This window comes from Pseudoalteromonas sp. NSLLW24 (assembly GCF_015864725.1).
GTDB classification, from domain to species: domain Bacteria; phylum Pseudomonadota; class Gammaproteobacteria; order Enterobacterales; family Alteromonadaceae; genus Pseudoalteromonas; species Pseudoalteromonas arctica.
Map to the genome: position 1 here is coordinate 57,672 of NZ_JADYWQ010000007.1, position 57,671 is coordinate 115,342.

The window sequence follows — 57,671 nt, forward strand, 5'->3', positions numbered from 1 at the left end:
CGATTTAATAGGTGATGTAGTTCGAATAAACCAAGTACTGCTAAATTTATGCTCTAACGCAATTAAATTTACTACACACGGCTTTGTATCGGTATTAATAGAATCAAAAAGATCGTTAGCTGATCCTAAGAGCGTTTGTTTGTATTTCATTGTTAAGGATTCCGGTATTGGGATTGCTGAGCAAAGCCTTGCCGATTTATTTGAATCTTTTACTCAAGCTGACAGCTCTACAACCAGGAAGTTTGGCGGTACAGGTTTAGGTTTAACTATAAGTAAGCGTTTATGCCAATCGATGGGTGGGGATATAACGGTAAAAAGTACTCAAGGTGTAGGTAGTGAATTTATAGCTTCGATTAAGGTGAAATTGAATAACCAAGCATTGATTGATAATACTCCCGACCTAACTTTTACTGATTCGTTCGAGGTATTAATTGTAGATGATAATGAAGATGATCTTAAGGTAATTGAAAATCAGCTAACGGCTATGGGGCTAGTATGTACGGCCTGTCAATCTGCTAAACAAGCTATTGATATTATTGAACACAATAAAGAGAAATTTAAAGTTGTTATTGTCGACTGGGCAATGCCATCAATGAGTAGCGAAACTTTTTTAATACGTATTTTCAATATTAATCCTCAACTTTATAACAACACGATTGTGCTTATAATGAGTGACGAAAGTTTACTTAATAATGCAGCCAAAAAAGTAAGTATAAAAACTATTTTGCAGAAACCTGTATACACGAGTGTTTTGTATGAGGCGATTGAAAGTAAAGTAGTAGGCCCTCTCAATGAAGTACCTATAGTAAACACCGTAAGTGAAGCGTCGCTGACAGGTATAAAAATATTGGTTGTGGAAGATAACTCGATCAACAGGCTTATCGTTACAAACATACTAGAGAAGGCTGATGCTCAAATTTACTTGGTCGACAATGGATTAGAATGTATTCAAGCCGTGAAATCACAAGCGTACGATATTATTTTGATGGATATTCATATGCCTATTATGGACGGGGTTGAGGCGAGTAAAATTATTCGTAGCGATAGTGACAAAGCAATCGCAAATATTCCAATAATTGCTTTAACAGCTAATGTTATGAAAGATGATATTACACGATACTTATCCATTGGCATGAACGCCCATGTTGCAAAGCCTATTAAAGCGCAAAATCTACGTGAAACTATAATCCGCTGTTTAAATAAATAGCTGAGCCATTAAAGTGATTTAATAATTATCCATATTAAGTACCTATCGTAATATTGTCCGCTGGCTTGAGCCTATTTTGGATAACTTAAAAAGAAACTTCATAAAATAGAATTTGACTCACCGGGTGCTATATGAAGTCTCATACATTCTTTTCCCCATATGTTTATTTCAGCAAAGGTTGAATTATCAATGTCAGAAGTTAGTGAGTTAGGCACCATAAACAAAGCACATCGCTTCGCTGCACACACTACAAACAAAACGCGCTTAAGCTTGAGGATTCAATATTATCTATTTATAAAATAAAGGGCATAGTTGTTTGTTTTTGTAAGTTCTCGTTTATCTGAGTGTTTTTTGTTTAGCGCTATTAATAAACGTTTAAACTTAGTTTACAGCCTTGTACTTCTATAGATATTGAACAACACTTTAGTTAATAATTTAACGAGTGGCAGGCTATGCAAAAGAGTAAAATCTGGCTTTTAAAGTACTTCAAAGGTATCTCTTTTGTCTTATTTTTAATGATACTTATTAGTTTTAATTTCGTTCTAAATGATGCATTACATCAAAAAGTTCATGCTTCTGGCCAGCAGTTCGTTAAACAAGTTTACGAGCTGAATTTATCTCCTTCTATAAACAATGAAGTGTTGGCCGCATTAGCTAAAAGTGAAGGTTTTGTGTTGGAAGTGCCAAAGCCTGCAGAGCATTTTAGGCATTTAGTAAATATAGAGCGCGAAGTTTTTTCTTATAAAACATTAAGTTTGAGCCTCTATCATTATCCTGCTTGGGTAACACAAAGTTACTTATTTATATTGCTAAACTTGATCATATTAGGCGCAGCTAGCTGGTCTTATCGCTGGTGGGGGTTATTGAATGTAAGCCGCAAAATTACGCCTAAAAATACAATGATACAACCTACTAAAATTATTAAACAAAAACAAAATAAAATACGATTAATTAAACAAGTAAAAAAATGCGAATTAAGTTCTTTGTATGGGGGTAATACAGCATCACATAGCTTATTTTTACTCATTGAATGTAACTTTGATAAGAAAACCGATAAAGAAGCTATTTTTAAAGTGTTAATCACTAGAAAATTGACTGAATTTAAAGATGTGTCGGTAAAAATACTAAATTCCAGTTACTTGGCCGTAACCTTGCCACACATTCCTATTCTCGAGTTAGATAGCTACGTTGAAAAGCTCCATAAAAGTGTGTTTTTACTATGCCAGAATCATCAAAAAAGTATGACTCATAAAAACATTAAAATAGGTGCGTGTGACTATCGATTAGGCGCAGATAAAATTGCGGTTTATCAGTTAGCAAAATCAGCACTTATGCTATCGCAAAACAGCTTAGTGCAGCATTCTCACCGCTTAGCGTTAAATTACTGTCAAGAAAAACCACTTTCTAGTAAGCAAGTTATCGAAAATATTAAAAAGAATAAATTTATATTATTCTTCCAGCCTTTATTTGAGCTCTCTAGCGGGGAAATTTTAGAACATGAAGCTCTTATCAGAGTTAGGCATAGCCAACTTGGTTTACTAGCTGCTCGTTATTTTATTAATCAGGTTTATAGTAATCAAGACGCTTTAATATTAGATAAAGCAGTAATAACACAAGTCAAAAAGCTAATGCTCAGTGAGTCTTCGGCTTTAACAGTTAGTGTAAATTTACACCCTAAAAATTGGTTTAATACTGTATTTTGGGAGTGGTTAGCCAATCAAATGGCAGAGCTCAAGTTAAATACTAAATTACAATTTGAAATAAGTGAGGCAGAATTTTTTACTCATAGAGAGTCGATAACTAATGCACTTAATGCTATTAAAAAAGGGCATTCACACATTGTGATTGATAATGTAAAAAGCAGTGAGAAAGTAGCCATGCTAGTTGATTATAACCAAGTATGTGGACTTAAGTTATCTTACGAACTGGTTCATTTATTAAATGAAAAAACTCAAAATCAAAAGAAAATAAAAATGATAGTCGAAGCCGCTAGTCTTTTAAATCTACCCGTATACGCGGTGGGCGTAGAGACTCAAAAAGAGCTACTTACGCTTGCCAAATTGGGAGTGGTGGGAGCTCAAGGGTTTTACTTTTCCGAGCCACTTCAAGAGTTTACGCAAGCGGTATTTAATTAAATTAACCCTCTATATTTAAGTCCATTCAAGCCCTGAAGCCCGCCAGTATGAACCGCAATAATTTTACTCCCAGATGGGAAATAATCTTGCTCTATAAGTTGCCACAATGCATACATCATTTTTCCGCTATAAATAGGCTCAAGCGGTAGGTTGTGTGTGCGGCTCATATCTTGGCAAAACTGCCATAACTCAGGTGAAAACTTACCATAGCCACCACCATGAAACTCTGTGAGTAACTGCCAGTTGTTTTGATTATTAGCTTTAGCGCTCAGCTTTTTTATTTCTTCATTTAAATAATTAGCTTGTTTTAATACTGCTACACCAATCACTTGTGTTGTTGAAGCACTGCCCTCTATTAATCCAGCAAGCGTGCCACCACTACCGGTAGGGCACACTAAGTAGTTATGCTCAGGTAAGCTTTGTACTAACTCTTTACATCCTAATAAGGCGTGCTCGTTTGTACCACCTTCGGGAATAATATAAGCATTTGGAAAGCGCTCTTGCAGAGCATTAAGGTAATCGGTGTCGTGGCGTTTTCGATACTCTATACGATTAACTACATGTAGGTTCATACCACAATGTTTTGCAAATTGGATTGTTGGGTTGTTGTTATCAAGTTCTGGTCCGCGAATAATCGCGCGAGTTTTTATATTAAATTCTTTTCCGGCAGCTGCACAGGCGTGAATATGGTTTGAAAACGCACCACCAAAAGTCAGAAGTTCTGTTTTATTTATCTTTTGCATGTACGCTAAATTATATTTTAATTTACGCCATTTATTGCCACTTATTAGCGGATGGAGCAAATCATCACGTTTTATACCTAAATAAATGTTTCTCTTTTTTAGAAACGAGCTATGTATTTGTTGAATATAGTTATTTTCATCTATTTTGAATGTTTCATGCATTTTTTGGGTTTTCAATTTGGCAAAGTAGTTAAAATGTACGACACTTATTTCATACACAATTAACAATAGTAGCTATATGAAAGAAAAGCTGTTTTCATGGTTAAATCGTAGTTTAGATCCAAATACAGCTATTGGTGTTGCAACTTACGCAGATACTGTTAACGCAGTATGTTTAAAAAAACAACGCGACCAATGGATGGTTCACAGTTCTCACAGTGTAAATGTGTCTGAGCAAACCGATTATACCGCTGCAATTGTTGCTTGTACAAATGAGGTTTCTACTGATATTTGTGCCGTTAATTTAGTCATACCGCACTACTTTTATCAAATAGTGCAAATGGATAAACCAAACCTTAGTGATGAAGAAATCATTCAGTCACTCCCTTGGACTACAAAAGATTTAGTTGATATAGCGCCTGAAAATATTGTGGCTGATTTTATTGATTATCCAATAACATTACCGATGCAAAGCAGCAAAATGAATGTGTTTATAACGAATAAGCTGCAACTACTTCCGTTTATAGACAGTTTTGAACAAACTAAACCTGTTTTGCGTGCAATGACCTCTGAAGAAATGGTTTTAGTTACCTTGTTTGGCTCATACAAAGAGGCGCATATGCTGATTGTGCAACATGCTAATCATGAACCTCGAATCTTAATTATTCGTGATGGGCAATTAGTATTAGCTAGACGATTAAATGGTTTTTTAGGTATTTCAGATAAAGATCAAAATCAAGAATTGGTAGAAGCGTTAGGATTAGAAATTCAGCGTTCTATGGACTTTTTTGAAAGCCAGCTCAAGCAACCACCAATTCGCAGCATTCAGTTACAGTGCGATGATTTATCTTCATTAACTCTTAGAGCCGGGCTTGCAGAGTTTTTACAAGTAAAAGTTGTAGATTTTGAGCCTAACTTAGAATTAGCGCAGCAATTAGAGCCAAATTTTTATTATGCGCTTGGGGCAGCCTATCAATTAACAGATCCTGAGTCTGTGCTATGAAAACCCGGATTAACTTTTATCAAAAAACCTTACGCGTACGGCGAGACCCAGTCCCTTTGTCTGGAATGATTACGTTGTGGTTAGGTGCGCTATTAATTATTGCAATCACGTGGGCTTTTTACAGTTATAAAACATATTCTAGTGAGCTTGATTTAGAACAAAATAGGCAATACCTCAAACAAGGAAAAGCTCAGTTAGAAGTTGTAAAACAGCAGTTAGCAGAGAAGCAAAATAAAACACTCTTTATTAATGAGCTAAAAACACTTCAGCAAGAGGTTTTGCACAAGCAGCAAATATTTAGCTATTTAGAGCAAAGTTCAGATCAGTCTGCAACTGACTACGCACAGGTAATGCACGATTTAGCGAAGTATCATGAACCTAATATTTGGCTGACCCACATTAAGTTTGTAGGGCAGAGTGTGACGCTTCAAGGTCAAACATCGCAATCAAAATTCTTACCAATTTGGTTTGATAATTTAAAACAGTCGCCATTTTTTATTGATAAAGAGTTTTCAGTTTTAGAGTTATCTACGCAAGCAGGTGTGAGTGAATTTAATGTAGCGACAGACCTTAGTGATGAGGGCGATACACCATGAGCCAAACAACAAGTAGCCCGAATAATAAAAATAAAGGTTGGCCATTATGGGTCAAATACCAAGCTCAGTTTGCATCGCTGCAAAAACGTGAGAAGTATTCCACCTTATTTGTTGGTTTGTTTATAGTGATTTACCTCGGTCTCTGGTTCGTTATTTTTCCACAGCAAGATGAAGTTGCCAACATACGTTCAAAGCACAATACAACGCTGCAAGAGTTACAGCAGATAAATGCGCAACTCTCCATGTTAAACCAAGCACTAAACTACGACTACACTAAGGTTTTACGCGGTCAAATTGCACAAACCAGAGATGAATTAGCCGAAATAAATAATCAACTTAATAGTTTTAGCCAAGGCTTTGTAGCTGCTAAAAATGTACCTGCCGTTTTAAAAGATTTGCTCGTAGATAGTAGCGACGTAAAAGTGAGTAGCTTTAATGTAAAACCAGCACGGGCTATCGATGTAGAAAAACTAGGTGAACATGATACGCAAACATTATTTTTTGAGCATCAGATGGTAGTTACTTTGCAAGGTAGCTACTTTAGCTTACAAAAATATTTAGCCGCATTAAAAAATAATCAAGATAAGTTATTAATACAAGAGTTTAGTTATCAGGTACTAGAGTACCCTCAGGCTGAATTAACTTTACAAATTGCTACAGTGAGCGCTAATGAAAAATTTATCGCGTTATAGTATTTGTACTTTGGCTTTTTACATTATTGCGCCGAGTGCGCTTGCGCAACTTAGCGATCCGACTCAGCCAAATATGTTTGTGAGTAACAATAGCCCAGTTAAGCAAAGTACAGAACTTAAATTGCAATCTATTATTAAAAACAGTACAGCATTTAAGGCCATTATTTCAGGCCATATTTATCGAGTTGGTGATGCTGTAGATGATTTTCGGGTGCTAAGCATTAACTCAAAACAGGTTGTGTTAGCAAATGATGATAAACAAATAAAATTAGAATTATATGACTATGAAATTAAAAAATAATTTATCTCATCCGTGGCTTGTTCTTCTATTGTTACCTACATTTTTAACTGCGTGCCATAGCTTTAAACCAGGTAAAGAGGTTAAAAATCATATAGAGCAAGAGTTATCTGAAAGACCTAAAGAGACTAAAGTAATTGCGCCTTTACAAATGCCAAGCGAACTTACACAAAGCTTATTGTCATCTATAAATAATGAGCAAACTATAAGTGATGATTTATCTATAAAGCGTTTTGATGTCGCAGCAAATGATGTCGAAATAGGCGCTTTTTTTGCAGGCTTAACAGACGATACCCCTTTTAGTGTTGCTGTGCATCCTGAGGTAAATGGCACAATTAATTTAAATCTTAAAAGCGTTACGTTTAATGAAGTCATTAATGTTATTAAGCGTATGTATCCTTTAGATATTGTTAATGAAGGACGAATTGTACAAGTACTACCAGCCAAAATGCGCACAGAAACAATACCTGTAAATTATTTAATGATGCAACGCCATGGTCAGTCTACAGTGAGTGTTGTTGCTGGTGGGGTGAGTCAATTTGCACAAAGTGGCAGTGGTTCGAGTGGTTCAAGTTCAGGTAATAGTAACCAGCAAAATAGTGAATTTGGCGGCGATAATCAAAGCTTAGATTTGAATGGTTCTCGAATCCAAACAATTAATAAAAACGATTTTTGGAAGGAATTAGAAGTTGCCCTTAAGTCTTTAATTGGCGCAAGCGATGGGCGCTATGTAGTTGCAAGCCCACAAGCTAGTTTGGTAACCGTAAATGCATTACCAAGCGAAATTAGTCAGCTAAAAGAGTTTTTACGTCAAAGCCAAGAAAACCTACAACGCCAAGTTATTCTAGAAGCAAAAATAATAGAAGTAACCTTAAAAGATGAATACCAACAAGGGGTCAACTGGGAGCGCATAGCCAGTGGTTTAGAAGGCGGTATTTCGTTTGCTACAACAGCGGGTTCTACAATTAGTAATAGTATTTCGGCTGCCATTGGCGGAGCGTCATCGCTGACAATTCAAAAAGGTGACTTTAACGGGGTTATTAATTTGCTAGAAACCCAAGGTGATGTGCAAATGTTATCTAACCCTCGCGTTACGGCTACAAACAACCAAAAAGCAGTTATAAAAGTAGGGCAAGACGAATACTTTGTTACTAATGTATCAAGTACGACGGTAACAGGTACTGCTACAACTACCTCGCCTGAGATTGATTTAACACCGTTCTTTTCTGGTATTGCGCTTGATGTAACGCCGCAAATTGACAAGTACGGCTCAGTTATTTTGCATGTTCACCCTTCAGTAACTGAAACAGAAGAGCAGCTAAAGGTAATTACTTTAGACGATCAACGTTTTGAATTACCTCTAGCGCAGAGCAACATTCGAGAATCAGATACCGTTATTCGCGCTCAAAGTGGCGAAATAGTGGTTATTGGTGGTTTGATGCAAACGTCAACACAGGATGAAGAATCAAAAACACCCGTGCTGGGTGATATCCCCATATTTGGCAACTTATTCAAAAGTATTCGTAAACGCCAAGAGAAAAAAGAACTAATTATTTTAATCAAACCAACCGTTGTTATGCCCGATACTTGGAAAAAACAACAAGGTGAAAGCCGTCAGCTTTTAAAAACATGGTATGAAAACTAACTATGTATTTAAGCTTTTTTAATTTAAGTGAAATGCCTTTCACGCTAACCCCTAACACACAATTTTTTTGTGCACTTGAACCGCACCACGAAGCGATGCAAGTGCTAACAACAGCCATTGAGATGGGTGAAGGGTTTATTAAAGTCACCGGTGAAGTTGGGACAGGTAAAACGTTGCTTTGTAGAAAGCTATTAAACCAACTTGAGCCAGATTACATTGTGGCTTATTTACCTAACTCTTATTTAAGCCCTGAAGAGCTTAGATGGGCGATTGCAATTGAGCTGGGTATGGATGTAGATAAAGCATTGGATCAACAAGCACTAGGGCAGCTTATAAATCATCACTTACTCGACTTACAAGAAGATAATGAACGCGTAGTACTTTTGATAGATGAGGCGCAATGCTTGAGTTGGGAGACTCTAGAGGCGCTGAGATTATTTACAAACTTAGAAACAGAAAGCGAAAAACTAATTCAAGTGGTGTTATTTGGGCAACCTGAACTTGATGAAAAACTGGCAAACAATAAAGTAAGGCAGTTACGCCAACGTATTAGTTTTTCGTATAAATTACGGGCGATGACTGGCGCTGAGGTTGTTTATTATATTAATCATCGCTTACAAGTTGCAGGATTTAATAGGCCTCCTTTATTTAATAATAGTATGGGGCTTAAGATTGCCAGAGCAAGCCGTGGAATTCCTAGATTAGTTAATATTTTATGCCACAAAGCACTATTACAAGCGTACGGTGAAGGGTTAAATACAATAACAAATCGCCATATTCAGCTTGCCATAAAAGATACCGAAGACTGCGCAAAATACCGAACAGGCCAATATTGGAGCTACAGCGCGTTAATGTTTAGTGTTTTAGCTATTGCTGCCATATGGGTATGGAGGCAGTGGTTATGAGCGTTATAAATAATATGCTTAAAAATATTGAGCAACGTGAAGCTAAACAAGTGAATATTCAAGAAGGTATAAGCGTAAAGCCAATATATGATGTAAAAAACATTGTATTTAAAGCCGTAATTTTACTTATTATGCTAAGTGTCATTTTTTTAGCATACCTGTATTTACCGACCGCCGACAAAAAAGAAACTCAACGTGAGTCTGTTTTACCACAGCAAAAAATGGTCGCGGTTTTGAGCTCTAATTTATCTGATTCTCAAGATGAAAAAAGCACTGTAGAGCCTTTAGTTGAGCAAGAAGTTGTGAAGAAGGCTGTGCAAGTTGAGCAAATAAAACCAGAAGTGAATGATTTAGCTGAATCCAAGTTGAGTGAAGCAACATTACTGGTTTCTCAACCAACGGCTGAGCCGGTTGTAATTGCCGAGGTTAAACAAAGCCCTGCACTAGCTAAAGATAATGTGTTAGTGGCTAGCAAAGTTATTGTCAGCAAGCCAAAAATTACTTCAGTGACTAAAACTAAGCCACAAAATACTATGATCAAAAGCGCGGCAGAAACTAAGTCACCACAGGCTTTATTGGTCGAGCAATTAGCAGCAGCTAAACAGGCAATACAGTTTGGCTTATACAACGAAGCTATTAGTGATTTAAACATTATTTTAGCGCAATCGCCTTTACATGTTGAGGCCCGAAACTTACTGGCTGCAACTTACTTTAAACAACAAGATATAAATTCGGCGCAACAGGTTTTGCAAGCGGGTATTCGCCAAAACCCTAACGTAGTTGAATGGCGTGTAATGCTAAGCAAAATACTCATTATGCAACAACAGTATGAAGGAGTATTACTGCTTTTAAGTGATGAATTTGAATCCCAGGCGAATCTTGATTTTTGGGTGCTGCAAGGTACTGCTGCGCAAAGTGCGAGTAAGCACCATAAAGCACTTGAAAGCTTTAAACATCTTACACAGCTCCAGCCTAGTCAAGCCAAGTGGTGGCTTGCACTTGCAACCTCAAAAGATGCACTGGGAGAGTACCTCGATGCTAAACAGCTTTATAAAGTAGCTCTAGATTTAGGTGGGTTAAATACCGCTATGACTCAGCATGCATTACAGCGTTTAGTTGCACTAAAGGAGGCCGTATGAGACCTAGTTTAAAAATGCGCTTAGGCGATTTACTTGTTCACGAACACATGATCACCGAAGCACAGCTAAGTGAAGCATTAAATGTTCAAGCGGCGACTGGTCGTAAATTAGGTTCGACGCTTATTACCCTTGAGTTTATTAGTGAACCACAATTATTACGCTTTTTAGCGCAGCAATTACAGGTACCTTTTTTAGATATATCACAGCGAAAAATATCACACGATGTATCTAAGCTTTTATCTGAGGTATATGCGCGTCGTTACAGAGCACTAGTAATCGAAGACAATGGTGACTCTGTTTTGGTTGGGATGAGCGATCCTGCTGATTTAAGGGGGCTTGATCAACTTGCGACTATGCTTGCTCCTAAACGAATAGATTTAGCTGTTGTACAAGAAAGCCAAATCATGGCTGCGTTTGACAACGTATATCGTCGTACAGATGAAATTACCAACTTTGCAGCACAACTCCATGAAGAATATCAAGACGTAGAAGAGTTTGATTTAAACTCTTTAGGTGATGAGACATCTGATGCAACCGTTGTAAAGTTACTGCAATCAATATTTGAGGATGCTGTGCAAGTTCGCGCATCTGATATTCACATTGAGCCAGATGAAGGTTTGCTTCGCATTCGTCAACGTGTAGATGGAATATTACAAGAGCACACTCTTAACCAAGTAAAAATAGCATCGGCACTAGTGCTACGTTTAAAGCTTATGTCGGGATTAGATATATCTGAAAAACGCCTCCCTCAAGATGGCCGGTTTAATATAAAAGTGCGCAGCCATAGTATTGATGTTCGCCTATCTACCATGCCGGTTCAGCATGGTGAATCAGTTGTAATGCGTTTGCTTGATCAATCTGCAGGATTATTATCGTTAGATGAAACAGGCATGCCGGCGCACATATTAAAACGTGTGCGCAGCATTATAAAGCGTCCACATGGCATGGTTTTAGTTACTGGGCCAACAGGCTCGGGTAAAACAACCACACTTTATGGTGCATTAAGTGAGTTAAACCAACAAGAAAGTAAAATTATTACCGTAGAGGATCCCGTTGAGTATCGTATTGGCCGTATTAACCAGGTACAAATAAATAATAAAATAGGGCTAAGTTTTGCCAGTATTTTACGGACCGCTCTAAGGCAAGATCCTGACATCATAATGGTTGGCGAAATGCGTGACCAAGAAACCGTAGATATTGGATTAAGGGCCGCTTTAACAGGCCACCTAGTACTATCAACGTTACATACCAATGATGCAATTACCAGCGCTATGCGCTTAATCGATATGGGTGCACCGGCTTACTTAGTGGCAAGTTCACTGCGAGCGATTATTGCTCAGCGATTAGTAAGGCGAGTATGTAATGACTGTAGAGTACCGTACTTGCCAGATCGCCAAGAAATAAGTTGGTTAAAATATTTAGGCGAAGAGATTACAGATGCTCAATTTTCTAAGGGGCAAGGTTGCACAGCATGTAATCACACTGGTTATAAAGGGCGTGTAGGTATTTTTGAGTTGCTCGAAATGGATGATGCAATGATGGATGCCTTACGAGTTAACGACACACAAGGTTTTGCGAAAGCCGCTAAAAATAGCGCAAACTTTTCGCCGCTCTCAGCAATGGCATTAAATTACGCTAAGAAAGGTATTACCTCTTTAGATGAAGTATTTAAAGTGGCTGAATATATCCCAGAAATAGTAGGGGATATTGATGCAACTATATAGCTATAAAGCGAAAGACAGCAAAGGTGTTTTGGTAAAAGGCCAATTAGAAGCGAGTAACCAAGCTGGCGTAGCTGATAGTTTAATGAAGCGTCAATTTATACCAATATCAATTTCTTTAGTTGAAACAAAAAATAATATTAAAATTTTTGATAATTTATTTGTCGAAAAAATAACGCTAGACGACATGATTATGTTTTCTAGACAAATGTATTCGCTACTAAAAGCGGGTATTCCAATTATACGAGCAATGATTGGATTGGCAGATACAACACAAAATAAAGAATTTAAAAATGTATTGATGGAAGTTACCAGGCAACTTGAGCAAGGCCGCGACTTATCCAGTGCAATGGCAATTCATAACGAGGTATTTAGCCGCTTAACCGTGTCAATGGTAATGGTTGGTGAAGGTTCTGGCCGATTAGAAGATGCATTTTATCAACTCGCTATTTACTTTGAAAAAGAACAGGAAACTCGCAAACGAATAAAAGCAGCTATGCGCTACCCTACTTTTGTTATTTTGGCTCTTGTAGCAGCTATGGTTATTTTAAATATTTTTGTAATTCCTACCTTTGCTAGCATGTTTGCCAAATTCGATGCCGAATTGCCGTTAATGACTCAAATATTAATTGGTACTAGCAGCTTTTTTGTTAATTACTGGTGGTTATTGTTGGTAATGGGTATTGGGGCGGTATTTGCGTGGAAGCGTTATTTAAACACAGAACCAGGACGTTTTAAGTGGGATCAATATAAATTAAAAATTCCATTTATTGGAGATATTTTAAAACGCACATTGCTTGCGCGCTACAGCCAAAGTTTAGCTATGGTATTGCGCTCTGGCGTACCTATGACCACGGGGTTATCGCTAACAGCGCACGCCGTAGATAATAGCTATATGGAAAAAGCGATTATTACTATGCGCCAAGATATAGAAAAAGGCGATAGCTTACTTAGAGCCTCAAAAAGTTCTGAGCTGTTTTCTCAGCTTGTATTACAGATGGTCGCTGTAGGTGAAGAAACAGGTCGGGTTGATGAGTTACTTCAAGAAGCAGCTGATTATTATGAGCGTGAAGTTGATTACGACCTACGTAGTTTAACCGCCAAAATAGAACCTATTTTAACTGTGTTTGTTGCCATTATGGTGCTGATTTTAGCATTGGGTATTTTTATGCCGATGTGGAACATGATGTCGGCAATTAAAGGGAATTAAGGTGAACACAACCATAGCTTACTCAAAAGGTTTCTCATTATTTGAGTTAGTTATTGTTGTTATTTTACTGGCAGTAATTTTGAGTTTTGCTATACCTCAATATATAGGTATTAAAAATCAAGCGCATAATGCAAGCGTAGATGCTATTGCGGGTAGTTTTTCATCGGCTGTTGGCATGGTTAGAGGTCAATGGGAGTTAGAAGGGAGACCAAATAGTAAGTCACATATAACATTCGTTAATTATGGAGGAGTGATAGTTGCTGTTGATGGATCGCTAGGTACACCAACGGGTGATGGAACAGAAAAAAAAGATACTCGCGCAGAGTCTATAAATGCTCATAAATGCCGCCAAGTATTAAATGTAATTTTACAAGATGCACCAAGTAGTACCTCAAGTAGTGAAATATCGATAATAAAAAGTGTAAGTTTTTTAGTTAGGTACAATGCAGAAAGTACGCAATGCGTCTATTATTTAACTCATACCATTGATATTAAAAGTATACCTACCAATACGGGTGAAATATCAGGTTTAACAGGTTTTTCATACTTTGCTAAAACAGGCAAAGTAAAAATATTTAAAAACTAAGTAATTAAAAAGAGGCTTATTTATGAAAACGCAATCGTTAAAAAGTTTACCAATGAATAAACAAGCAGGTTTTACACTTGTTGAATTGATCATCGTAATTGTTATTTTGGGCATTTTAGCTGTTACTGCAGCACCTCGTTTTTTAAACTTGCAAGGTGATGCAAATGCTTCAACACTCGAAGGCTTACAAGGCTCTATTCGCAGCGGTATGAATATCGTGAATGGTAAGGCACTTATTGCTAATATACAAAATAAAGCAGAAACAGATACTCCAACACCTATTGTTGAAGGCGTAGCAATCCGATTTGGCTACCCAGTAGGGACTATTGATGCATTTGAGGCATTTTTAGATATAGATTTTGCAGATGTAACCGATGATCCTACTATCGCTGATAGTACTGACTTCAATTTGTCAGGAGGGGATGATGCTACAACTCCAGTCATTATTTATCCAAATAGCTACCTAGTCACAGATTCTTGTAAAGTTACTTATACTCCAGCTTTAAACAAAGATACTCCAGCAACAGTCGCTATCGATGTTAGCGATTGTTAATATTAAATGATAAGCAGTAGTAGGCAACGATTGCGTGGCTTCACACTCATTGAGTTAATTATTACTCTAGTGATATTGGGAATACTGTCGGTAACGGCAGTTCCCAAATTTCTGGGCAGCTCAACAGAAGATGCATACTCATATCGAGACCGTACATTAAATGCACTTAGAACAGTGCAGCTACGTGCAATGCAAAATACAGCGACAACAAGTTGCCATACTCTTTATATTACCTCCACACTTATTGCTCCCCCCACACCCGATACATGTACCGGTGGAGCCGATGCTAATAACACCGATCATTTAGTGGTACAAATAAACACGCAAAGAAGTGATATAGCATTTAGTGCTTTAGATAGTAACGCGAATATATTTACCCAAATTAGTTTTGATCCTTTAGGTAAATCAAATCAAACCTGCACTTCGCAGTGTCGAATAGATGTTGGATTAGCTGGCGTATGCATAAGTGGTGAAGGGCTTATATATGCGTGCCCTTAAAGTAAAAGGTTTTACTCTAATAGAGCTTATTATTGGAATAGTCATGTTTGCTATTGCATTAAGCATTATTACCGCGCTCATTGCCCCGCAAGCAAAAAAAAGTGCAGAGCCAATTATTGCTTTAAGAGCCTCTGAATTTGGTCAATCACTAATGAACGAAATTCAAAGTAAATCGTTTGATGAGCGCAGCGATAGAAGTGCACCTTTTAGGCGTTGCGGCGAAACAACCTTAGGTGCAGAGCCTTGTACCGCAGAGGGCAATTTAGGCGTCGATAGCTTAGGGGCAGACCTAGAAACCCGAACCAGTTATAACGATGTAGATGACTATATTGCACTGTCTAACCAGCCTATTACTAATAGCTTAGGTGAGGTGTTAAGTGAGTACAGCGACTTTAATTTAGTTGTTACTGTTGAGTACGATAGCGACTTTAACGAATTGACCATCAACGATGGCACAACCTTTAAGCGTATTACTATTGAAGTAACATCACCTTTAGGTGGTGTTTACGGCTTTAGTGCATATAAAGGGAATTACTAATGCAAAGAGCTAAATACCAAAATGCATTTACACTTATAGAATTGTTACTTGTCATGGTTATTATTGGTATTTTAGCCGTAAGTGCATTTTCATTTATTGGTGCTGGGGTCAGTATTTACTCACAAGGTGTTGAACGTCAAGAAGCAGTAGCCCAGGCCCGCTTTTTAATAACGCGACTTAGTAAAGAGCTTCGCCACGCTACGCCTAATTCATTAAGGCTTTCTTGCGATAACAGCACTAGCGGGGCCTGTAGTGCTCAGCAGTGTTTAGAATTTACGCCGTTTTTATCGGCCACTCACTATACAAATTACCTACCTACCGTAGCGCCTTTTAATGTTAGCGCTGTTGATTTTGAACTTAATAATTTAACGCAGCCGCAAGCTGGAGATTGGGCAACTATTTACCCATTAAGCAGTGCTGATATATACGATGAAAACAATAATAAGCGCTTGCAAGTATCAGCATTTAACAGTTCAGCGAGCGAAATTGATGAGTGGCAATTTAGCAAAGCATTTACCCAAGAGTCGCCGAGTAAACGCCTTTATTTACTTTCAGAACCTGTAAGTTTTTGCGTTGAAGGGCAGTATTTATATAGATATACCAATTACGGTTTTACTGTTAATCAATTAGATGCCGTGAGCTTACAAATAAGCAGTGGTGTTAAACGTGATTTATTAGGTATTTACATTGCCAATAATTTAGCGAGCGATTTATTTTTTACTCTTGATGCGCTCTCCCTACAAAGAAACGCTGTGCTTAATGTGAATGCGCAAATGCAATTTAACGATACTGAAGTAATGAACTTTAACCATGAGGTACATATTCCTAATGTACCTTAAAAAAAATCCTCACGGAAAAGCCTTACTCAGTAAACAAAAAGGGAACTTAATAATTGTTTCTTTGGTAATTATTGTTGCTTTATTAGCACTAGGATTAGCATTAGTTAAAGTGCTTTCTGGTGCATCTCAACAAAATACGATTGAGTATTATGGGGCTCGCGCTTTTATGGCAGCACAAAGCGGCCTAGAAAGTGGTTTAACGCAACTATTTCCAACAAATAGCTCAGTTCAAAGCTGTACATCAGTTACTACTGATTTAACCTTCCAAACTGCATATTTAGCTAACTGTAAAGTAGTGGTGAGTTGCGATGAATATATAGACTTACCTGATAGCAGTACAACCAACGGGCTTGTGAATATATATTACTTACAAAGCAGTGCAACATGCGCCGCAATTGATTGCCCTGCAGGGAGTAGCTGCAGAAAAGATTATTGGCAAACACAAAGAACGCTCAGTGTGGAGGCTAAAACTTTACCATGATGAAAAATGCATTGGTCACTATATTTTTTAGCTGCGTGTTACTTTGTAATTACGCAAATGCAGTGCCTCCAAAAATCGAAGGCCGTTATATAGAGCTGCAAGATACATATACATCGCCTGTTTGGACAAAAGTTAATTTTCAACAGCAATATATAACGCCTCCTGCTGTTTTTATGCTCTCAACAAACCAAGGCGGAAACCCTGCAATAATAAGAATACGTAATATAACCACAACTAGCTTTGAGGCCTTACCGCTTGAACCTTCAGGAGAGGATGGCGGGCATATTAGTATGGGAGCGCACTATTTAGCCATTGAGTATGGTGTGCATCAATTTCCAGACGGCACAATTATGGAAGTAGGTAATACTGATCTATTGCTCGAATTACAGTATGGCTCTAAGTCTGGCTTTGCTCCATTAACACCTAAAGGCTATAAGCCTTTAACATTTGCTGAACCGTTTACTCAAAGGCCAAACTTTTTCCATTCGTTACAAACACTCAATAGCATAGACAGCAATCCACCTTCTGAGGCATTAATTCCGTTTTTAACAGTTGCAGTAGAAAGTAATTCTCTATCTGCCAGCGGCGTTAATATTGCTTTAGAAGCATCTGAAACAGCACTTGGGCTCATAAAAACCGAAACTGTTGCCTATATGGCTGTAGAGCCCGGAAGTAACCGCACATTTTCTGACGATAATGGCGTTGAGGTATCGTGGGAAACTTTTTTCACAGGCTTTGAAGTTGACGGCTGGAGCAATGGCTGTAATTACTTTAGTTTTACTAATAACTTTAGTGTGGCTCCGTTAGTTGTAGCAAGTAAAAACTCACGCCAAGAAGATGATGGCGGGTGGCTACGCAGCTGTAACCTGCGAACTGACAGGTTAGGGCTAGTTGTTGACGAAGATCGTGATGGCGATAACGAGCGCCGTCACGTAAACGAGGAAGCATCAATACTCGCCATGACCAGTACCTTTGTATTTAATGGTGATATTTTAGATTGTGATACGTTATTCCCGGGCGCTATTTCTACTTATAACAATGGTGAAGTGCAGCTGGTGCAGGGAGTAGAAATAACCGATGGTAATGCGCAGTTTGTCACCACCACAAGTTTAATTTCTACAGCGCTGACGAGCCCTCCTTTGTGTAATGGTCAGGCGTGTGTTGCTGGTGGTTATAACTCTTTAGAACCGAATCAAGCGGCGCAGGTGCCAACGGTTACAAATGATGGTAGCTCAACAGGGCCCGTACCTACGTCTTTAGCTGGCGACTATTATTACGATGAGTTGCAGTTAAGTATGCTGGAAACAGAGTACAGAGTAACAGCGCCTACACGTATTTTTTTAAAAGATACAACCTCACTTCTATCAACTTCATTTTTGAATATAGGTAAAACCAATATAGTAGTAGAAACTGGCGCGTACTTGGCTATTTATGTGGATGGTGCGGTTGCTATTGCAGCCGATGCAAATATTGCGGGCTATATTGTTGCAACTGGTGAGGTAAGAATCGCTCAAAATGTAACGTATCAGGGATCAATTACATCGGCTACTCAAATTATTACCGAAGGGAGTTCAACGTTTGACGCTCTACCAGTACCCGAAAGTATCCCTGGTTTTTGTGGTATTTATACACCAGAAACACTGGATCATTATCGTTTAACAATAAGCGATAACAAAGGTCTAACGTGTGAAGCTAAAGAAATGACACTAACAGCCTGCGCTAATGATGCCTGCGATTTATTATTTGCGGAACCCTCTAGTTTAAACCTTTCTCCAGATAATAGTGGTCAGCAAAGTTGGGTTACGGGGGAGAATATTAATTTTACAGGATCAGCGGTTGTCGAATTTGCTAAACGCACCACAGGCAGTGTTACATTTGGATATAACACTGCAGATCCTTCTGCACCTCTTCGTTGTTATATCGGTGGTAATAATGTTGGTTTGAGTGGCTGCAAAGTTACGTTTTCTGATGCTGGATTTATTTTTAATAATGATACAGATGGAAATACTACAATTCCTACTCAGTTATCAGCAAAGCCTTCAAATACTGGATTTAATGCAAAAGCGCTATCTATTCAAGCGGTAAAAACAAATACCACTACGGGCGTATGCGAAGCTGCATTTCCCGCTGGTGGCGATGTAAGCTTAGATTTATCGTATACATGCAGTACTGGTGCAAGTTGCTCCGATACGGTTTCACTTAGTAATAACAATAATACCTTTGCGGTAGAGCAAGCCTCTAAATCATTCATACTTAACTTTGATAGTGAGTCTAAAGCCCCGATTGTTATAAATTACCCCGATGCAGGAAAGTTGAGTTTAAATGTAAATACCAATTTAATTTTAGACCCACTAACTAATTTATCAGTAAATTTAACGGGTAGTTCAAATGAATATGTCGTAAAACCATTTGGATTAGCCATGGAGGTAGCAAGTGATGGTTATGCAGCAGACGCTGATGGAAGTTTATTTAGACTAACGGGCGAAGTATTTGATTTAAAAATGAATGCGGTGCAGTGGCAAACAGGGCAAGACACTAACAACGATGGTTTCCCAGACAACTACAGCAATATTACAAATAACAGTATAGCTAAGCATTTTATTACAGAGCAACCGCTTGTAGAGGCATTACTTAAAGCGCCTACGCCAGGTATTCAAGGTACGCTTGAAGCTATGAGTACTATTGCCTTTAATGACACAGGTAGTTTGAGTGAATCTATATCGCAATATAATTACGACAAAGTTGGCATAATTGATTTAACAGCAGGCCTTCAAGATGCCGATTACTTTGGTGCGGGAGATGTAAAAGGTGAGCTATATAACGTTGGTCGTTTTGCACCTTCGCAGTTTCAGGTAGTGGGGGTTCAAGCTGCCGCGCAATGCACGCAATACGGCAGTAATTTAACTTATCTTGATCAACCTTTTGAACTTGGCTTTACAGTACAAGCACAAAATCAAAATGGTGAGCTAATGGCTAATTATAAAGAGGGCTTTGATAAATCGAGTGTAGGCGTTAATGCCGAAAATAATGAAGTAGGTAACTATGTACCTGCAACTAATTTTACTAGCCGCTTAGTAAACCTAGGAAATAACAATTGGGGAGATATAAGTGACGGCCAATGGCAAATGAGCCAACCCAACACGACACTTAAAAGATTAGGTGTAGGGCAAGCAGATGGACCGTTCGCTATGGTGAGCTTAATGGCAACGCTTTCTAACATAGAAGGAGCAACACTCATTGATGCAAATGATAAACCTAATACACAAACAGCATGCTCGGGTGGTTGTAATAGCGTACGGCTAAATGCATTACCGATAGAGTTTAGGTTTGGACGTTTAGTCCTTGGCAATAACGCAGGCTCCGATCTCGACCCTTTACTTATTCCTATGCAGGCTCAGTATTACAACGGCAGTGGATTTGTAAATAACGCTGAAGATAACTGTAGTGTATTTGATCATACCCAAATCACTCAAATATCACCTAGCAGCCCACAATTAACCTATAAATATGGGACTGGTGTATCTGGCCAGCTAGAAGCGGGAGTGTATCCTGCAAACAATGGTATTTATGCACAGCCAAATGGTTTGGGTGAATTTACCTTAGAATATAATACTTATGATTGGTTAAAGTGGGATTGGCAGGGCGATGGAACACAGCTTGATCCTCGTACTATTTTACAATTTGGACGCTTTAGAGGAAATGATCGGGTTATTTACTGGCGTGAAACACGCGAATAGTTGTAAACTAATATAATAATTGAACAAAGCTTGTGTTTTGTGCTGCAAGTACATAGCATAAGGCTTTAATTATAAAAAATAATAACGACCAAATAATTGCCGCTTTTTGGGACTGGAATATATGCGAATTACTCCTTTATCTCTGTTAATTTCAGCTAGTTTGTTAGCTAGTAGTGCATTTGCACAAGACACAGCTACAGTGACTGGAATTGACTCAGAGATTAGTGTTAAACAGACAGAATACGATAACTCGACAAGAATACTTGAAAAACATCTTAAAGAAGAAAGTCAGTTACAAAATCAATTAGAGCTACTTCGTTCTCGTTCTACAGAGCTAGATAAAGAAAAAAACCAAGCGCTCGATGCGATGAACGAAATGTACCGTCGTTTAATTGATGATCCCACTATTAATATTAGTGCGGCTCAATCACGCTATCAAAAAGCGGTGATTGATCATAAGCAAAATAAAGATGACATTTCTATGCAGTTGGCGGCAATTGCATCCCACCGTAAAGATATAGAACAAATTCGTGTTGCTAAGCATACGCTTTTAAATACATTAGAAAGTTTAAAAGAGCAGTTAACTACGGCCCGCGTAGAGCGTTTACGTAACGAGTTTACACGTGAAGGTACGCTTGAGGTTAACCACACTATTAACTGTAAGCGAACAGAAACGCTAGCAGCATGTGAGCAACGCGGTCAGCAAATGGGTCTACAAAAAGCAACTAAACGCTTTGTTGATCAAATTTTTGCAAATCTAACAGAAGAGCGCATTGTTGAGCCAAAACGCAATTTGGCGGGCGCTCAAGTACAAATATTAAGTAGCCATGTAGTTAACAGTGCATTTAGCGGTCAAGGTAATTACAACGTTAACTTAAGTGTAACTATGCGCGGCGAAGTTAATAGCAGCCGTTTATGTAGCTTATTAAGCATAGATAACCGCTATTGTTCTGAGTACGGCACGCCACTTACGGCTGCTTATCAACCAGCGTATAACAATACATTTACTGATAGTCAGTTAACATTCAGTAATAGCGCGGATAATAGCAACACAGTGTCGGTTTCTCGTTTAAATGAGCAGCCAGTACGTGATTATTCAGTTAAACCTGCATCGGTGAAAAAAGATTACCCTTCTATCCTTAATAAGAAGAAGGATCAATCGGTAGAGCTAACATTACGATCAAACGTATACGACGATGAAGTGTTTATCGATGGTGTAAGCTTTGGCTCAACACGCTTGATTACACGTTTACCGCCGGGCATTCATAACATTGAAATACGTAAACTTGGTTATAAACCTTATCAAGCACGTGTTGATTTGAATAAAGCGCAAACAATTAATGCAAATTTAGTAAAAAAGCCTAAGTCGATTGCTGCACCGACCTATACTCGAGAGCAACCAGAAGTAACAACACGCCAGGTTAGTGAAAACGTTAATGTATTAAATGCAAACGTTGAAACGCCAGTTGTCGTTATTCCTGCAGGCAAATTTAAAATGGGCGATATTAACGGCAATGGTTTAGCTAATGAACGTCCAGTAATTGAAAAAGTAATAGCAAATTCTTTCGCAATGCAAAGTAAAGAAGTAACCGTGGGTGCCTACGAAAAGTTTGTAGCAAATACAGGTTATAAAACTCAAGCGGAAAAAAATAAAGGGTGTGCGTATTATTTAAATGGCGAACCAGTATGGGAAGCAAATTTAAATTGGCGTAATCCTGGTTTTGAGCAAGGCAGTGACTTTCCTGCTGTATGTTTAACTTATAACGATGCAAAAGCTTATGCTGAGTGGTTATCTGGTCAAACAGGACAGCAATTTCGTTTACCTAACGAAGTTGAGTGGGAATACGCAGCACGTGCAGGAACTGAAACAGAATACCCTTGGGGTAACGAAATTGGTAAAAACCTAGCTAACTGTGGTTGGTGTGGTAGTGAATGGTCAAACAGACGTGCATCACCAGTAGGTTCTTTTTCTCCAAATGCATTTGGATTATACGATACCGTAGGCAATGTATGGGAATGGACCGATAAAGAATCAGGTGAGTCTGATGTAGCAGTAAGAGGCGGAGCGTGGAACTTTGCACCAAGCCTTGCTCGTGCATCTACGCGTTTAATTTTAGCGCCTGATTTTAGATCTAACTACATTGGTTTTCGCTTAGTTCGCGAACGATAAAACTCAATTAAGGAAGCTTTGCTTCCTTTTTTCACAAATTCACAAAGGCGCTGCGCTTTATATTGCTCATATAGTTGAGCATGTTAAAGTGAGGCAGCTAATATAAGAACGTATTTCAAAGGTCATCCAGCCTCATGTTTAAAAAACTCCGTGGTATTTTTTCTAACGATCTATCGATCGACTTGGGTACAGCCAATACCCTAATTTATGTAAAAGACGAAGGCATTGTATTAAATGAACCTTCTGTTGTTGCTATCCGCCAAGAGCGTGCTGGTGGACCTAAAAGTGTTGCATCTGTAGGTACAGAAGCAAAGCTTATGTTAGGTCGTACACCGGGTAATATAAAAGCAATTCGTCCAATGAAAGACGGTGTTATTGCTGACTTTTTTGTAACAGAAAAAATGTTACAACACTTCATTAAACAAGTGCATAACAATAACTTTATGCGTCCAAGTCCGCGTGTACTAATTTGTGTACCGTGTGGTGCTACTCAAGTAGAAAAACGTGCAATACGTGAATCTGCAATGGGTGCAGGTGCTCGTGAAGTTTACCTAATTGAAGAACCAATGGCAGCAGCTATTGGCGCAGGCTTACCAGTATCAGAAGCAACCGGTTCTATGGTTGTTGATATTGGTGGTGGTACAACTGAAGTTGCTATTATTTCACTTAACGGCGTTGTTTACTCATCATCTGTTCGTATTGGTGGTGATAAGTTTGACGAAGCTATCATTAATTATGTGCGCCGTAACTTTGGTAGCTTAATTGGTGAAGCGACAGCTGAAAATATTAAGCATCAAATTGGCTCCGCGTTTAAAACTGATGAGCCAATCGAAATTGAAGTGCGCGGTCGTAACCTTGCTGAAGGTGTTCCGCGTTCATTCACACTTAACTCACACGAAATCCTAGAAGCTCTACAAGAGCCATTAATGGGTATTGTGAGTGCAGTAATGGTTGCGCTTGAGCAATCACCACCAGAGCTGGCATCAGATATTTCTGCGCACGGTATGGTACTTACTGGCGGTGGCGCATTGTTAAAAGATTTAGACCGTTTATTAATGGAAGAAACGGGTATTCCGGTTGTTGTTGCTGATGATCCACTTACATGTGTTGCACGTGGTGGTGGTAAAGCACTTGAAATGATCGATGTTCATGGTGGTGACGTTTTTAGTTACGACTAATGAAATTAATGTTTGGACGCACAGTCTCTTTGCAACTGCGACTTTTTGTCGCAGTGCTTTTGAGTATCGCACTCATTGTTGGAGATAGATATACGCAAGGTGGTACCGTTGTTCGTACCAGCCTCAATACCTTAGTTAGCCCACTAATTTATGTTGCTAATTTACCCTACGAATTATTTAGCTTAAGTGCTAAAAGCCTGCATACACGAGAGCAACTTCTTACTGAAAATGAAGCGCTGAAAAAAAAGCAAATGCTACAAAGTGAGCAACTTCAGCAGTATCAATTTCTAGCCAGAGAAAATCAAAAACTACGCGCCTTATTAGGCTCATCAGCAAAGCAATCAAATCGTAAAATTATTGCTCAAGTACTTTCTGTGCATTCAAACCCGTATAGCCATCAAGTTGTTATAAATCGTGGTACCACCGATGGACTTAGTGAAAGCCAAGCCGTCATTGATGAGATGGGTGTAGTAGGGCAATTAACTAAAGTAGGGTCAACTACGTCACGCGTATTACTCATGACCGACACTACGCATGCCACACCTGTGCGTATACTGCGTAACGATGTACGAACGGTTGTTGAGGGCATAGGTAAAATTAACGTCGTTAAGCTCTCTCACGTTCCGCACAGCTTAGATGTGCGAATTGGCGATGTACTTGTTACATCAGGATTAGGTGGCACATTCCCAGAGGGGTACCCTGTGGCTGTAGTAACCGAAATAAACCGTGATGAAGGCCGCCCATTTGCACAAGTTTTTGCAGAACCTATTGCGCAATTAGATCGCATTCGTTTGCTGGTTATTTTATGGCGTAATCAACAGGAGCAAATCAACGATGATTAACCGTTATTCATTGTTAATTGCGCTAAGCATCTTTTTTGCGTTAATAATGGCATTAATGCCGCTCCCTTTTTCGTTTGAACCATTTAGACCTGACTGGGTTTTACTTGTACTTATGTATTGGTCGTTGGCAGTACCGCATCGTTTAAATATTGGTACTGCTTGGGTTGTTGGTTTATTAATAGATTTAGCATCTGGCTCACCGTTAGGTGTGAACTCGCTTACATTTTCAATATGTATATTTGTAACCGCGAGCAACTTTCAAAAAATTCGTAACTTTTCGCTTTGGCAACAGAGCTTATTAATTGGTTTGTTTTTAACGCTGTATCATTTAATGCAGTTTTGGCTAAATCACTTTTTGTTAGGGGTTTACTTTAATCCACAGTATTTATGGCCAGTAGCAACCGGAATGGTTAGTTGGTTTTGGGTGTTTTTACTACTTCGTAAATATCGCAGACATTTTAGGATCAGGTAATGACTACCGCAGTATATTTGGCATCAGCCTCTCCCCGTCGTAAAGAGTTATTAAGCCAATTAGGTGTCGAATTTACACAATTTAGTGTTGATGCAGATGAAAGTCCACTTCCAAACGAGCAACCTAGAGCACTTGTTGAGCGTTTAGCTCGCTTGAAAGCCCAAAGCGGTGTAGAGCTTGGATATACCGATCGCCCTGTGCTTGGTAGTGATACCGTGGTTGTTATCGATAATGAATCACTGGGTAAACCTCGTGATAAAAACGATTTTATACACACATTAAAACGTTTATCAGGTAACACACATCAAGTACTTACCGCAGTAGCATTTGCGACGCAAAATGATGTGCTTAGCTGTGTTGTAAGCACAGATGTCACCTTTAAAACTTTAACTGATGAAGAAATAAATACCTACTGGGATTCTAATGAGCCACAAGATAAAGCCGGTGGCTACGGTATCCAAGGTTTAGGTGGTCGCTTTGTAACTCACATTGCGGGTAGCTATTTTTCTGTTGTAGGCTTACCTTTATATGAAACCGAACAATTATTAAAAACATTCTTAAGAAGGTAACATGAGTACAGAATTACTGATCAATGTCACACCGAGCGAAAGCCGTGTTGCCCTAATAGAAAACGGTGTACTGCAAGAAATACAGCTAGAGCGAATTGGTAATCTAGGTATTGTAGGCAATATTTACCTAGGAAAAATAAGCCGTGTACTTCCGGGTATGCAGGCTGCTTTTGTTGATATCGGCCTTGAAAAAGCGGCATTTTTACATGCATCCGACATTGTAAATAGTGCCTCTATTGTTGAAGGCGTAGACGACGTACCAATAAAAAAAGTACAAGACATTAGAGAGTTAGTTCGTCAAGGCCAATACATTATGGTGCAAGTGGTAAAAGATCCGCTAGGCACTAAAGGCGCAAGACTCACCACAGATATAACTATTCCTTCTCGCTATTTAGTGTTTATGCCAGATGCGACCCATGTAGGGGTTAGTCAGCGTATTGAAACTGAAGAAGAGCGCTCACGCCTTAAAAAAATAGTCGCAGAATATGGCGATGAAAATGGCAGCTTTATTGTACGTACAGCAGCCGAAGGCGCTAGCGAAGCAGAATTACGACACGATGCCGGTTTTTTAAGAAAACTGTGGGAAAAAATTACAGCTCGTCGCAAAAAAACCAGTAAGGCCAGCATCCTTCACGAAGATTTAACGCTTGCCTTCAGAACGCTACGTGACTATGTAGGCGAAGATATGGAACGCATTCGCGTTGACTCTAAACTTACTCATGAAGAGCTAAAGTTATTTACTGAAGAGTTTGTTCCACAGCTTTCTCAAGTACTAGAGTACTACCCCGGTGAGCGACCTATATTTGATTTGTTTGATGTTGAAAACGAAATTCAAAAAGCACTACATCGTAAAGTTACACTAAAATCTGGTGGTTATATAATTATTGACCAAACAGAAGCAATGACGACTGTTGATGTTAATACTGGTGCATTTGTAGGACATCGTAATTTAGAAGAAACAATTTTTAATACCAACGTAGAAGCAACCTCTGCAATTGCTCGCCAGCTTAGGCTGCGTAATTTAGGCGGTATTATCATTATCGACTTTATCGATATGGTAAGTGAGGATCATAAGCGCCGAGTATTGCATTCACTTGAATCAGCACTTGCAAAAGATCGCACTAAAACAAATATCAATGGGCTTTCAGCACTTGGGCTTGTTGAAATGACACGTAAACGTACACGCGAAAGCTTAGAGCATATTTTATGTGATGTATGCCCTGCGTGTTCTGGTCGTGGTTCGCAAAAAACAGTTGAAACGGTTTGCTACGAAATACTACGTGAAATAGTACGCGTTAATAGAGCATACGCTGCCGATAAGTTTATGGTGTACGCAGCGCCTGCTGTGAGCGAAGCCTTACTAAACGATGAGTACCATAACCTTGCCGAGCTTGAACTATTTATTGGTAAGCAAGTCAATATTCAAACAGAGAGCTTATACAGCCAAGAACAGTTTGATGTGGTAATGATGTAATGAAAGCAAAAGCGGTCTGTTTTTTTTGTTTTAGAAAGTTATGGCAGACCTGCGCCATAATTTTGGTATTACTGGCCGTTATTGTTTCAATTTTAAAATATACCCTTCCGTATGCAAACGAATACAAAGGGAATATAGAAAGCTATTTACACGAAAAGTTTGAAATAAGCTTATCTATAGGTGAAATATCAGCTAGTTGGCAGGGCAGTGGTCCTGCATTAGTATTAGAGAATTTATCGTTTAAAGATAACGAAACTGCACCAATATCACTCACCATTGCTAAAACCAGCTTAGAGCTAAACTTATGGGAAAGCTTAAAAGCGCTGCAACTTAGATCTAATTATTTTGTTATTAATGGTTTTCATACCAGTGTAAATATCACCAACTTATTTAAAACCGGTGACAACGACGAAGTCTCTTTTGAGCAAAAAGAGCTAATTGAAGAACTGTTTTTGGGTAAAACGGGTCATTTTGCAATAGAAAATTCCAGTATTAACTTTGTTCTAGAAGACGGTAAAGAGCGTAAGTTACTCCTCAAAAATATTGTTTGGCAAAATGAAGATGAGCAGCATCTTGGTAGTGGGAGCTTAGCATTGCCGGGTATTTCGGTCGGTGATTTTGATGCGCGAATAGCACTTACTGGCGATACCCTAGAGCAAGTTGCGGGCGACATTTATGTGCAGGCTAATAAGGTCGATGTATCTAACTGGTTAGCGCAATATATAAATACGCAAAAGCAACAACTGCATAGCGATATTAATTTACAAGCGTGGCTAAAACTAGATAAAGGTTTTGTAAGCGATATAAAAATGCAGTGGCTACCAAGCTTTGTGCGTTGGCAGCGAGAAGAGCAAAGCCAACAAGTTAGCTTGAGTGAAGGTGGATTCCATCTATATCCCGAGCAAAATAGCTGGCACTTAAAAAGCACCGGTTTAACATTTAATAGTAACGATAAAGCATGGCCAAGTTTAGAGTTTGAAGCTCAACTAGGGGCGAAAAATGAAGTGTGGCTCCATCAAGTTGATTTTGAATTACTTAGTAACCTAGCAGGGCTAAGTAATTTTGATGCACTTGAACCATTTTTAGAGCGCCAACCTAGCGGGCAAATAGATCAAGCTTATTTAAATTTCTCTAATACACAGCAATGGCAATTATGGTTTGAGGCTGACAATATTGGTTGGCAAGAATTAAGATCGGTACCTGCAGCACAAGGACTTAGAGTAAATGGTTTACTTAATCAAAGTAGTGGTCGAATAAATTTATTTGGCGAAAATGGCACATTAGTTACAGGCGAAAGCTTTAGTAACGACATAAATTATAATCAGCTAAATGTAGAGCTAGATTTAGCTAAGCGAGATGATGGCTGGCATATAAGTAGTGACAATATATGGTTTGATAATGATGACGTCACTCTTGCTGCAGAATTACAAATTAGTCTAACAGATGATCCTCGATTAGATCTTTACGCTGAAGCCTTCGCCCCAGATGCCAAAATTGCAGGTCATTACTTCCCATTAAAAGCGATGAGCCCTGAGCTCGTTAGCTATTTAAATGGGGCAATTAAAGGCGGAGAAGTATCTAAAGCACAAGTCTTATTTGCAGGTCCTTTATCTGGTTTTCCATTCACCGATGGCAGTGGCCAGTTTGGTGTATTAGCGCAAATAGACAACGCAACCTATGAGTTTGATCCTGATTGGCCTTTGGTCACCAATGCCGACGTACAGCTACATTTTGATAATGAGCGTATGGACATATATAGCCAGCAAGGTAAGTTGGTTAATTTAGATATTGGTAATAGTGTACAGGTAAGCATTGCAGATTTAATGCATGCTGATGAACTTATTGTGCAAATTGATAAAAAAGCACAAATGGAAAAGTTACATGACTTTTTTGCAGCGACACCTATTGCTAAACTTCTTGCTGAAATTTTTAAAGTTGTGCAGGGCAAAGGCGAAGCCGATGCCAGTATTGAGCTTTTAGTAGGCTCAAAATTTAAAGGTGGGGCCAGTGTTAGCGGCAAGGTTAATTTAAATGACTTGCCAGTATTTATAGCAACGCCAGGGATTGAGCTTAAAAACTTAACTGGCGAGCTTAATTTTAAAAACGACAATATCACACTTAAAAATGCGACTGCGAAGTGGCTGGGCATGCCGCTAATTATTGATTACAGCAGTAAAAGTGATGCAAAAAATTACCAAGCAAACATAGATATAAACGCCAAAATTGACGCTGATACACTAATAGATAGTGGACAAGGTATATTAAAAAATTATTTAAGTGGGCAAAGCGATGTTGATATTGGTTTAGTACTTAATTTTACCGAACAAGGCTTTAATTACCGTGCACAGGTAAACTCAGAACTACTTGGCTTAACGAGTAACTTACCCGCACCTTATAATAAAAATAGCGAACAAGCGTGGGCACTTGATGCAGTAGTTCAAGGTGATGATATTTCTAATCTCATTACAGCAAACGCTAATCAACAGTTTTACTTTAATGCTATTTTAGAAAATGGAAAATCACAGTTTAGTAATGTCCATTTTGTGCTCGGAAAACAAGATTTAGGATTAAACCAAAAAGACTTAAGCGTAAATATAAATCTTGAGCAGAGTGAATTAGTGCCTTGGTTTGATCTGATTGATCAAATAATTAAAGCAGGTAAAGCAAACCCAGATCAAGAATCAAAAGGGATTATGCCACCGCTTAATGAGGTGGTCGCAAATATAGGTATGCTTGATGCGAGTAACATCATTTTTAATGATTTTGAAATGCGTTTAGCACCATCAAAAGACGATTTATACCTAAAGCTAAATGCTAAAGAACTTAGAGCTGGGGTTTTTATCCCTACATCACAGCCTAGCCAGCCCATACGAATTAATGCCGATTACTTAAGGCTTAATTTTGCACCGCACAATGAGCAAGCACTTGAAATAACAGATGTACTTCCTGAGAAAGACTTGAGCTGGCTTACTAAAATACCTGCCATTGAGTTTGAATGTAGTGATTGCAAAATTGACCGCTACCAACTTGATAAAGTGAGTGCGTCATTATTAGGTGATGGAGAGCGTTTATCAATATCAGAACTTGTAGTCGATAAAGGCGATCATTTACTGCGCACTAAAGGGCAGTGGCAAAATGGATTAACAACGCTAAGTGGCGAGCTTAAAAGTGATGACATAGGCGCACTGTTTGGTGAGTTTGATATAACCTCCGCGATTAAAGACTCAAAAGCCGATCTAAATTATGATCTTACTTGGCAAGCAGCACCTTATGATTTTGATGTGAAAAGTTTAAGTGGCGAGATAGCTTGGGATTTAGGAGAAGGTCACTTAACTGAAGTTAGCGATGGCGGGGCACGCGTATTTTCGTTACTGAGCCTTGATTCATTAGTACGCAAGCTGAAACTTGATTTTAGAGATGTGTTTTCAAAGGGCTTTTTTTATAACAGCATGCAAGGCACTATGCAGTTAGAAAACGGTATTGCTTACACTAAAGATACCAAAATGGACGGCGTACCCGCCGATTTAACCATTAAAGGTTATGCAAATTTAAACACGCTTGATATAGATTATGATCTTGCTGTAGCGCCGCAGGTAACCTCGAGTATTCCGGTTATAGTTGCATGGATGGTAAACCCAGTAACAGGGCTTGCTGCCTTAGCAATTGATAAAGTTATTCATTCTGCGCGCGTCATCTCAGAGATCAACTTTAAAGTAACGGGTAAAATGAACGATCCCATTGTTCAAGAACTCGACAGAAAAAGTCGTGAAGTTACGCTTCCTCAAGCTGCGCAAAATCAGCCACAAGCATCAGTCGATTTAAAACTTAAAGATGCACAAATAACAGTAACGCAATGAACAAAACTGAAATACTAAGCACTCCCACAATAGTTGCCCTGCAAATGTGTTCAGGGCTAAACCCTGATGACAACATAGCAAGCTTAAAGCGTGCACTTAAAACACTTCCCGCAACAAGACCATTACTTGTTTGTTTGCCTGAGGCTTTTTTAGTGTTTAGTAAAAGTGGTAACGATACGTTACGTGTTGCTAAGCAAGTTGAGCGATACAAACTACAACTTAGTGAATTGTGCCAACACCATAATATTTGGTTAAATGCAGGGACAATGCCTGAGCCATTTAACGAACATAAATATTATGCAGCATCGCACTTATATAATAATCAAGGCGAGCTGGTTGCAACGTATAACAAAATACATTTATTTGATGTAAACGTAGATGATCAAACAGGTAGCTATCGAGAGTCAGATTTTACCCAAGCAGGTAGCGATGTGGTTGTTGTTGATTCTCCCTTTGGTAAAATAGGCTTAACAGTATGTTATGATCTGCGCTTTAGTGGCTTATTCAATGAACTAGTACGCCAAGGCGCCGATATTATTTTAGTACCCAGTGCATTTACAGTCGTCACAGGACAAGCGCATTGGCAGCCATTATTAGCAGCTCGCGCAATAGAAACACAATGTTATGTAGTTGCAGCAGCTCAGTACGGTACACATGAAAATGGCCGACAAACATATGGCCACAGTATTATTATTTCACCTTGGGGAAATATCCTGAGTGAATTGCCAACAGGCACCGGTTTTATAAGCTGCAACGCAGATTTAGACCAGTTACAAAAAATTAGACGAGATATGCCCGTGCAGTCTCATCAACGATTTAGAGAGCATTTATTATGAATTCGGTTGAACAGCATTTACTACACGACAGCCAGCTAAATAGAGAAGAGCTCGAAAAAACGCTCGCTTACATACATCAGCATAAAGTGGATTACGCCGATTTATATTTTCAATCAAGTCACCACGAATCATGGGTGCTTGAAGACGGCTTAGTTAAAGAAGGCTCTTATAACGTTGAACGTGGCGTTGGTGTACGTGCTGTAAGCGGCGAAAAAACAGGATTTTCTTACTCTGATGCAATAAATCTTGAAGCGCTAAATAAAGCGGCTACAGCGGCTCGTAGCATTGCAGATGCTGGCGAAGATAGAGCGATTAAAGTATTTAGTGATGTTAAAGCTAAAGAGCAATTTGCACCGCATCAGCCAATTTCGAGTATGAGCGACACCGACAAGGTGAGCTTATTACGCGAACTTGAAAACTATATTCGCGAACTAGCACCCGATGCAGAGCAAGTAATTAGTTCAATGTCAGCGGTTTACGAAGAAGTATTAATCGCAGCAAGTGATGGTACGTTTGCGACCGATATTCGCCCGCTTATTCGTTTAAACTGCTCAGTACTGCTTGAAAAAAATGGTCGCCGTGAACGCGGTGGCGCAGGCGGTGGTGCACGTTTAGATTATGGTTACTTTAAAGAACTTGTTGACGGTAAACCGCGTTGGATGGAATTTGCTGAAGAAGCGGTACGCCAAGCTAAAGTAAATCTTGAGGCTATTGATGCACCTGCAGGCACGATGGAAGTTGTACTTGGTAATGGTTGGCCTGGTGTGCTTTTACACGAAGCGGTAGGGCATGGGCTTGAAGGCGACTTTAATCGTAAAGGCGCGTCTGCGTTTAGCGGTAAGGTTGGCCAAAAAGTAGCATCTGAGCTGTGTACAGTTGTCGATGATGGCACAATGGCCGATCGCCGTGGCTCACTTAATGTCGATGACGAAGGCACACCAGCCGCTTACAACGTTCTTATCGAAAACGGTATTTTAAAAGGCTATATGCAAGATAAGCTAAACGCGCGTTTAATGGGTGTAAGCCCTACCGGTAACGCACGCCGTGAGTCGTATGCACATTTACCAATGCCTCGCATGACTAACACCTACATGTTAGGTGGTGAGCACAGCCAAGCCGATATTATCAGCTCAGTTAAAAAAGGGGTATTCGCGCCTAACTTTGGCGGCGGACAAGTTGATATAACCTCAGGTAAGTTTGTATTTAGCGCATCAGAAGCGTATTTAATCGAAAATGGTAAAATTACCCAACCAATTAAAGGCGCAACGCTTATTGGTAATGGACCAGAAGTAATGCAGCAAATATCTATGGTTGGTAACGACTTAGCACTTGATAAAGGTGTTGGTGTTTGTGGTAAAGATGGTCAAAGCGTACCGGTAGGCGTAGGCCAACCAAGCCTTAAAATTGATCGGTTAACAGTTGGTGGTACAGCTTAAGTATTACTCAAGCGCGAAGTGAATTCGCACCTACGTGCTTGATGTTTATTGTAGGTGAGGTTTTTACACCTCGCTTTTTACGTTTAAGCTGGACTCTATGAGCGCGAAGTAAGTTCGCGCTCTTTGTTTTAATGAAGGTGGGGTTTATACCTCTCCTTCATCCTCTTTATTTTTTTCAGCCTCTTTATACCATAATGCAAAAAAGCACTCTGTTAATTTATGCTCTATCTCAAGCGCTTTTTCTGTTGGGCAAAACAAGGTAAAGCTTGCTTTAAATTCACCTAAATCGGTTGTACCAAAGTGAATTACTGGTTCTGGGCCAGATATTTTTGCATCAAGTTTACGCTCAATCATCGAATTATAACGGCTTGCTACTTCTTGAAACTCTTCGCAATACAGCTTAGCTTGCTCAGTGAGTGTGTCGTGAATAGGGTACGGATTAAAGCTCTCTCTTCGGACAATAATAAAATGATGTGTAACAAAGCGTTTTACAAAGTTTAAGTTTTTAATAGAGCTGGTAATCAGCTTATTATTAGGTATGTATATGGTTTTTCTAGAAAATTGATAAGTATGTATATCAATTTCATGCATGGTTGTTTTTATCCAATCCGTTTCAGCTACTTCACCAAAATAATCACCAACTTGTATCCAATCACCGACTCTAAACGGGCGGGTTGTTACGAGGTAAAAAAAGCCTATTACACACTGAATAAACTCACGCGTTGCAAGCACAATCGCTACAGCAAAAGCAGCAATAGAAAGTGCAAAGTTTTGAATTTCGGTAGACCACACAAATAGCAGCGATATCATCATTACAAAATTAATAAAATGCTTAATATTGTGTGCGATGTAACGAATATCTTTTTCTTTTTTTTCTGCGCGATTTTTAGCCAGCTTATCAACAAGTACTTTTAGTACAAATGCAATTGTGATCATTACAATTGAAAGAAGAAACGGATGCAGCAATATATCTTTAGTCATAATATCCAATTAAACGCGAGTTGATAAAAACAGGCTCAGTATATTGATTTATTAAACCAATTAGCAAATTTAGTGCAAAAAAAGTAACCAATAAAAATGGAGAAACGCTATTGAGTTACTTCATCAGTGCAATGTTTGTGATTTTTAGCCATTCTTTTTCGGCATATGAGTACAAGCTCAATGGCTGAAATAAAGATTAGAGTATAGCCAAGCGTTTCTATACCCTCTTCAACAATGTTTTTTACTGCACGTACGTAGTCATCGCCCATTACTGAATGCCAAAATGCGCCTTTGCCCATCATTCGCGAAAATGCGAGTAAAGTAACCATGCCTGATAAGCAAATTCCATAACTAGGAGTGAAGCTATAGGCTTTTAAAGCGTTAAAAATACTTCCTTTGTTTGTTATTAAATAAACAAACACACCAGCTAAAATTGAATAGACGATACTTTGCCAAGCGCCATCAAAAAAGTATAAGTCGAGGTAGGTATCAAACTCTCTTACAAACATCATTGCCGATAACGCAGCAAGTAATACTGCCGGTATTTTGAGTTGAAAGTTAATTCGCGAAGCATAGAAAAACAAAATACAGCTTAAAAAAGTTAAAACATCTTGCATATGTTCAGTAAGAGTTTCTTCACTGTAAAGTGCATACTGTTTTAATTCAAAGCCTTCAAGTTGAATTAAATGAGCAACACCCGCTAGGCATAATAAATAAATAAAAGATCGCAGTAAAAACATAAATAACCAAGAGAAACTATAAATGCGCGAGATTCTAATTGTAAAAATGCCTTAAAGCCAAAACAAAATTTAAACTTTTAATCTTTTTATCGGTCTAATATTTTTGCTGTTAAAATAATGGCTTAGATATTTATTTAATGTTGAATGGATGTTTTTAATGTGACGTTTTAAGTGGTTTGTTGTGCAAAATATAACAAGCATTAAAAAGCCCTTACTATTTACTTAGCAAGGGCTTTTTATAATTGAGAACTTAGAGTTTAGCGCCTAGCGCATCGTTACAAATTCTTCCGAGCCTGTCGGGTGAATCGCAACAACGGCATCAAAATCAGCTTTAGTAGCGCCCATTTTCATGGCAACGGCAAAACCTTGAATCATTTCATCAACCGCAAAACCAATACCATGTAGGCCAACTACTTTTTCGTCAGGGCCGGCACATACAAGTTTCATTTTACAAGGCTGGCGATGTTTAGTTACCGCTGTGTACATAGCCGTAAAACCAGATTGGTAAATTTTAACGTTTTCTTCGCCGTACTGAGAAATAGCTTCTTGCTCAGTTAAACCAATAGTACCAATAGGTGGATGACTAAATACAACAGTAGGAACTAAGCTGTAATCCATTTTTAAATCATCTGGTAGTTCTTTATTAAATAAACGCTCAGATAAAGTACGGCCTGCTTTAACTGCTACCGGTGTAAGTTCAATACCATTTTCGATGATATCGCCAACCGCGTATACATTTTTAGCTGTGGTATTTTGATACTCATCAACTTTTACAAAACCATCGCTGTTAACTTCTACGCCGGCAGCAGCTACATTAATTGCATCTGTTGTTGGCTGGCGGCCAATGGCCCAAATTACTTGGTCAACGTTATGAGTTTTGCCATTATCTAAATGTAGCGTTACAGAGCCATCATCTTCTTTAACTAATTTATGAGGTACAGATTCTGTATGAAGAGTAGAGCCTTCAGCAGCCATAACATCAACAAGTGTTTCAACTATGTATGGGTCAAAGTTACGAAGTGGAGAATGCTTACGTACAAATAAATGTGTTTCAGTACCTAAACCATGTAATACACCAGCAAGCTCAACGGCTATGTAGCCTGCGCCTATTACTGCAACGCGTTTAGGTTGCTCTTTTAGTTCAAAAAAGCCATTTGAATCGATACCGTGTTCAGCACCTTCAATATGCGGAATGCTTGGGCGGCCGCCTACTGCAATTAATATATGGTCGGCTGTGTAGTGCTCGCCGTTTACTTCAACTGTTTTATTATCTACAAATTTAGCAAAGCCTTTAATTACAGTAACGCCATTGCTAGCAAGGCCACTGTCATAACCTTTATGAATTCGGCCTATGTAGGCTTCACGGCTTTCTACTAGTTTGCTCCAATCAAAGCCTTTTACTTCAACATTAAAGCCGTAATCTGGGGCATATAAATTAATTGCTTCAGCAACCTGAGCACCGTGCCACATTACTTTTTTAGGTACGCAGCCTACGTTTACACACGTGCCGCCCATGTGTTTTGCTTCTATAAGTGCTACTTTAGCGCCACGCATTGCCGCTCTATTTGCAGAGGCAATACCACCACTGCCACCACCGATTGCAATATAATCAAAGTGTTGTGTCATTTTATGTCCTTAGGCGTTGAGTTTTATGCGCATTAGCATAACATTAAGTTTTAAAAATAAAGAGTGTTTAGGTGACCTATGTTTAGTAAAAAAACATTCGAATTTCTTGCTCAGCTTGATAAAAACAATAATAGAGACTGGTTTAACGACCATAAATCACAGTATGAGGAATACGTAAGAGAGCCCGCTTTAGATTTCATTAGGCAAATGCAAGCACCACTTGCTGATGTTTCTAGCCATTTTGTCGCATCAGATAAAAAAGTGGGCGGTAGCTTAATGAGAATCCATAAAGACGCGCGTTTTAGTAAAGATAAAATCCCATATAAAATTAATATAGGGATTCAATTTCGCCATTTTATGGGAAAAGACGTACACGCCCCGGGTTTTTACTTTCACTTAGCAAATGACGAATGTTTTGTAGGTGCTGGTATTTGGCGACCAGAATCAAAGGCGCTTAACGCAATTAGAACCTGCATAGATGAAAACCCAAATAGCTATAAAAAAGCAATTTATGATGAGCAATTTAAATCTATATTTGAAATGTCAGGAGAATCGCTAAAACGCCCGCCAAGAGGTTTTGAAAAAGAGCATCCCTTAATAGATGAGCTCAAGCGAAAAGACTTTATAGCCATTAGCTCGCTTACTCAAAAACAAGTATGTAGCAATAATTTAGTTGATACGGTGTTAGAACGTTATAAAGTGGCCGACTCATTAATGGGTTATTTGTGTTTTGCTCTGGAGCAACCATATTAAAATTAAACAACTTAAAAGCGGCTGAGTTGTTTTTTTACTTTTAGACCCAATTTAAAACGTAATGCATTAACGCAAAGAGAGTATTTATGAGCAACCCATTAATTGGCCTTGAAGGCTTACCACCATTTTCAAAAATAAAGCCTGAGTACGTAGTACCAGCACTAAAAGACGGTATCGAGCTTTGTCGTAAAGCCATTGATGACGTGTTAGCTAAAGGCTCGTATACGTGGGATGACTTAGTATTACCCCTTGAAGAAGCTGACGATAAATTATCGCGCATGTTCTCCCCTGTATCGCATTTAAATTCAGTAATGAATAACGACGAATTACGTGAAGCTTACGAGCAGTGCTTACCGTTAATATCTGAATATTCAACATTTGTAGGTCAGCACCAAGGTTTATACAACGCGTATAATACGCTTTATAACAGTGACGAATTTAAAACGCTGACTACAGCACAACAAAAAACAATTACTAATGCGCTACGCGATTTTAAATTATCGGGTATTGCTCTGGCGGCAGAGCAGCAAAAACGCTACGGCGAAATTAGCGCGCGTTTATCAGAACTTGCCTCAAAATTTGGCAACAACGTAATGGATGCCACACTTGCTTGGCACAAACATATTACTGATGAGAGCGACTTAGCTGGCTTGCCAGAATCTGCTTTAGCACTTGCAGCTGATACCGCAAAAAGTAAAGAATTAGATGGCTGGTTATTTACACTCGATTTCCCGTCGTATTTACCAATAATGGCTTACGCAGATAACCGCGAATTACGCAAAGAAACTTACACCGCGTTTTCTACGCGCGCATCAGATCAAGGCCCTAACGCCGGTGAGTTTGATAACTCTGATATTATGAGCGAGGAGCTTGCGCTTCGCCATGAACTTGCACAGTTACTAGGGTTTAACAGCTACGCTGAAAAGTCACTGGCAACTAAAATGGCCGAAACACCAGAACAAGTATTCTCATTTTTAGAAGACCTAGCAGCTAAATCAAAACCACAAGCAGAGCAAGAAGTGGCCGAGCTAAAAGCCTATGCTGAGCAAAAACACGGTATTTCTGAATTAGAAGCGTGGGATTTTGGTTACTACAGCGAAAAGCTTAAGCAAGAAAAGTATGCAATTTCAGACGAAGTACTACGTCCTTACTTCCCAGCAAATAAAGTGCTTAGCGGCTTATTCGAAACCGTTAATCGCTTATTTGGTATTAGCGTAAAAGAAGTTACTGACTTTGATACTTATCACAAAGATGTACGCTTTTTTGAAATTGTAGATAGTAGCAATACTCTACGCGGACGTTTTTATCTCGATTTATACGCACGCGACCACAAACGTGGCGGCGCGTGGATGGATGACTGTATGGGTCGTAAAGTACGCGCTAACGGCGAACTACAAACTCCGGTGGCTTATTTAGTGTGTAACTTTAATAAGGCGGTTGGCGATAAACCGGCACTGTTTACTCATGACGAAGTAACTACTTTATTTCATGAGTTTGGTCATGGTATTCACCACATGCTTACACAAGTTGATGCCGCGCCAGTGGCTGGCATTAATGGTGTAGCGTGGGATGCGGTAGAGCTTCCTAGTCAGTTTTTAGAAAATTGGTGTTATGACGAAGAAGCCCTGAGCTTTATTTCAGGTCATTATGAAACGGGTGAGCCGTTACCTAAAGAGTTACTTGATAAATTATTAGCGGCTAAAAACTATAACTCAGGCGTACAAATGCTACGTCAAATTGAGTTTTCGTTATTCGATTTTAAAATCCATAACGATTACAAAGTGGGTGAGCAATGCCAAATTCAAGCAGTACTAAACGATGTACGTAGCCGCACATCAATCGTTAAACCGCCTGAGTTTAACCGTTTTCAAAATGGTTTTAGCCATATTTTTGCCGGTGGTTATAGTGCAGGTTACTACTCGTATAAATGGGCTGAAGTACTTTCTGCTGATGCATTTTCTAAATTTGAAGAAGAAGGTATTTTTAACGCTGAAACAGGGCAAGCCTTCATGCAAAATATTTTAGAAAAAGGCGGCAGTGAAGAGCCAATGGAATTATTTAAAAAGTTCCGTGGTCGTGAGCCAAATGTCGACGCGTTACTACGCCATAGCGGTATTGCTGTTTAAAAATTAATATTTAGCACAAACCAAATTAAAGCGCCTTAATGGCGCTTTTTTATTATTTTAAAATTATTATCTAATAATTTTTAGTAATTTCATCCTACCGTACTATGCTTTTAGCACACCTAATAAAATGGACTAAGGCATGGCAAAGTTGGTATTGGCAATTGATGACGACAAGTATGTTCATCATATAATTGAAGAGTCTTTAGCAGGGTTTTGTAAAATAATTCATGCAAAAGATGGCGATGAAGGATTAAGGCTAACCAATAAATACAACCCAGATATTATTTTACTCGATATTGAAATGCCAGGTATGTCAGGTTATGACGTATGTAAAACTATAAAGCAAAGTCAAAATACTCAGGATATTCCCGTTATGTTTCTCTCATCTAAAATAGAGCTAAGCGATCGGGTAAAAGGTTATAGCGTCGGCGCATCTGATTACATTACAAAACCTTTTAATGCAGAAGAGTTAATAGCGCGAATAAAGGTACTTTACGAATATAGGCAAAAATGCGCAAAACTAAAATTAGATATAGTAAAAGCGAATAAAACAGCTGAAATAGCAATGACAGAGTCAGGCGATATGGGGCGTATAATGCGCTACGTTGGACAAAGTTATCACGCTAATAACTTTCAATCGTTGAGTGAATACTTTTTTACCTTTTTTGCTCCTTTAAATTTAGATGTTGTGGTGGTGTTTTGGTATCAAGGAAAAGGTATTTTTTACAGCCAGCAAAGTGGTGTTTGCCCGTTAGAACAAGAGCTGCTTGAGCAACATCGAAATGCTCAACGATTTGTTGATATTGGTAGCAGCACTATCATTAATTACCCCAAAGTGTCCCTTTTGATAAAAAATATGCCAGTTGATAACGATGCTTTGTATGGGCGCTACAAAGATCTGTTCCCGCATATATTAGAAGTAACCAACGAGAAGGTTGTTACCATGGAAAGAAGCGAAAGCAGTTATGAGCAGGCAGCTCAAATAAGTACAGCCCTTCAAGATATTGTTAAGCAGTTAACTACTCAAAATGTAGAGCAAAACAAAAGTACTAAAGAGTTTATAGAGCAGCTACATGAACTTGACTGCGCTATTAAGCTACAACAAACACAAGCAAATCCTGCGGATCTCACTTTATATATATCTCAATTGGATCAAACAATGCAGTTATTTGTATCGGCTAATAGTGATTTAGCCTTTATCAAATATCAGCTTAAACAAGTTGCCGAAAGCCGCAATGAACTTATATCCAATTTACGTACTAAAGCGGAAGCCGCAAAGGTCAATACGAATCATCATAGTGATATAGAGCTATTTTAGTGCTTTAAAGTAAAGCGGTTGATATACTACAGGCGTATTTTATCGTCGGAGTTTATTGTGGTTATTCAGTGTGCTTTTAAAGAGTTACGCCCTTATTTAAATGAATTAGAAACACGCTTTGGTTTAGCCCAATGGGCGCAAAATTGTAGTGGCTTTAGCTTACATTACGATGATAAAGGGTTAAGTCTATTTAAAACCGACGAGCCTAAGCTAGGTGCAATTAACGTTGATTTTGTAACCGGTGCTGCCGCCCATAGGCGTAAGTTTGGCGGTGGTAAAGGGCAAGCAATTGCCAAAGCGGTGGGTTTAAATAAAGGTGCAACGCCTGTTGTACTTGATGCTACCGCTGGTTTAGGGCGAGATGGTTTTGTACTTGCCTCGCTAGGGTGCAAAGTTATATTACATGAACGTCACCCGGTTGTAGCTGCACTTTTATACGATGGTTTAAAGCGAGCCTATAGCGATATTGAAATTGGTTTGTGGATGAAAGAAAACATGAGCCTAATATTTGGCTCAAGCCATACTTTGCTCTCTCAATGCGAAAGCATGCCTGATGTTGTTTATTTAGATCCCATGTTCCCGCATCGCGAAAAATCAGCATTAGTCAAAAAAGAAATGCGCGTGTTTCAAGAGCTTGTTGGTGCAGACAACGACGCTGACGACCTACTTAATTTTGCCTATCCACTTGCCAGTAAGCGTGTCGTTGTAAAGCGCCCCGATTACGCTCCATTCTTAAACGAAAAAACCCCAAGTATGCAGATCAAAACCAAAAAGAACCGTTTTGATGTCTATGTAAAAGCGGCAATGGTTTAAGCATCAAAACAAATCGGCGTTATATCCCTAGAACTTATCCATGTAAGAATCGTTATATTGGGTTTGATCATAGGATCTAGCCTTTTGAATCTAGGATCTTATTACATTTTCATGTTAGAATTTGCGCAATTTTTTGGCATAGCAAAGTAGCACAGTAATGATCTTAGATGATATTCGCATTGTTTTAGTTAACACGTCACATTCGGGCAATATTGGTTCGGCGGCTCGCGCCATGAAAACCATGGGTTTATCAAAACTTTATTTAGTTGATCCTGCTTGCGAAATAGACAGCCAAGCAAGTGCATTAGCTGCAGGCGCAACTGATGTTTTAGGCAATGCAGTTATTGTAGGTACCGTTGAAGAAGCTATCGCTGACTGTACATTAACGATTGGAACAAGTGCGCGTTCTCGTACGCTTTCGTGGCCTATGGTTGAACCACGTGAATGTGGTGAAAAGCTCGTTGCTGAAGCCGTAAATGGTCCTGTAGCGCTAGTATTTGGTCGTGAAAACAGTGGTTTAACTAATGAAGAATTACAGCTTTGTAATTACCATGTATGTATTCCTGCTAATCCAGAGTACAGCTCGCTTAATTTAGCTATGGCGGTACAAACACTTAGCTACGAAACTCGCATGGCATTTTTAAATCAACAACCTAAAAAGGTTGAAGAAGACGATGCAGTTTACCCAAGCTCAAAGCAAACTGAGCTGTTTTATGATCACCTTGAAGACACGTTGTTTAAAACAGGTTTTATCATCAAGCAACACCCTGGTTTAGTTATGACTAAATTGCGCCGTTTGTTTAACCGAGCTCACCCTGAAGATGCTGAAATGAATATTTTACGCGGTATTCTCACCTCAATTAATAAGGCTATCCCTAAGTAACTTAGGTATAGCTATTAGTTATAAAAGACCTAGACTAATTAACGCGCTAATACTTGACTAAATTACTCAGGTAATTACAATGGCTGTAATACTTGACCAAAGAGGTCAAGTATTGAAAATTTGTTAACTCTACAATTTAAAAGTAAGAGTTTCTAAATCAAATTTTTATCAAGTGATAATACTTGACTAATTTACTCTGGTAATTAAAATTTGCACTCTTTTGTGCAGGGGGCGTTATGAAGTTAACATCAAAAGGCAGATATGCCGTTACAGCTATGCTGGATGTTGCACTACACACAGGTGTAGGTCCTGTAGCCCTTGCTGATATTTCACAAAGACAAGAAATTTCTTTGTCTTACCTTGAACAATTATTTGCTCGTTTACGTAAAAATGGCCTAGTAAGTTCTGTTCGTGGACCTGGTGGTGGTTATTTACTAGGGCGTGAAGCGAGCGTTATCTCTGTTGGCGATATTATTAGCGCCGTAGACGAATCGGTCGATGCTACACGTTGCCAAGGTGCCGATACCGGCTGTCAGAGTGGTATGCGTTGTTTAACACATAATTTGTGGTCAGACTTAAGCGCACGCATAGAAGAATTTTTGAATAATATTACCCTTGCTGAATTGGTGGAAAAATCAGATGTGAAAGAAATAGCATCGCGCCAAGATAACAGTATTAATAATGCAATTAAGCAGTTGGAAAACATTCAAGTAAGCTGTCAACTTTAAGGTTGACCTGCAGCGGAGAGAGAAATGAAGTTACCGATTTATTTAGATTACGCAGCGACCACGCCTGTTGACGAACGTGTTGCTAAAGAAATGATGCAATGCCTGACAATGGACGGTAAGTTTGGTAATCCTGCGTCACGCTCACACCGTTTTGGTTGGCAAGCAGAAGAAGCTGTTGACCAAGCACGTACAGATATTGCTGATTTAATTAATGCAGACCCACGTGAAATTGTTTTCACATCGGGTGCAACAGAATCAAATAACCTTGCTATTAAAGGTGCAGCACAGTTTTATAAGAAAAAAGGTAAGCACGTTATTACCGCTAAAACTGAGCATAAAGCTGTAATCGACACATGTCGTGAGCTTGAGCGCCAAGGTTTTGAAGTAACTTACATGGACGTTGAAGAAAACGGCCTACTTGATTTACAAAAACTTGCCGACACAATGCGTGACGACACAGTACTTGTAAGCATCATGCACGTTAATAACGAGCTAGGTGTAATTCAAGATATCGCGACTATTGGCGAAATGTGTCGCGAACGTAAAATTATGTTCCACGTAGATGCAGCGCAAAGCGCGGGTAAAGTATTAATTGACGTGCAACAGCTTAAAGTTGATTTTATGTCGTTCTCTGCACATAAAGTGTATGGCCCTAAAGGTGTTGGCGCACTTTACGTTCGTCGTAAACCACGTGCTCGCCTTGAAGCGCAAATGCACGGTGGCGGACATGAACGTGGTATGCGTTCAGGTACACTAGCTACTCACCAATTAGTGGGTATGGGTACTGCGTTTAAAATCGCTAAGCAAGATTTCGAAAAAGATCACGCACACATCAGCGCCTTACGTAATCGTTTAATCGACGGCATTATGGCTGATATGGACGAAGTATACTTTAACGGCACACAAGACCAATCAGTACCTGGCATTGTAAATATCAGCTTTAACTTTGTTGAAGGTGAGTCGTTACTTATGGCAGTAAAAGACATTGCAGTATCGTCAGGTTCAGCCTGTACATCTGCAAGCTTAGAGCCTTCTTATGTATTACGTGCACTTGGCCGTAACGACGAATTAGCACATAGCTCAATTCGTTTTAGTATTGGTCGCTTTACTACCGAAGAAGAGATTGATTACACCGTCGAATTAATGAAAAACTCTATCGGTCGCCTACGTGAGATGTCTCCACTTTGGGAGATGCATCAAGAAGGTATTGATTTAGATTCAGTTGAATGGGCTCACCACTAATAGTGTGAGCACATACCCTAGCAGGTAATGAGGATAGAATAATGGCTTATAGTGATAAAGTAATTGACCACGTAGAAAACCCACGTAACGTAGGTACTCTAGATAAGAATGATCCGTCAGTGGCAACGGGTATGGTAGGCGCACCAGCATGTGGTGACGTAATGAAATTGCAAATTAAAGTATCTGCCGAAGGCGTTATTGAAGATGCAAAATTCAAAACCTACGGTTGTGGTAGCGCAATTGCTTCATCTTCACTTGTAACAGAGTGGGTTAAAGGCAAAACGCTAGACGAAGCAGCGACAATTAAAAACACTGATATCAGTGCAGAGCTTGAATTACCACCAGTGAAAATTCACTGTTCAATTTTAGCCGAAGACGCAATTCAAGCAGCAATTGCAGACTACAAAAGCAAACAAGCGAAGTAAGAAGAGAAACTCATGGCAGTGACATTGACAGATGCGGCAGCAAACCGCGTACAATCATTTTTAGCAAACCGCGGTAAAGGTTTAGGCCTGCGCGTTGGCATTAAAACGACGGGCTGTTCAGGTCTTGCTTATGTACTTGAGTTTGTTGACGATTTAAACGAAGACGATGAAACTTTTGCGGCTAAAGGTGTCACATTAATTGTTGACGCTAAAAGCTTAGTTTACATCGATGGCACAGAGCTCGACTACACTAAAGAAGGCTTAAATGAAGGGTTTAAATTTAGAAACCCTAATCAAGCAGATGAGTGTGGTTGTGGCGAAAGCTTTACCGTTTAAGCTTAAAATATCTTTGTAGTATAAATAAGCCCTGCCAGTTAATGTAGGGCTTTGTTATTTCTGAATATTATTGGTTGAAGTTATGCGTTACTTTGAATTATTTGCAGTCCCCGTTGATTACAATATTGATTTAGCAACGGTTAACAAGCACTACTTGGAATTACAGCGTACTGTACATCCAGATCGCCACGCGAATGCGAGCAGCCGCGATAAGTTAATGGCAGTGCAAAGCGCCGCCGAAATTAACGATGCGCTACAAACATTAAAGCACCCAGTAAAACGTGCTGAATATATGCTGAGCGAGCTAGGCGTTGATATTCGTGCAGAGCAGCAAACCTTGCAAGATCCAATGTTTTTAATGCAGCAAATGGAACTTCGCGAAGAGCTTGAAGAGCTAACATCGTCGCGCGATCCTGATACTGCGATTGCAAATTTTGAAAAACAAATTAAGCAACTAAACACGCAGTACAGTGCACAACTTGCCGAACAACTAGCAAGTAACGATGAGCAGCAATATCAACTTGCCGCAGATAATATTCGTAAACTGAAGTTTGTTTATAAGTTACGTGACGAACTAGAGCGTATTGAAGACAGTTTATTTGACGATTAATTACTTGCTGCAAAGCGAGCAACACGAGTTTAAAGAGCATTATGGCATTATTGCAAATTGCTGAGCCGGGGCAGAGCGCGGCACCACACGAACATAAACTAGCTATTGGTATTGATCTTGGTACAACTAACTCATTAGTTGCAACAGTACAAAGTGGCGAAGCCCGCACGTTAACTGATGATCTTGGCGCGGCTATGTTACCGTCGGTTGTTCGTTATCAAGCAGGCGGTATTACTGTTGGCGCAGAGGCTGCACAAGCAGCAACACAAGACCCAGCTAATACACTTATTTCGGTTAAGCGTTTTTTAGGTAAAACTCAGGCTGAAATAGAGCAAAGTTATGGGCAACTACCGTATGAGTTCTGTGAGCACAATGGTGCGCTAGCAATAGAAACTGCGGCAGGTAAAATCAGTCCAATTAAAGCATCAAGCCATATTTTAGCTGCATTAAAAGCACGAGCTGAGCAAAGTTTTGGCAACCAAGAAATTTTAGGGGCTGTAATCACAGTACCAGCGTACTTTGATGACGCACAGCGCCAAAGTACTAAAGATGCCGCAGAGCTGGCTGGTATTAACGTACTACGTTTATTAAATGAGCCAACAGCAGCAGCCGTTGCTTATGGTTTAGATTCTGGCCAAGAAGGTATTATTGCTGTTTACGACTTAGGCGGTGGTACATTTGATATATCAGTACTTAGATTACACCAAGGTGTATTTGAAGTAATGGCAACTGGCGGCGACTCAAGCCTCGGCGGCGATGACTTTGACTCACTACTTGTTGATTACTTTAAGCAGCAAACTGGTGTGTCAGCGTTGTCACCTTCGGTTTTACGTTTATTCATTAATAAAGCAAAAGCGTGTAAAGAAGCACTAAGCCAATACGCTAAAGTAAACGTGGGTCTTGAGTTTGACGATCAAAAATACACAGTAGAAGTAACACGCGAAACGTTTGACGAAATGGCTATGCCTCTCGTTAAAAAAACACTGCGTTCGTGTCGTCGTGCTGTAAAAGATGCTGGCATAGAAAACGACGAAGTACTGCAAGTTATTATGGTAGGCGGTTCAACCCGTATGCCACTGGTACGTAGCCAAGTACAAAGCTTTTTTGATAAAGAGCCGCTAACTTCAATCGACCCTGATCGTGTTGTCGCTTTAGGTGCTGCGCTTCAAGCCGACGTGTTAATTGGCAATAAGCCCGATTCTGACATGTTATTACTTGATGTATTACCGTTATCGCTAGGTCTTGAAACTATGGGTGGTTTGGTTGAAAAAATCATTCCGCGTAATACAACGATTCCGGTAGCACGCGCGCAAGAATTTACAACGTTTAAAGACGGCCAAACAGCTATGTCATTACATGTGCTGCAAGGCGAGCGTGAGCTTGTTGATGATTGTCGTTCGCTTGCTAAGTTTAGCTTAAAAGGTATTCCACCAATGGCGGCAGGCGCTGCACATATTCGTGTAACCTTTAAAGTTGATGCAGATGGCTTATTAAGTGTTTCAGCAATGGAAAAATCAACAGGCGTACAAGCTGAAATTCAAGTTAAACCTTCGTTTGGTTTATCTGATGACCAAGTAGCTAACATGCTAAAAGAGTCAATGAGCAACGCTAAAGGCGACATGCAAGCACGTATGCTTAAAGAGCAACAAGTAGAAGCTCTGCGTGTAATAGAAGCGCTTAATGCATCACTTGCAGCCGATGCTGCATTGCTTGACGATATGCAACTTGCTAACTTACGCGCTGAAATTGCAGAACTGGTAAAAGTGCGCGAAAATGCACAAGAGCCTAGCGAAATTAAAGCAGCTATCGAAAAAGTCGATAATGCGAGTAGCGACTTTGCATCGCGTAGAATGGATGCATCAATTAAAAAGGCCCTTACAGGGCAGTCAGTAGACAACATTTAAGAGAGATTAGAATGCCACAAATTGTTTTTCTTCCACATCCTGAATTATGTCCTGACGGCGCTGCAATTGAAGCTCCTACAGGCCAAACGGTACTCGACGCTGCACTTAAAAATGGCATTAGCATTGCGCATGCTTGTGAAAAGTCGTGTGCATGTACTACGTGTCATTTAGTGATTCGTGAAGGATTTGATTCACTACAAGAGAGTGATGAGCTAGAAGATGACATGCTAGATAAAGCATGGGGTTTAGAGCCTGAGTCACGCCTTGGTTGCCAAGCAATTATAAGAGATGAAGACTTGGTGGTTGAAATACCTAAGTACAATCTCAATATCGTTAATGAAGAGCACTAGTTTTTAACGATGTATATATTAAAAGCCGCTGTTTGATACAGCGGCTTTTTTGTTTCAAGAAAGCATTTATAAATACGTAGCAGCGACTTTATGTCGCGTTTTTAAATCTCAAACGTTTTAAGTTAAATTTTTCTAATCTCAAACTTGAACATCAAAATGATCACGTATTTTTTCAGATTATATAAACGCGGGGTAAACCCGCTGCTACGAGTTCAACCCAATCCCTAAAATCTATTTTGGAGGTTTATTTTGAGTAATCTTATTTTCTCAGACTCATTTATTAACGGCGAATTTTATAAAACTGATACGCACTTTAGCGTTAACAATCCCGCTACCGAAAAAAGTATTGTTGATGTAAGCGATATTGACGAGCAGGGTGTAAATAGCGCAATAACCGCAGCTCAAGGGGCTTTTGTTAAGTTAAAAGCGACAAATGCCACCGAGCGAAGCGAAACGCTGATGCGCTGGTATGAGCTAGTTATAAAACACAAACAAACACTTGCAGAGCTTATGACCAAAGAGCAAGGCAAGCCGCTCAAAGAATCGCTTGGCGAAATTAACTACGGTGCAGGTTTTATCAAATGGTTTGCAGAAGAAGCCAAACGTAGTTACGGAGATGTAATTCCGCCAACAGATGACTCGCATCGTTTAACTAGCTTTAAGCAGCCTGTCGGTGTTGTAGCTGGGATTACGCCGTGGAACTTTCCTATTGCTATGGTTACTCGTAAAGTAGCTCCAGCTTACGCTGCGGGCTGTAGCTTTATACTTAAACCTTCTGAACATACGCCACTATGCGCTATCGCACTTGCTTATCTGGCCGATCAAGCTGGTTTTGTTAAAGGTGCATTTAATGTACTGGTTTCACAAGATGCCAAAACAGTAGGTAAAATGCTGACTGACTCAGAAATCGTGCGTAAGTTTACATTTACCGGCTCTACCGGTGTAGGTAAGCAGTTGCTGTCGCAATGTGCAGACACAATTAAACGCACCTCGATGGAGCTTGGCGGCAATGCGCCTTTTATCATTTTTGATAATGCAGATTTAGATGAAGCTGTAGAAGGGCTAATGGCGGCTAAATTTAGAAATAGTGGGCAGGCATGTGTTGCTGCAAACCGTATCTTTATACAGCGTAATATTCTCGACAAAGTACTGTCAAAAATCACGCCTAAGGTTGCAGCGCTAAAAGTGGCAAATGGTTTTGAAGACGATGTTGATATTGGCCCACTCATTTACCCTAAAGCCAAAGATAAAGTACAACAGTTAGTACAAGACGCACTCGATAAAGGTGCGACGTTGATTGGCGATAATAGTGACTTAGGTGGCAGCTTTCAAAACCCATTAATAGTAAACAACGTAACTACTGACATGGATATTTACCACGAAGAAGTATTTGGTCCAGTATTAACGGTTATTCCTTTTGATAAAGAAAGTGAAGTGCTTGCACTTGCTAACGATGTACCATTTGGTCTGGCAGCCTACTTTTACAGCCAAAATATTAAGCAAATTTACCGAATTAGTGAAGGGCTTGAATTTGGTATGGTAGGTGTAAACGAAGGTGTTATATCAAACCCAGTAGCGCCTTTCGGTGGCGTTAAACAATCTGGTTTAGGTCGCGAAGGCGGGCATCAAGGGCTGGATGAGTACCTAGAAGAAAAATACGTTTGTATTAAAATATAACGGCAGTTAAGTATACGAGCGCGAATTTACTTCGCGCTTTTTTATGACGTTAATATGGCAGATATATGAACTTTACCTTTTACTGTTGCTACCCAAAGCGCTAAATGCTACCTTTGGGAACATATTTTTTGTTAATAAAACAACATAAAAAAACAAATAAAAAGTAAAAGGATTTCTATAAGTAGAAATAACCCCGTGTGTAAATGCCACCGTAAGGTGGCATTTTTTTGTTTGGATAGGTATAGGCTGTAATAAGCGTATTTTGAATAAAGGCATGGCTTTATAGGTGCTAACTTATAGGTGTGTAACCGGGTAAGTTATCAAAATCTACCTCATCTAGCTGCTCTGGGTTAGCATATTCATTGATATAATTTTTATAGACTTGCGACTCAATAAAAATAGCAAAAATGTCAGCATCAAGATGGTTTTTAGCAACCATTGACCCTAAAATAAATAAACACTCACTGACCGGTTTTGCTTTTTTGTAGGGCCTGTCTACCGCAGATAGCGCTTCAAAAATATCCGTAATAGCCATTAACCTTGCAGGCACCGACATTTGCTCTTTGGTTAAACCTCTTGGGTAACCAGTGCCGTCAAGTTTTTCATGATGACCTAAAGCATATTCAGTCACATTGCTTAAGTGTTTAGGGAACGGCAGGGCATCTAAAATATTTTTAGTTACATCCATATGACGTTTCATTACTTCACGTTCGGCTTCGGTTAACGTGCCTCTTCGTATTGTTAAGTTTTCAACTTCATCAGCTGAGAGCAATGGTGTATTAATATCATTTATAACGAGTTGGTATTTGTTTGCAATGCGTTCAATGTGCTCAAGTTCTGCATCACCTAAAAACTCGCCCCCTACATTCACACGCTGTAATAATGCACGGTCTAATGCCAACTGTTTAAGCTCGGTATCAAGTAGGCGTTCAAATTGTTGAACCTCGATAGGTTTTTGCAGCTTCATCGCACAGATGATTTTTTGCTGATACGCTATTTTTAAATCTCGGCTAATTATTTCAAATTTAGCATCTACATATTTTATTCGATCAAAAATAGTTTCTAGTTTTGTCGACTTTTCCATAATGTGATCGGGAGTCGCGATTTTCCCGCAGTCATGTAACCAGCCTGCTATATCAAGTTCATGTCGGTCGGCTTCACTCATCGAAAATGAAGCCAAAGGGCCTTTATTTATATCATGTACGGCATCAGCTAGCATTAACGTGAGTGCTGGCACTCGTTTACAATGGCCACCGGTATGAGGAGACTTTTCATCTATTGCCATCGCAATTGTTTCAGCAAAGGTCGAAAAAAGATCTTCCATTCCCTTAATTAGTGTTGAGTTAGTTAGTGAAATAGCGCCTAAAGAGGCAAAAGATCGAATTAGAGTGACAAGCTCTTCACTAAAAGGGATATTTTTATTTTGCGCATCTTTTACATTTATAAGCTGGATTACACCAATAATGTCATCTTCATGATCTTTTAAAGGAATTGTTAGCATGGACTCAGAACGATAACCCGTGCGTGCGTCCATTTTGCGAGCTGCGCTCATATCAAAGGGCAGGGCATCATACACGTCAGGAATGTTAATCACTTCGCCAGAATTTGCAGAGTGGGCAACAATAGCTGTTTCGTTTGGTTTGCCATCAATAAAAAGATCTATATTAGGAAAATCTACAGGGCTCCCTAAAGTGCCACCTAAATAAAGATTTAATGACTTATTTATTACCGTTTCAAACTTGAGTTGTTTGTTTGGGGTAATAGAGTAAATGCTGCCAGCATCAGAATTTGCTATCGACATCACAACTTGCAGTATTTCATCAAGTAACTTAGACGAGTTTTTTTCTGTTGTTAGCCTAATACTAATATCGATAAAATGCTGAAGGTTTGTTTTGTCTTTAATGTGCTGTCGCATATGTTTACTACTTTTTAGTATGTTTGAAGGCACCATTCCAATCCTTAGCTAGTGTTTGCAAATCAGTGCCCTTAATACGTTCGATAAAAATGGTATAAACGTCAGAGCTAAATACGGTCGTGCTGTGTAGTTCTTTAAATAAGCTAAGCGCTTGTGGCCAGTTTTTATTATAAAAAAGCGTCATGGCCTGCTGTGATTTTTTAGCTTCATTTAACTGCTCTTCATCGAGCTTATCTGTAAAGTTTATAGGCTCAAACAACAGTACAGCCGTTGTTTTTCCGACAACTTGTACTTTATCTATTAAACGAAATGAAATATGAGGGCATTCCTTCATCGTTTCTTCTGTAACAAGAATAGCTACGCCATAAAATTTGGTCAAGCTTTCTACTCTAGCACCTAAATTAACAGTATCACCAAGAACTGTATAGGCTTTACGGTAAACCGAACCCATATCACCTACATTCATATCGCCAGTACTTAAACCGATACCAATTTTTATTGCAGGCTGATTGTTTTCTGCAAATAACTGATTTATTTGCGTTAACCCGTTAATCATACCCATTGCGGCTTCAACACCATGGCGAGCGTGGTTTTCATCTTTTAGTGGAGCATTCCAAAATGCCATCACCATATCGCCTACGTACTTATCAATAGTTCCGTTATGATCAAATATGATTTTGGTAATAGCCGTAAGATATTCGTTTAAGTATTCACTTAGCTGATGGGGCGACATACTTTCTGATACTGAAGTGAAACTACGAATGTCGGCAAACAACACCGTCATATTTTTTCGCTCACTTTTTTGAGATAAACTTTTACCCTGTAGTATCATCTGATTTATACGCTCAGGAGGCATATATTGGTCAAACATAGATTTTATTTTTCGGCTATGTTTCATTTCAGCGATAGAGCCAACAATGATGTAATAACCCGCTAATATAATGATGAGTAAAAGGGGCATTAATAAAGGTAAACTAATTTTTTGCACTGACCATAAATAAACGTTTAAAAATATAACGACACTTGTGACTGTAAGAGACAAAACAATAATAAAACGTGCGCTCTTACCGTGGCTAAAAAACGACAGTACGCTACCCGTTAATGCAATGATGAGTAAGCTTGCTCCCAGTGACCAATTAGGTTTAGAGGGAAGTAGCTCTGGGTGCATTAACCCTTCAAATATATTGGCATGTACCTCAACACCGGGATACTGTAAACCAACAGGTGTTGATCTTAAATCAGCGAGTCCAATTGCCGATGTGCCAATAAAGGCTACAGTGCCTTCTAATTCCTCTAAACCAATTTTTTTGGTCAAAATATCGGTAGCCGAATAATAAGGGAAGCTATGTGCACGCCCTTTGTAAGGAATTAATATTTGCCCATATTCATCAGTTTGAATCCACTTATCTTGAAACTTTATACCTTCGAATAATGTTATACCATCTAATATATTGGAACGGGTTTCTATGTTTTCAGCAAGAGTATAAAGTCGAGCAACTTCAAGTGCTAAAGAAGGGTAGAGCTTATTGCCAACTCGATTTATAAGAGCTGCTTTACGTATAAAACCATCTTCGTCACTATGTGCATTAATAAAGCCGGTGCCCGTTGCAGCACTTTGTAACTGTGGAATATTTACAATAGCACCAGGAAACTGGTTTATTTGTGAATTAGTATGATCCGCATTTGCCCATATAACACTGCTTTTAGCTGGCAAGTTTTGATTAGTGAGTTGTTCATCAATCAATAAAAAACCAAGAACAGTATCATTTTTAGATAATGCGCTTGCTAGTTTTGTGTCTGCATCGACTTGTTTAGTAATTTCAGCAAAGGGGATGGTGTACTTTTTTGATAAATCAGGAATTTCAGACATAATTTTTGTAACAGGGTTTTCTTCCTGTTCAGAAAAAAATATATCGAATGCAATAACAATAACACCTGCATCAGTAAGCTTTGTAACAAGGTCAGCTACTTTTGAGCGACTCCAAGGAAAGCGTCCTTGTTCTTGCATGCTCTTTTCATCGATATCAATTATTACAACGGTTTCATCAATACGCCTAGGCGTCTCTGAAAGTGTTAGTAACAACCGAGAGTCGTATATTATACCTTCTACGCGGTTCACTAACTTTGCAAGCGACCCAGTTGAAAATAGCTCTATTGATGCAATTAATAATGTAATAACAGCGCCAATGAAAAAGTGCTTTGAAGTAATTGGTTTTAAGGAGCTAATGAGTAACGCTCCTTGATAGACTAAAAATCAAAAACTCGTCCTTCTCGGCCGCATTCTATTTTTACCTGTTGAGCGTACTGCGTGTGTAAATATTTTTCTATAGCTAATAACTGTTCATCGGTTCTTGATGGATCGTGGCTAATAATAACCACATTTTTAATACTCGCTTTTATAGCAAGCTCAGCCACCTGATCTATGGTGCTATGCCCCCAACCATGTTTAAGAGGCAAGTCTGCATCTATAAATTGAGCATCATGAATTAGTAAATCAGCGCCTTCAATAAAGTTGACCCATTCGCTAATACTTGTGTTTGCTTTTTCTGGCGGATTTAGCTCATTGTCGGTAACGTAAGCCACCTTTTTTTCATCTGCTTTAATACAATAAGCAGTACCACCACCAGGGTGATTTAGTGGAGCAGTCGAAACCAAAAAACCATTAAGTGTAAATTGCTTTTGAGACGATAAATCAGTATTAAGCGTAATGCTGGCAGGTAAATCTTGATAACACACCGGAAAGTACGAACCACTCATTTGCTTTAATATGGCATCTTCACTTTTTTTATCATCAACGTTACCCACAGTAATAGTTATATCGCGGTTAGGTTGGTAAATAGGTTTAAAAAAAGGAAACCCTTGAATATGGTCCCAATGGTTATGCGTTAGCAAAATATTGATAGGACTTTGTGTTTCTAGTAAACGTGTACCGAGTTCTACAATACCGGTACCAGAGTCTAAAATGAGATCTTTGCCATTATTTTGTTCGATGTACACACATGAGGTATTTCCTCCAAAAATGTGCGTATTACTTCCTGCTGAAGCCATTGAGCCTCTAACACCAAAAAATTCAACTTTCATAATTTAAGGCTAAGCTCCATCTTCTACAAAATTGAATTTAGAAATACTAACATTGTTAGAGTTAGTGTCATTACAGGTGCTGCTTACAACAACTTGGGTATCATTTTGTAAGATGATTGAAGTAAATACATGTGTACTGGTACATTGGCTTGCTTCATAAAATCCGGCACCACTGGGTCCAAACGTATTGTCTAAAGTACCGTCAGTTAAGATACGCGCTAACATTCCTTTATTGTTAGCCTTGCCGGCTAAAATAAGTCGGTTGCTACTATCGATCGCTGCACCGCTTAGCTCAGTGTTACCGGTTGAGGCCAAAGTATATTCACCGACACCATTTACGGCAAAGCTAGTATCGAGCGTACCCGTAACAAGCAGTCTAATAACATTGGCTTTATTTGGCGAATCAATAAGGTTTGCTATTAAATATAACTTACCCGTTGTGTCAGTCAAAATCTGCGCTATTTTATTGTGGGTATCTGTGGTTTCTTCACCTACATATTTAAAGACTTCAGTACCGTTTGAGCTTAACTTCAATGCGATTAGCTTTGAAGTGCCACTTAATACTGCCTTACCACCAATGAAAATATCTGCATTGTCGGTATGTACACGGTTATAGTACTCAAAAGCTGAGCCTATGATACTTCCGCCAGTGCCAAAGTTTGGCTCAAGGGTACCTTCTGGTGTCAGCATTATAACGATTGGGCTAGGAGTGCCGCTTATTACGATTGACCCAACAGTAATAATGTTACCGCTATTATCAAGTGCAATACCTGTCAGGTTTACCAATTCTGCGCCACTGACAGAGGTTGTGTATACACCATCTGTTGAAAATGAAGTGTCTAAATTACCAGACTGATCAACTTTAGCTACAAAGCCCGCTTCACCATTTTCACTATTTTTAGAGCCTGTAATAACTAAATTGCCGTCGCTTTGCTCGGTTAAAGCGACGCGCGACTTACTCAAATCTATGGCAATTTCTTTATGGCCACTTTCGCTAAAGCTAGTATCGATATCACCCGCACTCGTAAAGCGTGTTAATACTAACTTAGTAATTGAGTCCGATTTAGCCGTTGATGCAAGAATATACTTACCGGCATGAGGGTCATTGCTAAGTTGTAAAACGTGCATTGATTCGTCGTTTGTCGCATCTACTAAATTATTAAGGGTAAAGTAACCATTCGTTTCAAAGTTACCAAATAATGTGGCTTGACTGTCTATTGCTGCAATAAACGGTTTTGTATTTGAATCATCATTAACACCAGCTACCCAAATAGTGTCATTAGAGTCGATAGCTAAAGTGTTGGCAAATTGCTTACCACTTATACCATCAATTATATTAATGCCGGAGGTGCCATAGGCACTATCTAAAGTACCTTGATTATTAATCCGTGCTGAAAATAATTTTTCTGAGGCTGATACGCCAGTCGTCCCCGACAAGCTAATACCATTGTTGATGGGCTCGTGTTTAATGCCCGCAATGTTAGCGCCGCCATCACCATTTCCACTATCATTATCAATATCATAAATTGCAATACCAGCATTGCCAAAGGTGGTGATTAGCTCCCCATCTTTATTAATAGCTAATACTACCGCTTCTTTTTCACCGCTGGTTCTTGTTACATATCCACCTGCAAAGGCAGTAAATTCAGAATCAACAACTCCGCCTACAGCAAAAAGTTCGTCGTCTTTATCATTATCAGATATATCAATTGTTAGTGCTGCGCCACCATTAAAGTTATTGTCATTATCGCCATCAGATTTTAAATAACGAAGTAGAGAGTCTTTTGTTCCCTCTGCATTGGTAACACTCCCTACCACTAAGTAATCAGACTTATCAAAGTTCTTAACGGCAAAGCCTTCATCATCTCGATTAGCGCCGCTAACATCGACAATAGCTGGAGTAGAGTTCTCAAAATCTAGATCTGATTTTTTGTAGTGTATCCATAAACTATCGTTTTGAGTGCCGTCAAAGTGTTTGCCCACAGCCAGTAATTTATCGCCATCAATTTCAAGGTCATTAATAACGGTAGTACTATTAAGCGTTGTACACTGAATACCTGCGCCACTTTCACCGTCGTCGTCATCATCATCATCCGAACCAGTGCTTAACGTTCCAGCGAGATCCATTTTAAGTATACAAGCTTCATTATGGGTGCCATCAAAACTAGAATAGGCAATGAAAAGATCTGTACCGTCAGAAATAATAGCTGTGGCTTCTTCATCTTGATCTAAATCGAGTATTTTAGTGCCGGTGTTATTAAAGGCAGTATTCATATCACCATTGTTTGAGTAAGAGACAATAAGAAGGTCTTTATCAGCATTGTTGGTAAAACCAACAAAATAAAGGTTGCCATTAAGCTCTATACTGTCTTTAAATTCGCCACCAGAAAAAATGTCCGAAAGATCAAGCTCTCCTGTAATTGGGCGGCCAAATGCCACATCTTCAGTTGGTATAAAAAGCTCAACTTCATCAGTAATATTAACGGTTATGTTAACGTTTGAACTTTCATTAGGGGTGCCATCATCAGTTATAGTGACATTTAAGATATATTGATTAGTTGTTTCAAAATCAAATGGGCTTTCACCTACGGTTGATAAAACACCAGAGCTACTATTAATTTCAAATAAAGCAGTGTTACCGCCA

The 57,671-nt window shown here is 39.2% G+C and carries 48 protein-coding genes (2 of these 48 cut by a window edge); 40 read left to right on the top strand and 8 right to left on the bottom strand.

What is annotated here, in order from left to right:
• Together I6E72_RS09145 and I6E72_RS09150 are read left to right on the top strand one after the other, a co-directional pair.
• A protein-coding gene (locus I6E72_RS09145; RefSeq protein ID WP_197111965.1) for a response regulator crosses the window boundary here: on the top strand, positions 1–1,207 show its 3' portion. 1,523 nt of this gene lie to the left of the window's left edge; only the last 1,207 of its 2,730 coding nucleotides appear in the window; the start codon falls outside the window, past its left edge; its stop codon occupies positions 1,205–1,207.
• Positions 1,208–1,659: 452 nt separating this feature from the next.
• A complete protein-coding gene (locus I6E72_RS09150) occupies positions 1,660–3,342 on the top strand; it encodes an EAL domain-containing protein (RefSeq protein WP_231620521.1) in 1,683 nt (560 codons plus the stop codon).
• Here the strand turns inward: I6E72_RS09150 and I6E72_RS09155 are convergent.
• Positions 3,339–4,247 (bottom strand): 1-aminocyclopropane-1-carboxylate deaminase/D-cysteine desulfhydrase, encoded by a 909-nt coding sequence (locus tag I6E72_RS09155; protein WP_197111967.1) that lies wholly within the window; start codon positions 4,245–4,247, stop codon positions 3,339–3,341. The two genes, I6E72_RS09150 and I6E72_RS09155, sit on opposite strands and share 4 nt — an antisense overlap.
• A 76-nt stretch (positions 4,248–4,323) precedes the next feature.
• Here I6E72_RS09155 and I6E72_RS09160 point away from each other — a divergent pair, with 76 nt between their 5' ends.
• From I6E72_RS09160 to tldD, 25 genes are all read left to right on the top strand, one after another.
• The gene (locus I6E72_RS09160; protein ID WP_101163202.1) at positions 4,324–5,247 is read left to right on the top strand and encodes an MSHA biogenesis protein MshI; all 924 of its coding nucleotides are present in this window, start codon (positions 4,324–4,326) and stop codon (positions 5,245–5,247) included.
• Positions 5,244–5,843, top strand: coding sequence for a PilN domain-containing protein (locus I6E72_RS09165; protein WP_231620522.1), 600 nt, complete (start codon positions 5,244–5,246; stop codon positions 5,841–5,843). Before I6E72_RS09160 ends, I6E72_RS09165 begins: the two co-directional genes overlap by 4 nt.
• Positions 5,840–6,535 carry an agglutinin biogenesis protein MshJ gene (locus tag I6E72_RS09170; protein ID WP_101217851.1) on the top strand — a complete coding sequence of 232 codons (696 nt, stop codon included), beginning with the start codon at positions 5,840–5,842 and terminating at the stop codon, positions 6,533–6,535. The genes I6E72_RS09165 and I6E72_RS09170 overlap by 4 nt, the downstream gene beginning before the upstream one ends.
• Positions 6,513–6,836, top strand: coding sequence for an agglutinin biogenesis protein MshK (locus tag I6E72_RS09175; protein ID WP_197111969.1), 324 nt, complete (start codon positions 6,513–6,515; stop codon positions 6,834–6,836). The genes I6E72_RS09170 and I6E72_RS09175 overlap by 23 nt, the downstream gene beginning before the upstream one ends.
• Complete coding sequence (mshL, locus tag I6E72_RS09180; protein WP_197112165.1) at positions 6,820–8,478, top strand: pilus (MSHA type) biogenesis protein MshL; 1,659 nt, start codon at positions 6,820–6,822, stop codon at positions 8,476–8,478. The genes I6E72_RS09175 and mshL overlap by 17 nt, the downstream gene beginning before the upstream one ends.
• Positions 8,479–8,480: 2 nt before the next feature.
• Complete coding sequence (locus tag I6E72_RS09185) at positions 8,481–9,383, top strand: ExeA family protein (protein WP_007586321.1); 903 nt, start codon at positions 8,481–8,483, stop codon at positions 9,381–9,383.
• Positions 9,380–10,522, top strand: a complete 1,143-nt coding sequence (locus I6E72_RS09190; protein WP_197111970.1) for a tetratricopeptide repeat protein — start codon at positions 9,380–9,382, stop codon at positions 10,520–10,522. The genes I6E72_RS09185 and I6E72_RS09190 overlap by 4 nt, the downstream gene beginning before the upstream one ends.
• Positions 10,519–12,246 carry a GspE/PulE family protein gene (locus I6E72_RS09195; RefSeq protein WP_024589866.1) on the top strand — a complete coding sequence of 576 codons (1,728 nt, stop codon included), beginning with the start codon at positions 10,519–10,521 and terminating at the stop codon, positions 12,244–12,246. Before I6E72_RS09190 ends, I6E72_RS09195 begins: the two co-directional genes overlap by 4 nt.
• Positions 12,233–13,453 carry a type II secretion system F family protein gene (locus tag I6E72_RS09200; RefSeq protein ID WP_101217855.1) on the top strand — a complete coding sequence of 407 codons (1,221 nt, stop codon included), beginning with the start codon at positions 12,233–12,235 and terminating at the stop codon, positions 13,451–13,453. Before I6E72_RS09195 ends, I6E72_RS09200 begins: the two co-directional genes overlap by 14 nt.
• A gap of 1 nt (position 13,454) precedes the next feature.
• Positions 13,455–14,039: a pilus assembly FimT family protein gene (locus I6E72_RS09205; RefSeq protein WP_197111972.1), complete on the top strand. Its 585-nt coding sequence runs from the start codon at positions 13,455–13,457 to the stop codon at positions 14,037–14,039.
• A 22-nt stretch (positions 14,040–14,061) separates the two neighbouring features.
• Complete coding sequence (locus I6E72_RS19850; RefSeq protein ID WP_197111975.1) at positions 14,062–14,592, top strand: prepilin-type N-terminal cleavage/methylation domain-containing protein; 531 nt, start codon at positions 14,062–14,064, stop codon at positions 14,590–14,592.
• A 30-nt stretch (positions 14,593–14,622) separates the two neighbouring features.
• Complete coding sequence (locus I6E72_RS09215) at positions 14,623–15,090, top strand: type II secretion system protein (protein WP_231614074.1); 468 nt, start codon at positions 14,623–14,625, stop codon at positions 15,088–15,090.
• The gene (locus I6E72_RS09220) at positions 15,077–15,628 is read left to right on the top strand and encodes a type II secretion system protein (protein WP_197102525.1); all 552 of its coding nucleotides are present in this window, start codon (positions 15,077–15,079) and stop codon (positions 15,626–15,628) included. Before I6E72_RS09215 ends, I6E72_RS09220 begins: the two co-directional genes overlap by 14 nt.
• The gene (locus tag I6E72_RS09225) at positions 15,628–16,467 is read left to right on the top strand and encodes a PulJ/GspJ family protein (RefSeq protein WP_165724847.1); all 840 of its coding nucleotides are present in this window, start codon (positions 15,628–15,630) and stop codon (positions 16,465–16,467) included. The genes I6E72_RS09220 and I6E72_RS09225 overlap by 1 nt, the downstream gene beginning before the upstream one ends.
• Positions 16,457–16,948 carry an agglutinin biogenesis protein MshP gene (locus I6E72_RS09230; protein WP_165721209.1) on the top strand — a complete coding sequence of 164 codons (492 nt, stop codon included), beginning with the start codon at positions 16,457–16,459 and terminating at the stop codon, positions 16,946–16,948. Before I6E72_RS09225 ends, I6E72_RS09230 begins: the two co-directional genes overlap by 11 nt.
• Positions 16,945–20,685, top strand: a complete 3,741-nt coding sequence (locus I6E72_RS09235) for an H-type lectin domain-containing protein (RefSeq protein WP_197111977.1) — start codon at positions 16,945–16,947, stop codon at positions 20,683–20,685. The genes I6E72_RS09230 and I6E72_RS09235 overlap by 4 nt, the downstream gene beginning before the upstream one ends.
• A gap of 121 nt (positions 20,686–20,806) precedes the next feature.
• A complete protein-coding gene (locus tag I6E72_RS09240; RefSeq protein WP_007586336.1) occupies positions 20,807–22,855 on the top strand; it encodes an SUMF1/EgtB/PvdO family nonheme iron enzyme in 2,049 nt (682 codons plus the stop codon).
• 134 nt (positions 22,856–22,989) lie between these two features.
• Complete coding sequence (locus I6E72_RS09245; RefSeq protein ID WP_007586338.1) at positions 22,990–24,033, top strand: rod shape-determining protein; 1,044 nt, start codon at positions 22,990–22,992, stop codon at positions 24,031–24,033.
• Positions 24,033–24,875 carry a rod shape-determining protein MreC gene (mreC, locus tag I6E72_RS09250; RefSeq protein WP_197111979.1) on the top strand — a complete coding sequence of 281 codons (843 nt, stop codon included), beginning with the start codon at positions 24,033–24,035 and terminating at the stop codon, positions 24,873–24,875. Before I6E72_RS09245 ends, mreC begins: the two co-directional genes overlap by 1 nt.
• Complete coding sequence (gene mreD / locus I6E72_RS09255; protein WP_007586341.1) at positions 24,868–25,347, top strand: rod shape-determining protein MreD; 480 nt, start codon at positions 24,868–24,870, stop codon at positions 25,345–25,347. The genes mreC and mreD overlap by 8 nt, the downstream gene beginning before the upstream one ends.
• Positions 25,347–25,916, top strand: a complete 570-nt coding sequence (locus tag I6E72_RS09260) for a Maf family protein (RefSeq protein ID WP_007586343.1) — start codon at positions 25,347–25,349, stop codon at positions 25,914–25,916. The genes mreD and I6E72_RS09260 overlap by 1 nt, the downstream gene beginning before the upstream one ends.
• Before the next feature lies 1 nt (position 25,917).
• A complete protein-coding gene (gene rng / locus I6E72_RS09265) occupies positions 25,918–27,390 on the top strand; it encodes a ribonuclease G (protein ID WP_007586345.1) in 1,473 nt (490 codons plus the stop codon).
• Positions 27,390–31,247, top strand: coding sequence for a YhdP family protein (locus I6E72_RS09270; protein WP_197111981.1), 3,858 nt, complete (start codon positions 27,390–27,392; stop codon positions 31,245–31,247). Before rng ends, I6E72_RS09270 begins: the two co-directional genes overlap by 1 nt.
• Positions 31,244–32,083, top strand: coding sequence for a carbon-nitrogen hydrolase family protein (locus tag I6E72_RS09275; RefSeq protein ID WP_197111983.1), 840 nt, complete (start codon positions 31,244–31,246; stop codon positions 32,081–32,083). Before I6E72_RS09270 ends, I6E72_RS09275 begins: the two co-directional genes overlap by 4 nt.
• On the top strand, positions 32,080–33,519 hold the full coding sequence (gene tldD, locus I6E72_RS09280; RefSeq protein ID WP_101163214.1) for a metalloprotease TldD: 1,440 nt from the start codon (positions 32,080–32,082) through the stop codon (positions 33,517–33,519). The genes I6E72_RS09275 and tldD overlap by 4 nt, the downstream gene beginning before the upstream one ends.
• Before the next feature lie 144 nt (positions 33,520–33,663).
• Here the strand turns inward: tldD and I6E72_RS09285 are convergent, their stop codons facing one another.
• From I6E72_RS09285 to gorA, 3 genes are all read right to left on the bottom strand, one after another.
• A complete protein-coding gene (locus I6E72_RS09285) occupies positions 33,664–34,500 on the bottom strand; it encodes a mechanosensitive ion channel family protein (RefSeq protein WP_010553762.1) in 837 nt (278 codons plus the stop codon).
• 107 nt (positions 34,501–34,607) lie between these two features.
• A complete protein-coding gene (locus I6E72_RS09290; protein ID WP_024594473.1) occupies positions 34,608–35,240 on the bottom strand; it encodes a hypothetical protein in 633 nt (210 codons plus the stop codon).
• A 264-nt stretch (positions 35,241–35,504) separates the two neighbouring features.
• Positions 35,505–36,866: a glutathione-disulfide reductase gene (gorA, locus tag I6E72_RS09295; RefSeq protein ID WP_197111985.1), complete on the bottom strand. Its 1,362-nt coding sequence runs from the start codon at positions 36,864–36,866 to the stop codon at positions 35,505–35,507.
• 78 nt (positions 36,867–36,944) lie between these two features.
• Here gorA and I6E72_RS09300 point away from each other — a divergent pair, with 78 nt between their 5' ends.
• The 13 genes from I6E72_RS09300 (at position 36,945) to I6E72_RS09360 (ending at position 50,031) form a co-directional block, all read left to right on the top strand.
• The gene (locus I6E72_RS09300) at positions 36,945–37,619 is read left to right on the top strand and encodes a DUF2461 domain-containing protein (RefSeq protein ID WP_197111987.1); all 675 of its coding nucleotides are present in this window, start codon (positions 36,945–36,947) and stop codon (positions 37,617–37,619) included.
• An 86-nt stretch (positions 37,620–37,705) separates the two neighbouring features.
• Positions 37,706–39,745 (top strand): oligopeptidase A, encoded by a 2,040-nt coding sequence (prlC, locus tag I6E72_RS09305; protein ID WP_024589849.1) that lies wholly within the window; start codon positions 37,706–37,708, stop codon positions 39,743–39,745.
• Positions 39,746–39,884: 139 nt separating this feature from the next.
• Entirely contained in the window at positions 39,885–41,063 is a 1,179-nt protein-coding gene (locus I6E72_RS09310; protein ID WP_197111989.1) for a response regulator transcription factor, read from the top strand.
• A 57-nt stretch (positions 41,064–41,120) separates the two neighbouring features.
• On the top strand, positions 41,121–41,876 hold the full coding sequence (locus tag I6E72_RS09315) for a class I SAM-dependent methyltransferase (RefSeq protein WP_024589847.1): 756 nt from the start codon (positions 41,121–41,123) through the stop codon (positions 41,874–41,876).
• A gap of 157 nt (positions 41,877–42,033) precedes the next feature.
• Positions 42,034–42,759 (top strand): tRNA (cytosine(32)/uridine(32)-2'-O)-methyltransferase TrmJ, encoded by a 726-nt coding sequence (gene trmJ, locus I6E72_RS09320; protein WP_024589846.1) that lies wholly within the window; start codon positions 42,034–42,036, stop codon positions 42,757–42,759.
• 236 nt (positions 42,760–42,995) lie between these two features.
• A complete protein-coding gene (gene iscR / locus I6E72_RS09325; RefSeq protein WP_007586371.1) occupies positions 42,996–43,487 on the top strand; it encodes a Fe-S cluster assembly transcriptional regulator IscR in 492 nt (163 codons plus the stop codon).
• A gap of 24 nt (positions 43,488–43,511) precedes the next feature.
• Complete coding sequence (locus I6E72_RS09330) at positions 43,512–44,729, top strand: IscS subfamily cysteine desulfurase (protein ID WP_002958425.1); 1,218 nt, start codon at positions 43,512–43,514, stop codon at positions 44,727–44,729.
• A 41-nt stretch (positions 44,730–44,770) separates the two neighbouring features.
• Positions 44,771–45,154 (top strand): Fe-S cluster assembly scaffold IscU, encoded by a 384-nt coding sequence (gene iscU / locus I6E72_RS09335; RefSeq protein WP_007377675.1) that lies wholly within the window; start codon positions 44,771–44,773, stop codon positions 45,152–45,154.
• A 12-nt stretch (positions 45,155–45,166) separates the two neighbouring features.
• Entirely contained in the window at positions 45,167–45,490 is a 324-nt protein-coding gene (gene iscA, locus I6E72_RS09340) for an iron-sulfur cluster assembly protein IscA (protein ID WP_007377674.1), read from the top strand.
• A gap of 82 nt (positions 45,491–45,572) precedes the next feature.
• Positions 45,573–46,100, top strand: a complete 528-nt coding sequence (hscB, locus tag I6E72_RS09345; RefSeq protein WP_007586374.1) for a co-chaperone HscB — start codon at positions 45,573–45,575, stop codon at positions 46,098–46,100.
• A 41-nt stretch (positions 46,101–46,141) separates the two neighbouring features.
• Positions 46,142–48,004 carry a Fe-S protein assembly chaperone HscA gene (gene hscA, locus I6E72_RS09350; RefSeq protein ID WP_197111991.1) on the top strand — a complete coding sequence of 621 codons (1,863 nt, stop codon included), beginning with the start codon at positions 46,142–46,144 and terminating at the stop codon, positions 48,002–48,004.
• Between the two features lie 11 nt (positions 48,005–48,015).
• Positions 48,016–48,354: an ISC system 2Fe-2S type ferredoxin gene (gene fdx / locus I6E72_RS09355; protein WP_007586379.1), complete on the top strand. Its 339-nt coding sequence runs from the start codon at positions 48,016–48,018 to the stop codon at positions 48,352–48,354.
• Positions 48,355–48,603: 249 nt separating this feature from the next.
• The gene (locus I6E72_RS09360) at positions 48,604–50,031 is read left to right on the top strand and encodes an NAD-dependent succinate-semialdehyde dehydrogenase (protein WP_197111993.1); all 1,428 of its coding nucleotides are present in this window, start codon (positions 48,604–48,606) and stop codon (positions 50,029–50,031) included.
• A gap of 289 nt (positions 50,032–50,320) precedes the next feature.
• On the opposite strand, the gene I6E72_RS09365 is transcribed toward I6E72_RS09360, so the two are convergent.
• From I6E72_RS09365 to I6E72_RS09380, 4 genes are all read right to left on the bottom strand, one after another.
• Entirely contained in the window at positions 50,321–51,982 is a 1,662-nt protein-coding gene (locus I6E72_RS09365; RefSeq protein ID WP_007586383.1) for an HD domain-containing phosphohydrolase, read from the bottom strand.
• Positions 51,954–54,065: a CHASE2 domain-containing protein gene (locus I6E72_RS19895; protein WP_331459204.1), complete on the bottom strand. Its 2,112-nt coding sequence runs from the start codon at positions 54,063–54,065 to the stop codon at positions 51,954–51,956. The genes I6E72_RS09365 and I6E72_RS19895 overlap by 29 nt, the downstream gene beginning before the upstream one ends.
• 128 nt (positions 54,066–54,193) lie before the next feature.
• Positions 54,194–55,027 (bottom strand): MBL fold metallo-hydrolase, encoded by an 834-nt coding sequence (locus tag I6E72_RS09375; protein WP_101217992.1) that lies wholly within the window; start codon positions 55,025–55,027, stop codon positions 54,194–54,196.
• A gap of 9 nt (positions 55,028–55,036) precedes the next feature.
• Positions 55,037–57,671 carry the 3' end of an Ig-like domain-containing protein gene (locus I6E72_RS09380; protein ID WP_197111995.1) on the bottom strand. Its footprint extends 4,079 nt past the window's final position, so only the last 2,635 of its 6,714 coding nucleotides appear in the window; its start codon lies off the right edge, out of view; the stop codon is at positions 55,037–55,039.

What these genes read in the sequence shown, in the direction of transcription:
- I6E72_RS09160 (WP_101163202.1), top strand. Translation starts at nt 4,324, where the DNA reads ATGAAAGAAAAGCTGTTTTCATGGTTAAATCGTAGTTTAGATCCAAAT.
- mreD (WP_007586341.1), top strand. Translation starts at nt 24,868, where the DNA reads ATGATTAACCGTTATTCATTGTTAATTGCGCTAAGCATCTTTTTTGCG.
- I6E72_RS09275 (WP_197111983.1), top strand. Translation starts at nt 31,244, where the DNA reads ATGAACAAAACTGAAATACTAAGCACTCCCACAATAGTTGCCCTGCAA.
- hscA (WP_197111991.1), top strand. Translation starts at nt 46,142, where the DNA reads ATGGCATTATTGCAAATTGCTGAGCCGGGGCAGAGCGCGGCACCACAC.
- I6E72_RS09220 (WP_197102525.1), top strand. Translation starts at nt 15,077, where the DNA reads ATGCGTGCCCTTAAAGTAAAAGGTTTTACTCTAATAGAGCTTATTATT.
- I6E72_RS09290 (WP_024594473.1), bottom strand. Translation starts at nt 35,240, where the DNA reads ATGTTTTTACTGCGATCTTTTATTTATTTATTATGCCTAGCGGGTGTT.
- I6E72_RS09375 (WP_101217992.1), bottom strand. Translation starts at nt 55,027, where the DNA reads ATGAAAGTTGAATTTTTTGGTGTTAGAGGCTCAATGGCTTCAGCAGGA.
- I6E72_RS09235 (WP_197111977.1), top strand. Translation starts at nt 16,945, where the DNA reads ATGATGAAAAATGCATTGGTCACTATATTTTTTAGCTGCGTGTTACTT.
- I6E72_RS09300 (WP_197111987.1), top strand. Translation starts at nt 36,945, where the DNA reads ATGTTTAGTAAAAAAACATTCGAATTTCTTGCTCAGCTTGATAAAAAC.
- I6E72_RS09170 (WP_101217851.1), top strand. Translation starts at nt 5,840, where the DNA reads ATGAGCCAAACAACAAGTAGCCCGAATAATAAAAATAAAGGTTGGCCA.
- iscR (WP_007586371.1), top strand. Translation starts at nt 42,996, where the DNA reads ATGAAGTTAACATCAAAAGGCAGATATGCCGTTACAGCTATGCTGGAT.
- I6E72_RS19850 (WP_197111975.1), top strand. Translation starts at nt 14,062, where the DNA reads ATGAAAACGCAATCGTTAAAAAGTTTACCAATGAATAAACAAGCAGGT.
- fdx (WP_007586379.1), top strand. Translation starts at nt 48,016, where the DNA reads ATGCCACAAATTGTTTTTCTTCCACATCCTGAATTATGTCCTGACGGC.
- I6E72_RS09245 (WP_007586338.1), top strand. Translation starts at nt 22,990, where the DNA reads ATGTTTAAAAAACTCCGTGGTATTTTTTCTAACGATCTATCGATCGAC.
- trmJ (WP_024589846.1), top strand. Translation starts at nt 42,034, where the DNA reads ATGATCTTAGATGATATTCGCATTGTTTTAGTTAACACGTCACATTCG.
- iscU (WP_007377675.1), top strand. Translation starts at nt 44,771, where the DNA reads ATGGCTTATAGTGATAAAGTAATTGACCACGTAGAAAACCCACGTAAC.
- mreC (WP_197111979.1), top strand. Translation starts at nt 24,033, where the DNA reads ATGAAATTAATGTTTGGACGCACAGTCTCTTTGCAACTGCGACTTTTT.
- I6E72_RS09365 (WP_007586383.1), bottom strand. Translation starts at nt 51,982, where the DNA reads ATGGTGCCTTCAAACATACTAAAAAGTAGTAAACATATGCGACAGCAC.
- prlC (WP_024589849.1), top strand. Translation starts at nt 37,706, where the DNA reads ATGAGCAACCCATTAATTGGCCTTGAAGGCTTACCACCATTTTCAAAA.
- I6E72_RS09175 (WP_197111969.1), top strand. Translation starts at nt 6,513, where the DNA reads ATGAAAAATTTATCGCGTTATAGTATTTGTACTTTGGCTTTTTACATT.
- I6E72_RS09150 (WP_231620521.1), top strand. Translation starts at nt 1,660, where the DNA reads ATGCAAAAGAGTAAAATCTGGCTTTTAAAGTACTTCAAAGGTATCTCT.
- iscA (WP_007377674.1), top strand. Translation starts at nt 45,167, where the DNA reads ATGGCAGTGACATTGACAGATGCGGCAGCAAACCGCGTACAATCATTT.
- I6E72_RS09195 (WP_024589866.1), top strand. Translation starts at nt 10,519, where the DNA reads ATGAGACCTAGTTTAAAAATGCGCTTAGGCGATTTACTTGTTCACGAA.
- rng (WP_007586345.1), top strand. Translation starts at nt 25,918, where the DNA reads ATGAGTACAGAATTACTGATCAATGTCACACCGAGCGAAAGCCGTGTT.
- I6E72_RS09165 (WP_231620522.1), top strand. Translation starts at nt 5,244, where the DNA reads ATGAAAACCCGGATTAACTTTTATCAAAAAACCTTACGCGTACGGCGA.
- mshL (WP_197112165.1), top strand. Translation starts at nt 6,820, where the DNA reads ATGAAATTAAAAAATAATTTATCTCATCCGTGGCTTGTTCTTCTATTG.
- I6E72_RS09270 (WP_197111981.1), top strand. Translation starts at nt 27,390, where the DNA reads ATGAAAGCAAAAGCGGTCTGTTTTTTTTGTTTTAGAAAGTTATGGCAG.
- hscB (WP_007586374.1), top strand. Translation starts at nt 45,573, where the DNA reads ATGCGTTACTTTGAATTATTTGCAGTCCCCGTTGATTACAATATTGAT.
- I6E72_RS09285 (WP_010553762.1), bottom strand. Translation starts at nt 34,500, where the DNA reads ATGACTAAAGATATATTGCTGCATCCGTTTCTTCTTTCAATTGTAATG.
- I6E72_RS09225 (WP_165724847.1), top strand. Translation starts at nt 15,628, where the DNA reads ATGCAAAGAGCTAAATACCAAAATGCATTTACACTTATAGAATTGTTA.
- I6E72_RS09185 (WP_007586321.1), top strand. Translation starts at nt 8,481, where the DNA reads ATGTATTTAAGCTTTTTTAATTTAAGTGAAATGCCTTTCACGCTAACC.
- I6E72_RS09200 (WP_101217855.1), top strand. Translation starts at nt 12,233, where the DNA reads ATGCAACTATATAGCTATAAAGCGAAAGACAGCAAAGGTGTTTTGGTA.
- tldD (WP_101163214.1), top strand. Translation starts at nt 32,080, where the DNA reads ATGAATTCGGTTGAACAGCATTTACTACACGACAGCCAGCTAAATAGA.
- I6E72_RS09260 (WP_007586343.1), top strand. Translation starts at nt 25,347, where the DNA reads ATGACTACCGCAGTATATTTGGCATCAGCCTCTCCCCGTCGTAAAGAG.
- I6E72_RS09240 (WP_007586336.1), top strand. Translation starts at nt 20,807, where the DNA reads ATGCGAATTACTCCTTTATCTCTGTTAATTTCAGCTAGTTTGTTAGCT.
- I6E72_RS09330 (WP_002958425.1), top strand. Translation starts at nt 43,512, where the DNA reads ATGAAGTTACCGATTTATTTAGATTACGCAGCGACCACGCCTGTTGAC.
- gorA (WP_197111985.1), bottom strand. Translation starts at nt 36,866, where the DNA reads ATGACACAACACTTTGATTATATTGCAATCGGTGGTGGCAGTGGTGGT.
- I6E72_RS09190 (WP_197111970.1), top strand. Translation starts at nt 9,380, where the DNA reads ATGAGCGTTATAAATAATATGCTTAAAAATATTGAGCAACGTGAAGCT.
- I6E72_RS09310 (WP_197111989.1), top strand. Translation starts at nt 39,885, where the DNA reads ATGGCAAAGTTGGTATTGGCAATTGATGACGACAAGTATGTTCATCAT.
- I6E72_RS09230 (WP_165721209.1), top strand. Translation starts at nt 16,457, where the DNA reads ATGTACCTTAAAAAAAATCCTCACGGAAAAGCCTTACTCAGTAAACAA.
- I6E72_RS09155 (WP_197111967.1), bottom strand. Translation starts at nt 4,247, where the DNA reads ATGCATGAAACATTCAAAATAGATGAAAATAACTATATTCAACAAATA.